This window comes from Clostridium fungisolvens, assembly GCF_014193895.1.
Lineage (GTDB): Bacteria > Bacillota > Clostridia > Clostridiales > Clostridiaceae > Clostridium_AR > Clostridium_AR fungisolvens.
Window position 1 is genome coordinate 1,730,144 of the sequence record NZ_BLZR01000001.1, and the last position, 57,671, is coordinate 1,787,814.

Annotated in this window: 61 protein-coding genes (2 of these 61 running past the window's edge); 51 read left to right on the plus strand and 10 right to left on the minus strand. The window is 32.8% G+C overall.

Translation table 11 applies throughout. From position 1 onward, the window contains the following. Both dnaB and bsdtw1_RS07185 read left to right on the plus strand, forming a co-directional pair. On the plus strand, window positions 1-851 hold the 3' portion of the coding sequence (dnaB, locus tag bsdtw1_RS07180; protein ID WP_183276908.1) for a replicative DNA helicase. The gene continues 511 nt to the left of window position 1, outside the view; only the last 851 of its 1,362 coding nucleotides appear in the window; its start codon lies beyond the left edge, outside the window; it ends in the stop codon at window positions 849-851. Window positions 852-1,157: 306 nt separating this feature from the next. Next, entirely contained in the window at window positions 1,158-1,583 is a 426-nt protein-coding gene (locus bsdtw1_RS07185) for a GNAT family N-acetyltransferase (protein WP_183276909.1), read from the plus strand. A gap of 295 nt (window positions 1,584-1,878) precedes the next feature. Here the strand turns inward: bsdtw1_RS07185 and bsdtw1_RS07190 are convergent, their stop codons facing one another. Then, window positions 1,879-2,739 (minus strand): alpha/beta hydrolase, encoded by an 861-nt coding sequence (locus bsdtw1_RS07190; protein WP_183276910.1) that lies wholly within the window; start codon window positions 2,737-2,739, stop codon window positions 1,879-1,881. Between the two features lie 221 nt (window positions 2,740-2,960). After that, on the minus strand, window positions 2,961-3,740 hold the full coding sequence (locus tag bsdtw1_RS07195) for a class I SAM-dependent methyltransferase (protein ID WP_183276911.1): 780 nt from the start codon (window positions 3,738-3,740) through the stop codon (window positions 2,961-2,963). Between the two features lie 503 nt (window positions 3,741-4,243). Between bsdtw1_RS07195 and bsdtw1_RS07200 the strand changes: the two genes are divergently transcribed. From bsdtw1_RS07200 to bsdtw1_RS07290, 18 genes are all read left to right on the plus strand, one after another. After that, window positions 4,244-4,816 carry a GNAT family N-acetyltransferase gene (locus bsdtw1_RS07200; protein WP_183276912.1) on the plus strand — a complete coding sequence of 191 codons (573 nt, stop codon included), beginning with the start codon at window positions 4,244-4,246 and terminating at the stop codon, window positions 4,814-4,816. A gap of 45 nt (window positions 4,817-4,861) precedes the next feature. Beyond that, on the plus strand, window positions 4,862-5,587 hold the full coding sequence (locus bsdtw1_RS07205) for a hypothetical protein (RefSeq protein ID WP_183276913.1): 726 nt from the start codon (window positions 4,862-4,864) through the stop codon (window positions 5,585-5,587). A 92-nt stretch (window positions 5,588-5,679) separates the two neighbouring features. Further along, complete coding sequence (locus bsdtw1_RS07210; RefSeq protein ID WP_183276914.1) at window positions 5,680-6,372, plus strand: tyrosine-protein phosphatase; 693 nt, start codon at window positions 5,680-5,682, stop codon at window positions 6,370-6,372. Window positions 6,373-6,494: 122 nt separating this feature from the next. Beyond that, window positions 6,495-7,568: a DUF6602 domain-containing protein gene (locus bsdtw1_RS07215; protein ID WP_183276915.1), complete on the plus strand. Its 1,074-nt coding sequence runs from the start codon at window positions 6,495-6,497 to the stop codon at window positions 7,566-7,568. A gap of 90 nt (window positions 7,569-7,658) precedes the next feature. After that, window positions 7,659-7,820, plus strand: coding sequence for a polynucleotide phosphorylase (locus bsdtw1_RS07220; RefSeq protein ID WP_183276916.1), 162 nt, complete (start codon window positions 7,659-7,661; stop codon window positions 7,818-7,820). Between the two features lie 200 nt (window positions 7,821-8,020). Then, complete coding sequence (locus bsdtw1_RS07225; protein ID WP_183276917.1) at window positions 8,021-8,953, plus strand: ABC transporter ATP-binding protein; 933 nt, start codon at window positions 8,021-8,023, stop codon at window positions 8,951-8,953. Between the two features lie 9 nt (window positions 8,954-8,962). Next, complete coding sequence (locus bsdtw1_RS07230) at window positions 8,963-10,123, plus strand: ABC transporter permease (RefSeq protein WP_183276918.1); 1,161 nt, start codon at window positions 8,963-8,965, stop codon at window positions 10,121-10,123. Continuing rightward, entirely contained in the window at window positions 10,120-11,229 is a 1,110-nt protein-coding gene (locus bsdtw1_RS07235) for an ABC transporter permease (protein ID WP_183276919.1), read from the plus strand. The genes bsdtw1_RS07230 and bsdtw1_RS07235 overlap by 4 nt, the downstream gene beginning before the upstream one ends. A 158-nt stretch (window positions 11,230-11,387) precedes the next feature. After that, a complete protein-coding gene (locus bsdtw1_RS07240) occupies window positions 11,388-12,488 on the plus strand; it encodes a sensor histidine kinase (RefSeq protein ID WP_183276920.1) in 1,101 nt (366 codons plus the stop codon). Further along, the gene (locus tag bsdtw1_RS07245) at window positions 12,469-13,092 is read left to right on the plus strand and encodes a response regulator transcription factor (protein ID WP_183276921.1); all 624 of its coding nucleotides are present in this window, start codon (window positions 12,469-12,471) and stop codon (window positions 13,090-13,092) included. Before bsdtw1_RS07240 ends, bsdtw1_RS07245 begins: the two co-directional genes overlap by 20 nt. Window positions 13,093-13,329: 237 nt before the next feature. Then, complete coding sequence (locus bsdtw1_RS07250; protein ID WP_183276922.1) at window positions 13,330-14,094, plus strand: SDR family NAD(P)-dependent oxidoreductase; 765 nt, start codon at window positions 13,330-13,332, stop codon at window positions 14,092-14,094. Window positions 14,095-14,161: 67 nt separating this feature from the next. After that, complete coding sequence (locus tag bsdtw1_RS07255) at window positions 14,162-14,566, plus strand: GNAT family N-acetyltransferase (RefSeq protein WP_183276923.1); 405 nt, start codon at window positions 14,162-14,164, stop codon at window positions 14,564-14,566. Between the two features lie 21 nt (window positions 14,567-14,587). Next, a complete protein-coding gene (locus bsdtw1_RS07260) occupies window positions 14,588-14,881 on the plus strand; it encodes a hypothetical protein (RefSeq protein ID WP_183276924.1) in 294 nt (97 codons plus the stop codon). A gap of 32 nt (window positions 14,882-14,913) precedes the next feature. Then, on the plus strand, window positions 14,914-15,381 hold the full coding sequence (locus bsdtw1_RS07265; protein ID WP_183276925.1) for an NUDIX domain-containing protein: 468 nt from the start codon (window positions 14,914-14,916) through the stop codon (window positions 15,379-15,381). Between the two features lies 1 nt (window position 15,382). Then, on the plus strand, window positions 15,383-16,240 hold the full coding sequence (locus tag bsdtw1_RS07270) for a metallophosphoesterase family protein (protein WP_183276926.1): 858 nt from the start codon (window positions 15,383-15,385) through the stop codon (window positions 16,238-16,240). A gap of 111 nt (window positions 16,241-16,351) precedes the next feature. After that, window positions 16,352-17,533 (plus strand): GNAT family N-acetyltransferase, encoded by a 1,182-nt coding sequence (locus bsdtw1_RS23440; protein WP_244638122.1) that lies wholly within the window; start codon window positions 16,352-16,354, stop codon window positions 17,531-17,533. 208 nt (window positions 17,534-17,741) lie between these two features. Continuing rightward, entirely contained in the window at window positions 17,742-18,368 is a 627-nt protein-coding gene (locus bsdtw1_RS07285; protein WP_183276927.1) for a TetR/AcrR family transcriptional regulator, read from the plus strand. A gap of 114 nt (window positions 18,369-18,482) precedes the next feature. Next, window positions 18,483-19,301 (plus strand): alpha/beta fold hydrolase, encoded by an 819-nt coding sequence (locus bsdtw1_RS07290; RefSeq protein WP_183276928.1) that lies wholly within the window; start codon window positions 18,483-18,485, stop codon window positions 19,299-19,301. 562 nt (window positions 19,302-19,863) lie between these two features. Here bsdtw1_RS07290 and bsdtw1_RS07295 read toward each other — a convergent pair. Continuing rightward, window positions 19,864-20,457 carry a TetR/AcrR family transcriptional regulator gene (locus bsdtw1_RS07295; protein WP_183276929.1) on the minus strand — a complete coding sequence of 198 codons (594 nt, stop codon included), beginning with the start codon at window positions 20,455-20,457 and terminating at the stop codon, window positions 19,864-19,866. A 234-nt stretch (window positions 20,458-20,691) separates the two neighbouring features. Between bsdtw1_RS07295 and bsdtw1_RS07300 the strand changes: the two genes are divergently transcribed. Both bsdtw1_RS07300 and bsdtw1_RS07305 read left to right on the plus strand, forming a co-directional pair. Continuing rightward, complete coding sequence (locus bsdtw1_RS07300) at window positions 20,692-21,735, plus strand: NADH:flavin oxidoreductase (protein WP_183276930.1); 1,044 nt, start codon at window positions 20,692-20,694, stop codon at window positions 21,733-21,735. Between the two features lie 184 nt (window positions 21,736-21,919). After that, window positions 21,920-22,441 carry a nitroreductase family protein gene (locus bsdtw1_RS07305; protein WP_183276931.1) on the plus strand — a complete coding sequence of 174 codons (522 nt, stop codon included), beginning with the start codon at window positions 21,920-21,922 and terminating at the stop codon, window positions 22,439-22,441. A gap of 82 nt (window positions 22,442-22,523) precedes the next feature. On the opposite strand, the gene bsdtw1_RS07310 is transcribed toward bsdtw1_RS07305, so the two are convergent. Further along, window positions 22,524-22,898: a hypothetical protein gene (locus tag bsdtw1_RS07310; protein WP_183276932.1), complete on the minus strand. Its 375-nt coding sequence runs from the start codon at window positions 22,896-22,898 to the stop codon at window positions 22,524-22,526. Between the two features lie 387 nt (window positions 22,899-23,285). Beyond that, a complete protein-coding gene (locus bsdtw1_RS07315) occupies window positions 23,286-23,669 on the minus strand; it encodes a carboxymuconolactone decarboxylase family protein (protein WP_183276933.1) in 384 nt (127 codons plus the stop codon). Between the two features lie 183 nt (window positions 23,670-23,852). Here bsdtw1_RS07315 and bsdtw1_RS07320 point away from each other — a divergent pair, with 183 nt between their 5' ends. The 23 genes from bsdtw1_RS07320 to bsdtw1_RS07430 all read left to right on the plus strand — a co-directional run bounded on the left by bsdtw1_RS07320 (window position 23,853) and on the right by bsdtw1_RS07430 (window position 44,940). After that, window positions 23,853-24,200, plus strand: coding sequence for a MerR family transcriptional regulator (locus bsdtw1_RS07320; RefSeq protein ID WP_183276934.1), 348 nt, complete (start codon window positions 23,853-23,855; stop codon window positions 24,198-24,200). A 26-nt stretch (window positions 24,201-24,226) separates the two neighbouring features. Then, the gene (locus tag bsdtw1_RS07325) at window positions 24,227-24,757 is read left to right on the plus strand and encodes a GNAT family N-acetyltransferase (protein WP_183276935.1); all 531 of its coding nucleotides are present in this window, start codon (window positions 24,227-24,229) and stop codon (window positions 24,755-24,757) included. 272 nt (window positions 24,758-25,029) lie between these two features. Beyond that, window positions 25,030-25,869: an acyl-CoA thioester hydrolase/BAAT C-terminal domain-containing protein gene (locus bsdtw1_RS07330; protein ID WP_183276936.1), complete on the plus strand. Its 840-nt coding sequence runs from the start codon at window positions 25,030-25,032 to the stop codon at window positions 25,867-25,869. Between the two features lie 263 nt (window positions 25,870-26,132). Then, window positions 26,133-26,945 carry an AAC(3) family N-acetyltransferase gene (locus bsdtw1_RS07335; RefSeq protein WP_183276937.1) on the plus strand — a complete coding sequence of 271 codons (813 nt, stop codon included), beginning with the start codon at window positions 26,133-26,135 and terminating at the stop codon, window positions 26,943-26,945. 26 nt (window positions 26,946-26,971) lie between these two features. After that, a complete protein-coding gene (locus bsdtw1_RS07340) occupies window positions 26,972-27,478 on the plus strand; it encodes a GNAT family N-acetyltransferase (RefSeq protein ID WP_183276938.1) in 507 nt (168 codons plus the stop codon). 47 nt (window positions 27,479-27,525) lie between these two features. Then, on the plus strand, window positions 27,526-28,062 hold the full coding sequence (locus bsdtw1_RS07345; protein WP_183276939.1) for a GNAT family N-acetyltransferase: 537 nt from the start codon (window positions 27,526-27,528) through the stop codon (window positions 28,060-28,062). A gap of 42 nt (window positions 28,063-28,104) precedes the next feature. Next, window positions 28,105-28,548, plus strand: coding sequence for an NUDIX hydrolase (locus bsdtw1_RS07350; protein WP_183276940.1), 444 nt, complete (start codon window positions 28,105-28,107; stop codon window positions 28,546-28,548). Window positions 28,549-28,565: 17 nt separating this feature from the next. Next, window positions 28,566-29,093: a GNAT family N-acetyltransferase gene (locus tag bsdtw1_RS07355; protein WP_183276941.1), complete on the plus strand. Its 528-nt coding sequence runs from the start codon at window positions 28,566-28,568 to the stop codon at window positions 29,091-29,093. 104 nt (window positions 29,094-29,197) lie between these two features. Beyond that, a complete protein-coding gene (locus tag bsdtw1_RS07360) occupies window positions 29,198-30,103 on the plus strand; it encodes a hypothetical protein (protein ID WP_183276942.1) in 906 nt (301 codons plus the stop codon). 56 nt (window positions 30,104-30,159) lie between these two features. Beyond that, window positions 30,160-30,675, plus strand: coding sequence for a GNAT family N-acetyltransferase (locus bsdtw1_RS07365; RefSeq protein ID WP_183276943.1), 516 nt, complete (start codon window positions 30,160-30,162; stop codon window positions 30,673-30,675). 101 nt (window positions 30,676-30,776) lie between these two features. Continuing rightward, window positions 30,777-31,547 carry a class I SAM-dependent methyltransferase gene (locus tag bsdtw1_RS07370; RefSeq protein WP_183276944.1) on the plus strand — a complete coding sequence of 257 codons (771 nt, stop codon included), beginning with the start codon at window positions 30,777-30,779 and terminating at the stop codon, window positions 31,545-31,547. A gap of 206 nt (window positions 31,548-31,753) precedes the next feature. Then, entirely contained in the window at window positions 31,754-32,287 is a 534-nt protein-coding gene (locus bsdtw1_RS07375) for an HD domain-containing protein (RefSeq protein ID WP_183276945.1), read from the plus strand. A gap of 101 nt (window positions 32,288-32,388) precedes the next feature. Beyond that, the gene (locus tag bsdtw1_RS07380) at window positions 32,389-32,937 is read left to right on the plus strand and encodes a P-loop NTPase family protein (RefSeq protein ID WP_183276946.1); all 549 of its coding nucleotides are present in this window, start codon (window positions 32,389-32,391) and stop codon (window positions 32,935-32,937) included. 46 nt (window positions 32,938-32,983) lie between these two features. Beyond that, window positions 32,984-33,685 (plus strand): class I SAM-dependent methyltransferase, encoded by a 702-nt coding sequence (locus tag bsdtw1_RS07385; RefSeq protein WP_183276947.1) that lies wholly within the window; start codon window positions 32,984-32,986, stop codon window positions 33,683-33,685. A 717-nt stretch (window positions 33,686-34,402) separates the two neighbouring features. Continuing rightward, window positions 34,403-35,509, plus strand: a complete 1,107-nt coding sequence (locus bsdtw1_RS23445) for a glycoside hydrolase family 113 (protein ID WP_371874749.1) — start codon at window positions 34,403-34,405, stop codon at window positions 35,507-35,509. A 105-nt stretch (window positions 35,510-35,614) separates the two neighbouring features. Continuing rightward, on the plus strand, window positions 35,615-35,866 hold the full coding sequence (locus bsdtw1_RS07395; RefSeq protein ID WP_183276949.1) for a DUF3781 domain-containing protein: 252 nt from the start codon (window positions 35,615-35,617) through the stop codon (window positions 35,864-35,866). Window positions 35,867-35,930: 64 nt separating this feature from the next. After that, window positions 35,931-36,479 (plus strand): DUF2441 domain-containing protein, encoded by a 549-nt coding sequence (locus bsdtw1_RS07400; RefSeq protein WP_183276950.1) that lies wholly within the window; start codon window positions 35,931-35,933, stop codon window positions 36,477-36,479. 222 nt (window positions 36,480-36,701) lie between these two features. Next, on the plus strand, window positions 36,702-37,484 hold the full coding sequence (locus bsdtw1_RS07405) for a MurR/RpiR family transcriptional regulator (protein WP_183276951.1): 783 nt from the start codon (window positions 36,702-36,704) through the stop codon (window positions 37,482-37,484). 153 nt (window positions 37,485-37,637) lie between these two features. After that, window positions 37,638-38,204, plus strand: coding sequence for a DJ-1 family glyoxalase III (locus bsdtw1_RS07410; protein WP_183276952.1), 567 nt, complete (start codon window positions 37,638-37,640; stop codon window positions 38,202-38,204). Beyond that, window positions 38,204-38,863, plus strand: a complete 660-nt coding sequence (locus bsdtw1_RS07415) for a YczE/YyaS/YitT family protein (protein ID WP_183276953.1) — start codon at window positions 38,204-38,206, stop codon at window positions 38,861-38,863. Before bsdtw1_RS07410 ends, bsdtw1_RS07415 begins: the two co-directional genes overlap by 1 nt. A 65-nt stretch (window positions 38,864-38,928) precedes the next feature. Continuing rightward, complete coding sequence (locus tag bsdtw1_RS07420; protein ID WP_183276954.1) at window positions 38,929-39,870, plus strand: AEC family transporter; 942 nt, start codon at window positions 38,929-38,931, stop codon at window positions 39,868-39,870. A gap of 562 nt (window positions 39,871-40,432) precedes the next feature. After that, on the plus strand, window positions 40,433-40,798 hold the full coding sequence (locus bsdtw1_RS07425; RefSeq protein ID WP_183276955.1) for a hypothetical protein: 366 nt from the start codon (window positions 40,433-40,435) through the stop codon (window positions 40,796-40,798). Between the two features lie 425 nt (window positions 40,799-41,223). After that, window positions 41,224-44,940 carry a 5'-nucleotidase C-terminal domain-containing protein gene (locus bsdtw1_RS07430; protein WP_183276956.1) on the plus strand — a complete coding sequence of 1,239 codons (3,717 nt, stop codon included), beginning with the start codon at window positions 41,224-41,226 and terminating at the stop codon, window positions 44,938-44,940. A gap of 306 nt (window positions 44,941-45,246) precedes the next feature. Here the strand turns inward: bsdtw1_RS07430 and bsdtw1_RS07435 are convergent, their stop codons facing one another. After that, on the minus strand, window positions 45,247-45,822 hold the full coding sequence (locus bsdtw1_RS07435; protein WP_183276957.1) for a TetR/AcrR family transcriptional regulator: 576 nt from the start codon (window positions 45,820-45,822) through the stop codon (window positions 45,247-45,249). A 153-nt stretch (window positions 45,823-45,975) separates the two neighbouring features. Here bsdtw1_RS07435 and bsdtw1_RS07440 point away from each other — a divergent pair, with 153 nt between their 5' ends. The 3 genes from bsdtw1_RS07440 to bsdtw1_RS07450 all read left to right on the plus strand — a co-directional run bounded on the left by bsdtw1_RS07440 (window position 45,976) and on the right by bsdtw1_RS07450 (window position 50,681). Continuing rightward, window positions 45,976-46,677, plus strand: a complete 702-nt coding sequence (locus bsdtw1_RS07440; RefSeq protein ID WP_183276958.1) for an ABC transporter ATP-binding protein — start codon at window positions 45,976-45,978, stop codon at window positions 46,675-46,677. Window positions 46,678-46,681: 4 nt separating this feature from the next. Continuing rightward, on the plus strand, window positions 46,682-50,260 hold the full coding sequence (locus bsdtw1_RS07445; protein WP_183276959.1) for an ABC transporter permease: 3,579 nt from the start codon (window positions 46,682-46,684) through the stop codon (window positions 50,258-50,260). A 274-nt stretch (window positions 50,261-50,534) separates the two neighbouring features. Beyond that, on the plus strand, window positions 50,535-50,681 hold the full coding sequence (locus bsdtw1_RS07450; protein ID WP_183279888.1) for a hypothetical protein: 147 nt from the start codon (window positions 50,535-50,537) through the stop codon (window positions 50,679-50,681). Window positions 50,682-50,738: 57 nt separating this feature from the next. Here the strand turns inward: bsdtw1_RS07450 and bsdtw1_RS07455 are convergent, their stop codons facing one another. Then, a complete protein-coding gene (locus tag bsdtw1_RS07455; RefSeq protein WP_183276960.1) occupies window positions 50,739-51,290 on the minus strand; it encodes a TetR/AcrR family transcriptional regulator in 552 nt (183 codons plus the stop codon). A 149-nt stretch (window positions 51,291-51,439) separates the two neighbouring features. Between bsdtw1_RS07455 and bsdtw1_RS07460 the strand changes: the two genes are divergently transcribed. Continuing rightward, entirely contained in the window at window positions 51,440-52,348 is a 909-nt protein-coding gene (locus tag bsdtw1_RS07460; RefSeq protein ID WP_183276961.1) for a ketopantoate reductase family protein, read from the plus strand. Window positions 52,349-52,659: 311 nt separating this feature from the next. Here bsdtw1_RS07460 and bsdtw1_RS07465 read toward each other — a convergent pair whose 3' ends face one another. The 3 genes from bsdtw1_RS07465 to bsdtw1_RS07475 all read right to left on the minus strand — a co-directional run bounded on the left by bsdtw1_RS07465 (window position 52,660) and on the right by bsdtw1_RS07475 (window position 55,639). Continuing rightward, window positions 52,660-53,223 carry a flavin reductase family protein gene (locus tag bsdtw1_RS07465; RefSeq protein ID WP_183276962.1) on the minus strand — a complete coding sequence of 188 codons (564 nt, stop codon included), beginning with the start codon at window positions 53,221-53,223 and terminating at the stop codon, window positions 52,660-52,662. Window positions 53,224-54,027: 804 nt separating this feature from the next. Next, window positions 54,028-54,660, minus strand: a complete 633-nt coding sequence (locus bsdtw1_RS07470; protein ID WP_183276963.1) for a CPBP family intramembrane glutamic endopeptidase — start codon at window positions 54,658-54,660, stop codon at window positions 54,028-54,030. 82 nt (window positions 54,661-54,742) lie between these two features. Continuing rightward, a complete protein-coding gene (locus bsdtw1_RS07475; RefSeq protein ID WP_183276964.1) occupies window positions 54,743-55,639 on the minus strand; it encodes a carbohydrate kinase family protein in 897 nt (298 codons plus the stop codon). Between the two features lie 207 nt (window positions 55,640-55,846). Between bsdtw1_RS07475 and bsdtw1_RS07480 the strand changes: the two genes are divergently transcribed. Both bsdtw1_RS07480 and bsdtw1_RS07485 read left to right on the plus strand, forming a co-directional pair. Beyond that, window positions 55,847-56,434, plus strand: a complete 588-nt coding sequence (locus bsdtw1_RS07480; RefSeq protein WP_244638123.1) for a TetR/AcrR family transcriptional regulator — start codon at window positions 55,847-55,849, stop codon at window positions 56,432-56,434. A 474-nt stretch (window positions 56,435-56,908) separates the two neighbouring features. Continuing rightward, window positions 56,909-57,671 carry the 5' portion of an SDR family oxidoreductase gene (locus bsdtw1_RS07485; protein WP_183276966.1) on the plus strand. The gene runs 68 nt beyond the window's last position, so only the first 763 of its 831 coding nucleotides appear in the window; it begins with the start codon at window positions 56,909-56,911; the stop codon falls past the right edge of the window.

The window sequence follows — 57,671 nt, forward strand, 5'->3', positions numbered from 1 at the left end:
ACTATCTTAAAGGTGGTGGGATTGTTGGAATATCAACAGGTTATAAAAATCTAGACAGATATACCAATGGACTTCAAAAATCTGACTTTATAGTGATAGCAGCAAGACCATCTATGGGGAAAACCGCTTTTGCCATAAACATTGCAAATAACATTGCACATGAAGCAAAGGTAGCTATTTTTAGTTTGGAGATGAGTGAAGAACAGTTAGCTTATAGAATGCAGGCTTCAGAAGCTTTACTTGAATTTTCAAGAGTAAATAAAGGTTCTATGAATGATGATGAGTGGGTAAAACTAACACAGGCTTCTGCTAGACTAGCTGGAAAGAATATAAAAATAAATGATTGTGGAGAATTAGATATAAATGACATAAAAGCTAGATGTAAGAGGCTAAAGCTTAAGCAAGGGCTGGATGTTGTGATAATAGATTATCTACAACAAATCAAATTAAATGAAAAAGTATATCTTAGAGAACAAGAAGTTAGCAAAATCTCTGCAGCCCTTAAGAATATGGCAAAGGAACTGGAAATAACAGTAGTTGCCTTATCACAGCTATCCAGAGCACCAGAGAAAAGAGCAGATCATAGACCGCAATTAGGAGATTTAAGAGATTCAGGATCAATAGAGCAGGATGCAGATATTATCATGCTTTTATATAGAGATGAATACTATCACCCAGATACAGAAGAAAAGAATATTAGTGAAGTGATTATAGGCAAAAATAGAAATGGACTAGTAGGTACAACTAAACTAGCATGGCTTGCACAGTATCAGAAGTTTGTTGAATTGGATGGGGGAGATAAGAGAGGAATAAAAAGGACAACCTCTAATAATGGCAAATGGGTGAATTGATGCTTCAGAACGAAGAATATATATATTTTATATCATAATTTGTTCCAAAATAGATTAGTGTAACTACCGAAATTTTTATTTAGAATTTAAGGATTGAAGTAGTGTAGCTTAAAATAAAATTTTCAGGTCTATAAAAAGCTATATTGATGGGTTAATAATAAAAAAGAACATAGATGATAATGTTTATATGATACCACTTGAAGTTAAACTTATGCCTTTAAAGGTAGTTTTGGTTGTATATTTATCTATGTATAATAGTAGAGTGAGATATATATAATCTATAAATAATAATTGGGGAGAGAAGTTATGGCAAATTATGTTATTGAAGAAAGTACAAGAGAAGAATGTGGATTAGTTGATAATGGTATAGTTGAATATAATAGGTCCAAAGTTACATTTACTCAGGAACCATCATTTATTTCTATTAATAGAGTAATAAAAGGATCAAATGGAGAGGTGTTAGCAGGAATAAATAGCGTATTATATTGCTGGAATTGCCTATATGTAGATGTTTTGTGGGTTAAAGCAGAGTATAGAAAAGAAGGGTATGGTTCTGTACTTTTGAAGGAAGTTGAAAGGGCTGCTAAGGAAAAAGGATGTAAATTAAGCCACTTAGATACCTTTGATTTTCAAGCAAAAGATTTCTATCTAAAACATGGATATGAGGTTTTTGGTGTACTAGATGATTGTCCAGCTGAGCATAAACGTTATTATCTGAAAAAGAATTTATAATATAACATTTCTTAACATTAAACATAGATGAGCCACTTCATACTCAAACTTGTATTTAAAAAAATTCCTCTAAAACTAGAGGCGTTTTTTTAAATAGTATTTTAGAGTGAAGTTGTTCATCTTTGTTAACAGGTAGCACGATTGGAGTACCGGTTTTACTTTAGTAATTAATTTGTGAACTATTTTTAGCATAAATTATAGATCTGAACATTTTATCGCTCAACACCTCACAGCCCCAATGAAGCGTTCATTTTCCCATGCTGATATTACAAGAATGGAATTAATAAACGGAATATTATAATCCTTGAAGCCAATTTTCACAAAGTTTTGGCCAGATTGCTACCGTAGGTTCATCCTCACCTAATCCTAAACCATGGGGACCTTTGGAGAATATATGTAAATCAAATGGTAGATTTAGCTTATTTAGAGCTTGAGCAAAAAGTAAGTTTTGGCGCTGAAAATTCCAGTGATCGGTTGCTGTAATCCATAGAAAAGTCGGTGGTGTTTTTGCTGTAACATGTTTATGATTTGAAGTAAAGTCTATAAATTCATCCACTGTAATATCTTTTGTTAATAGAGAATCTGGCGGTAATTTTTCCTTAGAAAAGGGGGATGTCTCAGCATAACATAAAATGATCGCATTAAGTTTAGAACTCGTTTGATCAATCGGATCGTTAAAATCTGGTTCTCCCAAAAGCATCGACATAATTTGCGCATTTCGACTATCCGGTTCTATAATTCCGTTATCAAAATGAGTTCCTACAAAAGAGGTGAGATAACCGCCAGCTGAAAATCCTATCATGCCGATTCGTTCCGGATCAATATTAAATTCTTGGGCATGATACCTAATATACCTAACTGCTCGTACTGCATCTTTTGTTGAAGTAAATGGAGTAAAAGGAGCAAACCTATAATTTAAAACAAAAGCATTTATTCCTATTTGATTTAGCCATTTTGCAATTGGTTCTCCTTCATTAGAAGCTCTAAATTGAAATGATCCTCCCGGGCAAACAATAATTGCAGGGCGTGGTTTCTCACCTTTTAATAAATAAGGGGTCAGGGTAGGTAACCCTTCGTTATTCAAGTCCCCAATAGTAGAAATTAAGTCGGCATCAGGAACATTTTTTTCCCAAAGTTTTATATCTTTTAATCCCATAGATATTATCCTCCCATTTTAATCTGCGGCTCGGATGACCGCGGCTTTTCGCGATATATCATATAACGGTTTGCATATCTCCACAACTGTATCTCTAATTGATGCAATTAATTTATTTACTATTCCAACCTTTTAAGTAACCTATTTCACCACAGGTATCACTTCCCATATTTTTCATAACAAAATTATACCACCTTGTAGATGCAATAGAATTATCATTTTTAAGTTTCTTTTTTTCTTCCTATAAATAAGCCATGTTCGCTTATGCCTAACGTAGTTCTGTTTTCACATATATTTAAATGCATTCTGACATATCTGTCAAAAGTATCTTCTGTCATTTTATTAAGAGTATCTCGCATGCAAAACAATGGCCCATCAGAAGCAACATTGTATAGTTGTTTAAGATTAAAATTTTTCATTTCATTTTCGACCATTTCTGGTGATGAAGCATAAAAAAGATTAGAATTTTCTAAATGTCCATTGTGCATATAATATTCAAACATATCAAAGTTTAACAACATTTCTTCGGAATGCCCATAAAAATTAGCATATCTATTGATATATGCTAATGCATAAATTCCACCCTTCTTCAACACTCTCAAACTTTCTGATATACTTTTCTCTCGTTCTAAATCATCACATATATGATAATAAGCCCCAAAATTCAGTACAACATCGAAACTTTCATCTTCAAAACGTGATAAATCTAAAATGCTGCCTTCATAAATATCCTTAAGCAATGGTGTGTTTTTCTGATGCTCACGAATCATATTAATATTAACATCAACTAAATCTCCTGCCACAATACTGTGTCCTTCTTTAGCAAGTGCAAATGCATATTTGCCAGACCCAGCACATGCATCCAAAACGCTGCTATTTTTGGGGATAACTTTATTCAAATAAGTCATTGTAGTAATGTATTCCACTTTACCAGGATTTGATTCTAAACGTTCACTTTCATCATTAAACTCATGATAAAACCTTAGGATTTCATTTTCCATTTTTATTCCCCCAATTATTTAATCTCAGTTTTAATAATCATCATAAGACCATTGTATCTTTTACTTAATATGATATAAGGGATATTACCTTGATAATCTACTATGAAAAGTAAAAATCAAAAACAACGATATCAGCATCTATGTTGTTGACCAGTATTTTACAATTAAACCTTACCTAATTATATATAATAATTATAAATATTTAAACATTTAATATGATTTAAACATAAATTCATTCTTTATTGTAAAATCCTTTAATTTAGTGTGAGTATGAGATTGTACAATAAATTTTTGATCTTCGTTGCACTAGTAGTTTAGGGCTCTAGCAAAATGATCACATACCTTCCTATTTACTCAACTCTGTTTTTAACCACAATATTTTGTAATATTATGGTACAATTACTATATGTTTAACAAATAGCTTAAAAAAACAACTTAGTTAATTTCAAAATGGTGCCTTAACAGCACCTAATTCTAATGTTATTAGAGGAGATAGAACATAGATGATCACATATAGAGAAATTGATGAATCCTATTTTGAACAATATGATAAAATTCCTATGCTTGTTCAAGTAAAAAGCATATTGAGATTAGAAAAGGTGGATAACGGACTAGGTGGAATTTTGCTAAAAGAAGTTCCTGTTAAAGAGCATATTAAGGATTTAGGAAAATATGAAAAGGCTACAGAATATGCTAAGGAGTTTGATATCACAAACTGGGCATTTTTCATGGCTTTTGATGATGAAGTGCCTATAGGTGCAGCTACCATTTCTTCCAAAACAGAGAATGTGAATATGCTTGATGGTAGAGATGATATGAGTGTGCTATGGGATATAAGAGTTGATGATGGATATAAAAATCAGGGGATAGGCACAGAGCTATTTACAAAAGCTGTTAAGTGGTCTAAATCAAAGGGCTTCAAACAAATGAAGATAGAATGTCAAAATAATAATGTACCAGCTTGTAGATTTTATTATAAACAGGGAGCGGTATTAGGAAAGATAGATGAATATGCCTATTATAAAGATATAGATGTTAGAGATGAAGTTCAGCTTATATGGTATTTGGATTTGTAGGATGAAAAAAAGATAAATGTTAGCTAACTGTGAGGAGTTGATTTAATGCAGAAAAGATATCCATTTATATTACCCTTATTCAGAAGCATCTTGTTTATAATAGTGGGACTGTTATTTACAATAGTAACCGATAAATCATTGGAACAAGCAAGTAAGTGGTGGTCAGTGATATGTACAGTTTGCAATATTATTACTATAGTTGTATTAGCTGCAGTTTGCAAAAGTGAAGGATATTCATATAGAAAACTAATTGGGTACCAAAAGGGTCAAAACAATCTAAAATATACATTGTTGATTGTAATTATAATGCTTATATTAGGAATGGGTGGAATGTATGGATTCGGATTTATGATTTATGGTTATGTTCCTGTAACAATGGTACAACCTATTCCTGTTTGGATTGCGTTAATAAATGTTATACTTTTGCCACTAACAGTAGTGTTTGCTGAACTACCTTTATATTTTGGATATGCACTAAATGGGATTGAAAAAGTTACAGGTAATAAAATATTATCAATTGTATATCCAATGTTTTTCTATGAACTTCAGCATAGTTTTATACCGCTATTATTTGATTGGAAACATATCCTGTTTAGGTTTTTGTCATTTTTGCCTTTGATGAGTGTTTTAGGAATTATTTATTACAACAGGAGAAAACTCCAACCATTGATGATAGGACACGGTGTTTTAGATTTAGCAACAGGTATTCAGATTCTAATGACGTCTATGTCTCCTGCTTTATTTGAAATGATGAAGGCAATGAGTAAATAGATTGTATTAGAATTTTCGGGTAGAATGGACATTTAAATATACACCTGATGAAAAAGTACTAGTCAAAAATATTAAAAAAGGGAAGTGAATCTATGCGCAGATTTTTATTAAGCTGCACTCTTAATACCCGTGACTTAGGTGGGTATCCAATAGATCATGGAAGAGCAACAGCATATAAGGCGTTTGTTCGTAGTGATGTGCCACATAAGTTATCAGATGAAGATATACAGCTGTTATTATCAAATAATATAACAACAATTGTTGACTTAAGAAGTGATGATGAGGCTCAAAGTAAACCATGTGCATTGAAAGATCATAATGATTTTCAGTACTATCATTCAAAAATTCATGGAGATGGATATTTACCTGCAAGTGTAGAAGAAGTTCCTATTTCGTACTTTGAAATGGTGGATGAGCAAAACACTATATTAAATACCATGAGACTATTTTCAAAAGCTAAAGGTGGAGTTCTATATCATTGCACCGCTGGCAAAGATAGAACAGGAGTAATTTCAGCTTTATTACTGCTCTTAGCAGGTGTTTCTAAAACGGATATTTTGGCTGATTACCATATCTCACAAGTATACTTAAACTCTATGTTACAGCAGTATTGTAAAAGCAATAATAATGTAGATATAAATATTATTACTCCTAAAATGGAGCACATGGAGAAGTTTTTGGATATGTTCCTTGAAAAATATAATTCAGTGGAAGAGTATTTTTCGAAGATTGGTTTAGAGGATAATGAAGTAATGCAGTTAAAAGAGAAGTTGATTGGTTTTTAAAGTGGGCAGAGTGTAATGAGATTTTTATATAAAATTACAACGAAGCTTTATGATGACAAATTAGAAATTTGAAAATTACAATAACACAAGATCTTTAATGTATTTTTGAGGGGGATGAAGTTGTGGATGCAATAGTTGGAAAAAATTATCATGAGATAATTTCAAAACAAATACATAGCTCAGAAAAATTTTTTGAAAGTTTAATAAAGCATAATAATAGTAATGGGATTTATAAGGAGCAAATTCTAAAAAATATAATAAGGGCGAGAATTCCAAGAACCATTGAGGTAGCCAGCGGATTTATAAAATTTGAGAGTGATGTAAATTCAAGTCAAATAGATATACTTCTGTATGATTCCAGATATCCAACATTGTTTAAAGAAGGTGATTTAGTAGTTGTTACACCAGAGGCTGTACGTGGGATAATTGAAGTGAAATCAACAGCTACGCAAGATGAGTTACATGAAGCTCTAGTAAGGTTAGGTAATAATATTGAAAAACTGGAAACTGCATTAAAACAAAAAGCTAACTATCAAAGGCCCTTTGTAGGTTTCTTTTCATTTTCTAATGAAATCAAAGAAATAAAAAAAATTAAGCAAAGTATAGTTTATGGAGTACTTGGCTTACCACTAAAAAGTATTAACCCAAATAAAAAAGATGGATCGGAAATTGCAGTAATAAAGACTAAGTTGGACTCATTAACAAAAGAAGAATTATTTGACCATTTGGAAAGTTTATATAAATCGGGAACATTAAAAGGTGTAAACAGAGAAAGCGCTATGTTTGAGAAAGCTATTGAAAAATTAAAAGAGCAATATAATGATGGTAAAGACAATGAAGCTAAATTAAAAAAAAGAATTGTTGATTACATATGTATTAGTGATGCATCAGAGGAGAAATTAACTGAAGACAATAGGTTTAATGAATTGTATGTGGAATATAAGGGTGAAAAATGGACAATGTACGAAATGGATTCAAATATTGAAGAAGCATTATTTGTTAGTAAGCTAATAATGAATCTATCTCCAAAAGACTTTTCAGATAATAACTATTTTTTTAATGAGTTAAATTCTAAAGCTAAAAAAGGGGATGTGGATTTATCTGGAATTTTAGAGGTTTTGAAAGATATTAATTCTAAAGGTAAGGAGATGCCGAATAAGTTTAAGGCATTACTTAATATAGAGGACAAGAAATAAAAGCTTTTTAATGGAATTTAAAACTAGTAATATTAATTAGTTTATAGGGGAAAGTTATACAAAATGGATTATTTCAAGGGAGGTTTTTATATGGAGCAACAATATTTAGAAAAGCTTAAGCCTATGGAATATGCAAATATGCAAGGCGAACAAGTTAGTCGTTTGAGAGAAGTAGAACTAAAATTTAACGAAGAATTTGGAACTGATTTCTATTTCATGGTTATGGAAAAGGAAGAGAAGTTTAAAAGCTAAAAGACACTTAGGTGTCTTTTTTTATTGTACAGGAAAATATAAGTTTTTAACCTTACATAAACCTAATGATTTTAAGTGTTTAGAATAAGTTTTTATCCAAAATGACATTTGTCATATTCAAAAGTAATTTAACTCACTATTTTCATTACCTCTATTAACGTATTATAAGATTAGAAAAGACGGTTGGAGGTATTAAAAAGATGATTGTTGAGATTAAGAATCTTGTTAAAAGATACAAGGATTTTATTGCAGTAGATAATTTAAGTTTATCAATAAAAGAAGGAGAGATATTTGGGCTTCTTGGACCTAATGGCGCAGGTAAAACTACAACTATAAATACTATCTTGGGACTAAGCAAAATAGACAGCGGAGAGGTCAAGATCTTTGGTAAAAGTTTAGATAAGGATGAGATGGAGATTAAGAGGAATATTGGGATAGTTCCTCAGAATATTGCTCTTTTTAATGACCTTAAAGCTTATGAGAATTTAGAGTTTTTTGGCAGGCTTTATGGACTTAGAGGTAGTGTATTAAAATCAAGGGTTGAGGAAGCTCTAGAATTCACAGGACTTTCAGATAGGAAAAAAGATTATCCAAGCAAATACTCTGGTGGAATGCAGAGAAGACTGAATATAGCCTGTGCTATTGTTCATAGGCCAAAGCTTATAATAATGGATGAACCTACTGTGGGAATAGATCCTCAATCAAGAAATCACATACTAGATTCAGTGAGAAAGCTCAATGAAAGTGGATCTACAGTGATTTATACTTCACACTATATGGAGGAGATAGAGGAGCTATGCTCTGATATAACTATCATGGATCATGGAAAGGTCATAGCAAAGGGAACCAAGGATGAGTTGAAGTCACTTATAGATGTTGAAGAAAAGGTAACTGTTACACTTTCAAATGTGAATTATACAATGATTGAGCAGATTAAGAGAATATCAGGTGTTATAGATTGCGTACTTGAGGATAGGAGGCTTACTGTTATATCACAAAAGGGCAGCAAGAACTTGAGTAGGATAATAGATTCAATTAACAATTCAAGTAGTGAAATAGTAGGTATAGATGTTGATAAGCCAAGCCTTGAAGGGGTATTCTTAACCCTTACTGGAAGAAAGTTAAGAGATTAGGAGGGGAAAATGAATATATTATATATAGCCTTAAATACTATTAAACGAAATTTAAGGGACAAGAAAGCATTACTTAGTTCTATTCTGATGCCTATTCTTATGATTATAATACTTGGAACTGCACTTAATAGCCGTTTTCAGAGTACAGAGTTAGATAAGCTTGATATATGTTATCTTAATCTTGATAGTGGCACTTTGGGAAAAGAGTTTGACAGATTCCTTGAAGATGAAGAGATTAAGGAGATACTTAATGTTAAAGTGGTAACTTCAATAGAAGAAGGAGAAAAATTAGTTAATGATAAAAAAGCAGTTTCTCTCTTACTTGTGCCACAGGATTATTCGGAAAAAACGGAAGATGGAAAAGAAGCTACTATTGAAATTTACAATACAAAATATGCTGATTTTAAAAATACAATAGTTGAAAATATAGTAGACGCCTATAATTCTGCTGGTAATACAATAATGGCAATAGCTAAGCTTAATTCAAGTAACAGCCTTAGCTACACCAGGTACAAGGCAGTGGATGAAAGTGTACTTTCTACTGAAGGAAATTCTCCAAGAGGCATAGATTATTACGCCGTAGCCATGCTTGTTTTAGCAATAATGAGTTCTGCAGGCTTTGCTGGTGATGTGATTTCAGAGGATTATTTTTATGATGTGTCTGTGAGAATCAAGTCAACTCCTATAAAGTCTTATGAAAGATTAATAGGAAAAATCATTGGCTGTGTTTTTGATATATTTATCAAGGCAGTAATTATCATAGTCTTCAGTAAATTTGTTTATAAAGTAAACTGGGGAAACAACTTTGGAATGATAGCAATTATTGTAATAAGCGCCGCAGTGTTTTCTACTGTATTTGGAATGTTTGTTGCTATGGTTGTGGGGAATGGAAGCAAAGCTTCTGGAATATTAAATATCTTAAATAATGTTTTTACTTTTGGTGCAGGTGGATATGCGGTACTTTTGACTAGAGAGTTAGGTGAATCTGTGATGATGCATCTTTCACCAAACTTTTATCCTCAAGCAGCTTTATTCAACGTAATATATTCAAATAACTACAGTGTAAATATCCATTTCTTTAATACTTTTGGATATATTTCAATGCTTTGGGCCGCTGCAGTACTGTTATTTATAGGTTTTATAACAGTTGAAAGGAGGAGAGTAAGATGACAATCTTCATTGCAAATTTAAAAAGGATATTTAAGAGAAGATTAAATAGAGTGATAATATTTGGTGCACCAATAGTTTTTGTAATTATTGCTTTTTATTTAGGTACTAATGGAATCAGTGTAAATGTAGGAATTGTAGATAAGGACAATACAGAGTTTACTCAGAGTTTTATAAAAGGGCTTCAGGGAAAAAGTGATGTAGAGATTATGAATGAAGATATTATGAAAACATCTATTATGAATAAATCCCTAGCCTATGGCATTGTGATAGATAAAGGTTTTACAGAAGATATGTTAAATGGTAAGGATGTGAAGCTTAAAACCTACAGAGCTGACGAGGTAAACATAGCTTCTTCCGTTAAGTTATATATAGAAGACTATATTAGTGCAGCTAAGAATATTTCTAATAATACAAAAGGAAATAAAGAATTATTTTACTCTGCGATGAAGGACTATGAGAAGGGTAAGTTTAACACTGAGAAAATTATTATTGGAGATAATGGTGGAGATGGTCAAAAAGAAAAGATTGCTTTAGGGCTATTAGGTTATACTATGCTTTTGCTTGCAACTTTCTCAACTAATCTTATTCTTGAAGACAAGAAAAATAATACCTACATCAGAATGTTTGCTTCACCTCTGAAAAACCTAAGCTATATGCTGCAAAATATTTTAAGCTTTTTATTTGTATTACTTGTACAAATAAGTGTGACTTTTCAGTTCATGACAAGGATATATAAGGTTCAGCTTGGAGCATCTGAAATAAATATGTATCTTATATTTGCACTTTATGCTGCTACCTGCGTTGCGTTGTCCCTTGCCATAGGAAGTATTTCAAGAAATGTTAAACAAGCTGCAACTTTAGGAATGGTTGCTACAACTTTAATAGGCATGCTTGGTGGTCTTTTCTGGCCCAAGGAATATATGCCTGATGTACTACTAACAATAGGAAAGTTTACACCAGCATATTGGCTTACAGATGGTATAGATAAACTACTTACTAATTCTTCAATAACGTCTGTAGCTATGGAACTTGGAGTGCTTTTATTATTCACAATAGTATTTTTCATGATCTCCTCCTGGGGGAAGGTATACTCAGAAAATGTTTAATGAAAAAAATTTCCAATACCTGTATAATATTATTATGCAGGTTGTTTTTTTGTTTTTATCAAACGCTAACCGCTTCTGGTGAGAAAGTTTAAAATGTAAGTTTTAAAATAAATCAATGAATCTATTTTAATAAGAAGAGAACTTAAAAGGTGAGGAATATGGAGTATTTAATTAGGATACTAATTTTTGCAGCAGTGATAGGTAAGTTTATAATTCAAGGAAGTGCATCGGCTCTTGAGGTTTCACTGCTTCTTTTAATAGCTGCTGTTAATATATTTAAGCATAAATACAAGGTCACTTGGCAGATTCTTATAGTAGAAGCTATAGTTATAACCTTAGGATGTTCATACAGTTCTAATTTTACCTTTCTATATGCCCTCATTGCATATGATGCAGGAAGTAAAGACTTTAGGTATTTTGCTTTACCCATAGCATTACTCGCTATTTATTTTTCAGGACCTAATAATAGTATTGAAGTATTAGTTCTAATCTTTATGGCTTTCATAGTTGGAAACCTTACTTTAAAGTTTAGAGATAATATAAGTTCTTTTAAAGAAACTTATGATAATGAAAGAAGATATAGGTATGAGCTTGAAGCTGCAAAGCAGAAGCTCTTAAACTCAGCTAAAGAGGCGGCTTATATCGCAGAAATTAGAGAGAGAAACAGGATTGCAAGGGAGATTCATGATACCGTGGGACACAGTCTTGCAGGTATTTTACTTCAGCTTCAGGTAGTGCAAAAACTTAAGACTAGGGATATAGAAAAGTCCGATAGTCTTCTTGAGGACTCAATCGTACGATTGTCTGATTCCTTAGATGTTATGAGAAATACAGTTCATAACATCAGGCCAAGCAGTCCACTGGGGCTTGAGTATATAGAAAGCATTATTAATAATTTTAATTACTGCACGGTGAACTTTAAACCTTCAGGAGATTTTAAAAGTCTTCCCGCAAATGTTCTTGAAACTATAAGTTCAGATATTAAAGAAGCACTGACAAATGCCTATAAGTATTCTAAGGCAACTTCGATAGATATTAAAATTGATGTTATGGATAAGGCTGTAAGAGTATACATAAAAGATAATGGAGAAGGGTGTGCAAGCCTTAAGGAGGGCTTTGGTCTAATGGGTATAAGAGAAAGGATCAAAAATCTTGGAGGTAATGTATCCTTTAGCGGAGAAAATGGTTTTATAATACTTTATATAATTCCACTTGAAAGAGATAAGGGGGAAGAATTGAATGAAGGTAATAATAGTTGATGATGACGGCTTAATAAGAGACAGCTTAAAGCTGCTTATAGATCTTGAAGCAGACATGGAGGTAATAGGTACAGCAAAAAATGGTATGGAAGCTTTTGAACTTTGTAAGGTAGAGCATCCAGATATAGTACTTATGGATATTCGCATGCCTATAATGGATGGAGTCCTTGGTACTAAACTTATAAAAGAAAGCTTTCAACATATAAAAGTAGTAATGCTCACTACCTTTAAAGATGATGAATATATAAGAGAAGCAATAATTAATGGAGCTGAAGGATACATTCTAAAAAATCAATCTTCGGATAGCATTATTGACAGTCTTAGGACTGTATTCAAAGGAAATGCAGTGTTCGAAAAAGATATAATTAACTCAATCACAGGGATGCTAAAAGAAGAGAAGAAGAATAAACCTTCAAGCTTTGGACTGTCCGAAAGAGAGTTTGAGACTTTAGCTTTAATTGCTGAAGGAATGTCCAACAAGGAAATAGCGGAAAAGCTTTTCTTGGGCGAAGGAACAGTGAGAAACTATATAACTAATATTCTAGAAAAACTAAGCCTTAGGGATAGGACACAACTGGCTATATTTTATTTGAAGAATTTTTAGGGATTATGGGATCAATTTAAATATAAGAGAGTAGTATAAATACTATTTAAGTTAGTGTTTATACTGCTCTTTTTGCTTTTATATTACAGTAATCACCTATAATGTTGTTTGGTTTTTCTATATATTTGAATATTTACAGATGTATGGTATATAATTAGGTAAATGTATAATTAAAGAGTAAATTTGGATTTTTTACAGTGACATATCTATTCAAGCTATTTATGAGGGGAGAAGTGTATGGAGAAGAGAATTGCAATTGTTACTGGAGCTAGTGGTGGTATCGGAAGAGAATTTACAAAGTTATTAATTGAAGAAAAAGTAGACGAAGTTTGGGCTATAGCTAGAAATAAAGAAAAGCTAGCAGCTTTAAAAGATGAATTAGGGGATAAAGTAATTACTATCTCAAAGGATTTATCTAAAACAGAAGAGTTGATTTCCATAGGTAAAATTATAGAAGAACAAAAACCGGTTATAGCATTCTTAATCAATAATGCTGGAATTGCAAAGATGGGAACTTATGATGAGTTTGCCATAAAAGAAATTGAAGATACTATTAAGATAAATTGCAGTGCACTTGCTATTCTATGTAACTTGTGTATTCCATATATGAAAAGTGGAAGTAGAATACTTAACATATCCTCTGCATCATCCTTTCAGCCCTTACCATATCTTAATTTATATGCGTCAACAAAGGTCTTTGAAAGAGCTTATTCTAGAGCATTGAATATAGAATTGAAAAACAAAGGTATTACAGTAACTGCGGTATGTCCGAGCTGGGTTGATACAGAGTTATTGCAGAAAGAAATAAACGGCAAAAAGGTAAAGTTTGATGGTATTGTTTCAGCAGAAATGGTTGCAATAAAAGCTATGAAAGATGCAAAGAGAGGAAAGGATATGTCAGTTTGCACATTGTATGTAAAGTACCTGCATTTCCTATCTAAAGTGCTTCCACAAAAATTGCTTATGAATGCTTGGGTTAAAAGAGTCCAAGAGTATATTTAGAAATAGTGAAAGTACAAAGGTTTTGTCAGTGAATCAAATAACGATTTGAAAGGTGAGGACTGAATTAATGATTAACTATAAGGAAATTGACTCATCCATGCTTGAGTCAATAAAGGATATTTACAAAAAGGAATCTTGGAATGCTTATTTGAAAGATGATGAAAAACTAAGAAGAGCATTTGATAATTCATTATATATCCTTGGAGCCTTTGATGATTGTAAGCTTATTGGCTTTGTTAGATGTGTTGGAGATGGAGAACATATTTTGATGGTACAAGATTTAATTGTTGAACCAGAGTATCAAAAGCAGGGGATTGGTACATATCTGTTCAAAACAATAATGGAGAAATACTCAAAGGTAAGAATGTTTATGGTTGTAACTGATATAGAAGATATTGTAGATAATAAATTCTATCAATCCTTCAAACTTAAAAAGTTAGAGGATATGAACATGGTAGGATATATTAGATAGTTAATTTAGGAAGGTGTATAGATGAGAAGAAAAGTGAGCGACAGTTTTAAGGATAAGTTAAGAAAGATACATTTGATGTCCATGGCATTTGCATTAATTGCAATTACAGTTATTTTGTATATGGTTGCAGTTGGCTCAGCTGAGCAGTTAAAATATGTTTTTGTGTTTTGTATGGTTATAGCAGTATTTTTCTTTATATGTGATGTAATATACAACTATGTAATAAAGTTTCTTGAAGAAGGGATTTCTAAAGGATTAATAATTAATATAATAAGAGAGATATTGGTTTTATTGATTATTTTTCATTTTATATAGTCAAATTTATGCTTTAGAGAGAAGGGTGAACATTGATAAAGTTAAGAAATACTGCCAAAGCCATAATAGTTGAAGATAATAAAATATTATTTGTAAAATATCTTTCAAAGAGAACTGGAATTGTATATTATGTTTTGCCTGGAGGTGGACAAGTAGCCGGGGAAACATATGCAGAGGCGTTAAAAAGAGAATGTCTGGAGGAACTTGGAGCAGAAGTAGAAGTAAAGGACGTTGCACTTGTTAGCGAGTATATTGGGAAAAATCATAAGTTTGCTGATTTACATTCTGAAATACATAGAATTGAATGCATGTTCTTTTGTGAATTAAAAACACCACTTGATTTATCAAAAGCTACTAATATTGACCCTGACCAAATAGGATTTCAGTGGTTAAAGCACGAAGAGCTTAAGGAGAAGACAGTGTATCCTGAGGCATTAAAAAGAGTTTTTGATGAACAGGGGAATGTTATATCTCCATTATATTTAGGGGATGTGTTTTAAAATGGATATAGCAGTTTTATCTGATATTCATGGCAATTACATTGCACTAGAGCGCTGCCTTGAATATGCATTTTCAAGAAACATCGATACGTTTATATTTCTGGGTGATTATATTGGAGAATTAGCGTACCCAGAAAGAACAATGAAGATATTATATGAGATTAATGAACGATATAAATGTTATTTTATAAAGGGAAATAAGGAAGATTATTGGCTTAAATATAATGCTGAAGGTGAAAAGGGCTGGAAAGACAAAAATTCAGCCAGTGGTTCATTACTATATGCATACAACTCTCTTACAAATAGAGATTTGGAATTTTTTGCTAAACTCAAGTCGGTAGGAGAAATAAAATTTGGTGAGGTGCCAGAAATCACAATTTGCCATGGTTCACCAGAAAAGATAAATGAAAAAATGTTACCAAATGATGTGAGAACCATGAAAGTGATTAATAGGGTAAAAACACCGATCATTTTATGTGGACATTCCCATGTACAAAGGAAGATAGTGCATAATGATAAATGTGTTCTAAATCCTGGGGCTGTAGGGGTATCTCTTTTTGGTGAAGGAAAGACACAGTTTTTGATATTGCACGGAAGTGATGGAATATGGTCTGAGGAATTTATAAGTCTTCAGTATGACACTTCGAAAGTAATAAAAGAAATGCATGAAGCTAAGCTGTACGAACATGCGCCTTTTTGGAGTAGGGTAACTGAAAGTATACTTCAAGGAGGAAATATATCTCATAGCAGAGTTTTATCAAGAACAATGGAGATATGTAGAGAAGAAACTGGTAGTTGTGTTTGGCCTGATATCCCTGAAGAATATTGGGAGAAGGCCGTAAGAGAATTAATACTTTGAGTTTTGATAGTGATTGTAATAATGATCTACATGAAGTAGTTTAGATATACGAACTAAGCACATCTATATCATGCTAAGACAATAACTAATATAAAAAAGAGGGTAAAGAGAATGGATTATGAAATTATACATTTACCAAAAGATAAATGGAAGGGAACTATAATACCTATAAAGTATACAACAGATAAATATTACGATGTTACAGTAAATAAAACAGACAAAGGATTTGCTATTGACATAGAAAAGAAAGATTTTAATGAGCCAGTAACTCATTCACCTGAAGAATGTGATTTCCCAGATAAGTTATATCAAGATCACTGGGAAAATGCTTATGCTTGGGGAGTAATGGTAGACGATGAATTAATTGCTACAATTGAAACTGATGAAGAGTTATGGTCTAATCGTCTAAGAATCACAGAACTTTGGGTATCAGAGAAATATCAAAGGCAAGGAATAGGTCATGCTTTAATTGAAATGGCAAAAGAGCAGGCAAGAAGAGAACGTCGCCGAGCTATTATACTAGAAACTCAGTCTTGCAATGTTAATGCAGTTGATTTTTATCAGCATGAAGGCTTTACATTGATTGGTATGGATACATGCTGCTACAGAAATAATGATCTAAAAAGAAAAGAAGTAAGGTTAGAGTTTGGATGGTTTCCAGAAGAAAAGAAAAGATTAAACCGTGAAGAAGTTGAAATTAGAATGGAGACAAGAGATGATTGGTACAATGTAGAACTCATGACACAGCATGCATTTTGGAACAAACATCATCTTGGATGTGACGAACATTACCTCGTGCATAAATTACGACAAGATAAAGACTACCTTCCTGAGCTTAGCAGAATAGCAGTAAAGAATAGGGAAGTAATAGGATGCATAATGTATTCAAAGGCAAAAGTTATAGATGGTGAAAGTACACATGAAATCATAACCTTTGGACCTCTTTGTGTAGAACCTAAATGGCAGGGCTGTGGAGTTGGTGAATTGCTACTTCGGGAAACAATGAAATTAGCCGCAGATAAAGGCTACAAAGGAATCGTAATTTTCGGTGAACCAGAATATTATCCTAGAATAGGATTTAAAACCTGTGACAATTTTAATATTACAACTGCTGATGGAAAAAACTTTGATGCATTTATGGGATTTGAACTAGCAAAAGATAGCATGAAAGATATTAAAGGGAAATTCTACGAATCAGAAGTTTTTGTAGATCTTCCAAAGGAAGAAGTAGAAGAATACAATAAAAAATTCCCTAAGCTAGAAAAACTAAGATTTCCAGGACAGTGGGATTGATAGGTTTATAAATTTAAGGTCTTCTAAAAAACGGTCAGTAGATTTAAAATAAAATTAATCTACTGACCGTTTTGGTCTAAAGAGTTCCTATGTCGAAACTTAATTTATACTTGTTTGAAAATCCCGGCTTCTGGGGATTTTCAGGCATGTATAAATTAATAGTTGAGCTAAGAACTCTATAAAGGATTCCTATATTAAGGAGAATATTATGAATCAAGCATATTTTCAGTTACCATCAGATAAACAAAAAAGGTTACTCAATTCTGGATACAAGCTATTTTCATCATATCCCTATAAGAAAGCTTCGATGATTGCAATTGCTAATGAAGCTGATATCTCAAAATCGTTACTGTTTTATTATTTTAAAAATAAAAAAGAATACTATCTATTTTTATTTGATACTGCTGTTGATTTTGTTGATGAACTTAAGGGAAAAAGTATTAATAAGGAAATTAAGGACTTTTTTCAGCAAATAAATAAAACTATAGAACGTAGAATGGAAATCATTCATGACTATCCGTATTTGTATAAGTTTATCACAAGAGCATATTATGAAACCTTTGAAGATATAAAGCTTGAGATAGATAAAAAGAAAAAAATAATGCTGCAAACTAAGGAAGAGGAGATATTGAATATTATCGATTATGATAAATTTAAAAATCCAAAGGATGTAGAAATACTGTTTGATATAGTTCTCTCTGTTGCAGAAGGATGTATGCGAGGACTGGAAGATTTAGATATTTCGAAGATGCAGGAGAAAATAAATGAGTTTAAGGTTATGATGAATTGTTTGAAAAAATATTATTACAAGGAAGAATATTTGACTAAGCTATAGATGAACCACTTCGTAATAAAATTTATTATTTTTAAATTCTCTCACCAGAATCCGTGAGAGTTTTAAAAATATATTTCGGATCGAATTGGTTCATCTTTATAAGGGGAGTTATGTATGGAAAATCAAGCTAGACATTTGGTATTCAAAAATATTAATTGTGATATTCATTATTGGTATAGAAAGGGAATGACCAATAAGTGGGTGTTGTTTTTTCACGGAGCAGGTGTTGATCATGAAATGTTCAATGAGCAATTTAAGGCATTTGATGATACCTACAACTTAATTGCATGGGACTGTCGAGGTCACGGTTTGTCTAGATTCGAGCAAGGACAAAAGTTTCAGTTTAAAGATATGATTAGCGACTGTAAAAAACTATATGAAATTTACAACATTGATAAAGCAGTTCTTATAGGACAATCAATGGGTGGCAATCTAGCCCAGGAGATAGCTTACTATTATCCAGAGCTAGTAGAAAAATTGGTACTTATTGATTGTACCGAAAACACAGGAAAACTCACATTTATAGAAAAATGTTCTCTAAAATCTAGTAAGTTTATATTTAACTGTTATCCCTGGAAGCTGCTTATAAAGCAGAGTGCTAATGCTTGTGCAAACAAAGAAAGTGTACAAAAATATATTAAGAATTGTTTTGAAAGGATTGATAAAGAAACCTTTATTGATATTATGACAGATTTAACAAAATGTCTTCATTATGATCCAGAATTCAAGTTTAAAAATCCTGTGTTATTACTTTGTGGTTCAGATGAAAAAACAGGCAATATTAAAAAGATTGCTGAGCCGTGGGCAAAAAGTGATAGCAATTGTACACTTCATTTTATCGACCATGCAGCACATAACTCCAATCAGGATAATCCAGAGATGGTAAATAAATTGATCATTGACTTTATAAACGTAAGTTTCATTACGAAGTGATACATCCATAACAGATGAAATTAGGAAAGGTATTAATTTTCAGTTTTAAGTTAGATTATAAGCATATATATGGGACGATTTAAGTGTAAACAGTATTAATTCATGGAACTTTTACTATAATCCAGCATAATAATGTTAATATAAAGTAGTAAATTATTGTAAAAATTGAGATTGATGAGGATGGAAATAGTAAATGAAAAACAAATGTGTGTTCATAATAAGTTTAATTATAATGATAATTTCCATATTATTCATGTGTGTCAATCGGTTTGTGGCTCCACTTCAAGATCTAACTTTAAGAATTTTAGGTTCCGTAATGCTCGTTAATATATTTGTTTTAAGCTATAGTGCAGTAAAATTAAAGAGTAAAAATTAATATGGTGTACTTATTAAAAGCTTAATGTAGAAAAATGCACCATAATTGATTTTTTAGTGAAAGTATAGACACTCCTCTATAATATAAACCCACGACGATATAGTTTTGTATTGTCGTGGGTTTTATTGCATATATTAAATTAGCTTTTAAAAATAGATTTCCGATCGAAGTTTTATTATAAAAATACTATCTTCTAGACGTGAACATCTCAATACTAGGCATTACATAAGGTAATATATTATGTGAAAGTTCTTTGGCTGAAACATGTCTCCCTTTACTATACCAGTAGCTAGTAGCTCCATATATTGAATTACTTATCATTATGGATAGTAAATCTAAATTTTCTTGCTCGATTACACCGAAGCTAGTAGTGTTAGTTAACATAAGAGCAATAAGTTCCTTAAGTTTAAGCTGTGTTTTATTATCCATATAAGAAGAAATTGATTTATAAACCATATTACAGTGATTGCTGATATTCTCATGATAGCTGCACATAGCCACTATTAAAGTTTTTAGTGTATCTTCATTTAACTGTACATCAGATTGAAATTTACTAGATATCCCAGAGGAGAAGGCTTCTGAAAGTAACTGATCTAGAAGAATATACTTATCCTCAAAATGTGCATAAAAGGTGGATCTATTTATATTAGCTCTCTCTACTATATCTTTTACGGTTATTGCTTCAAAAACCTTTTCCCTTGTTAAGGAAAGAAAGGCATCTTGTATTAAAATACGAGTTCTAGCAGCTCTTGGATCTATTTTCTTAGTTTCAGGTGTCATTTGTCATACCTCTTAATAAAATGTTTCTCCATCATTTTTAATACTTTGATGAGTTAACCGACAGAACTTAGGTTTTGTTGGTTGAACTAGCTTCTTATCGATATTATTATAATAACATGCAGAGACTACTTTGACAACACGTGTTGGAGATGTGGCATTGATATTAAAAGCTATAAGTTTAAATGGATATCCGGTTCAATTATCTTAAAATTATGTAAAAGGAGCTAGAATAACATGAAATTATTATTTGATAAAACAAATATAGGAAAGTTAGAATTAAAGAACAGATTTATTAGATCTGCTACTGGTGATGGCTTTATTAAGGGTGGTCACCCAACAGAGGAAATGTTTGCAGCATATGAAGAGTTAGCTAGAGGTGGTGTCGGAACCATAATAACAGGCAACGCTAAGATAACTGATTATAGGATTCCGTTCTTTGATATGCTTAGTATAGAGGATGATTCTTTTATACCTGAACTAAAAAAATTCACAGATAAAGTCCATGCTTTAGAAACCAATATCATACTACAAATTGCATATTTTGGTTCGCTAATTGGGTCAGAAGAAGGGGATATTTTAGGTCCAAGTGCCGTACCGAATCTTATATCAAAAATCGTACCTAAGGAAATGTCAAAGGAAGATATTAAATATATACAAAAGGCATTTGCTACCGCAGCACTAAGAAGTAAAGAAGCAGGTTTTGATGGTGTACAGCTTCACGCAGCACATGGTTTTCTTTTGAGTCAGTTTTTAACTCCATATTATAATCGTAGAACAGATGAGTATGGTGGAAATATCGAAAATAGAGCTAGAATGATTATAGAGACTTGTAAGGAAGTAAGAGAAATGGTAGGAGAAGACTATCCAATTCTAATAAAGATAAATGGTAGTGATGCTATAGAGCAAGGGATGACTTTTGAAGAATGTAAATATGTTTGCAAAAAGCTACAAGAGGTTGGGGTAAATGCAGTGGAGATAAGCGGCAGTTCTCATACTTTTAAACCACAACAAGAAGCATACTTTAAGGATTATGCTGCGGAAATTGCGAAAGAAGTTGATATTCCAGTTATCTTAGTTGGAGGAAACAGAGATTATACAGCTATGGAAGCCATATTAAATGAAACTTCTATTGAATATTTCTCATTCTCAAGACCATTTATTGCTGAAAGTGATTTTATTAAACGCTGGGAAAATGGAGATACAAGCAGAGTAAAATGTGTTTCATGTAATGGTTGTAACAGACCAGAAAGTATGGGAAGATGTGTATTAAAAAAGTAGAATAAATTTATAAATAATTGTTTTCAAGATTAATATAGAAAATAAAACAAAAAGATGTGCCATAAGTTAGGAGCTTAATGGCACATTTTTTAGTGTATGCAATTATCCTTAAAATTAAATAGATTGATACTTTTTAAATAATATAATAGAATGTTTGAAAAGTATTAAATTAGGAGGAATAATTATGTTGTTAGAACAATTAAAAACTAGAAGAAGTATTAGAAAATATGAGCATAAAGAAGTAGAAAAGGAGAAAATAGATATAATTCTTAAAAGTGCTCTACTTGCACCATCATCCATGTCAAGAAAGCCACTACAATTCATAGCTGTTACTGATGCAGAATTGCTTCAAAAACTTTCTTTGTGCAGAGAACCAGGTCCTCGTTATTTAGCAGATGCACCTTTAGCGATTATAGTTATAGCAGATAATACTGCAAGTGACGTATGGGTTGAAGATGCATCCATAGCAGCAACTTTTATGCAATTGACAGCACATGACTTAGGACTTGGATCATGTTGGATACAAGTAAGAAAAAGATTCCGTACAGAACAAGAGACAGCAGAGCAATATATTAAAGAATTAATGGAGATACCTGAACAATATAGTGTTCAATGCATTTTATCTATTGGCTATCCTGGAGAGGAAAAAAAGCCTTATGAAGAAGGGGCTTTGAAGTATGAAAAACTTCATTTTAATAAATTTTAAGTTTAGGCTATGTTAAAGAATAATGTTGATAATATGCAAATTATTAGGGGAACTTTTTAATAAGTTCCCCTAATAATTATTTTTAATCTAAATATCCAACACCTATTAATTTATGAGCATCTTTACTTACATAAAAAATCATATTATTGGGCATTGATCTACTGTTTGTAGGGAAATCAACTAAATATACTTCTTTCCCAATATAGGATTTGTCGTTAATAATCCCCATGTTTTCATTCAAGGTTATTGTAGAAAGTTTACTATCTTGCCAAGTTCCATTTATTCTCTCTTTACTTTCTGAAGTTAATTGCTCAAATGCAAGCTTTCTTATATCATCTGATGTTTTACTTGAATTGGTTTGGGTTCCCGGTGAACTTGACACGTTTTGTGACGAACACGCAGTAAATATACTTGCAAATAACAGTAATGAAATCATAATTGAAATTATCTTTTTCATATCTAATACACCTCTTATAACGTTCTATTTATTTATACGGTATATTTTTAAATTAGTTCAGTTTATCTTACAGTTATCCCTTTCTTCTTTTAGTTTTAGGTTATCTGTTTTTTATGTTTACAGAATTATTTATTAAAATATAAATTTCTTTGTATATCATCATTTCCAGCTTCAATAGTTTCTTTACAATAAGAACATTTAGCATTAATTAATTCTAAAGATCTTTGGAGTTCTACCATTTCTTCTTCAACAGCTTTTTTTCTTTCAAGTAGCATTTTATATAGATACGGAAAGGCAGATGAGTTAAAAAACTATTACAGATAAAACTTTACTGACAGAATATATTATAATAAGAACAATTAGGTAAATAGGTTGATTAAGTTATGATTAGAGTATGATGTTACGCTCTTGAAAGACTTTTTTAGCTGTAAAGATAGCGTTAAGTACTTTTGGAAATCCAGTATAAGGTATGCATTGTAGAAAAGTTTCTACGATTTTGACTGGCTCTATTCCTGTATTTAAGGCTCCATTTATATGGACTTCAAGCTGTGGTTCACAACCACCAGCTGTAAGTAAACTAACGATAGTAATCATTTCTCGCTCCTGTAGTGATAAAACAGGTCTAGAATAAATATCACCAAAAGCAAACTCAATTATATATTTTCCGAGATCTGGTGATATATCTTGTAGAGATTGAATCACTGCATCGCCACCTTTTCCATCCACAGCTTTTAAATTTTCCATTCCTTTTATAAATCTTGTATTATCCATAATAAAACCTCCCTATGTAGTTGATATTTGAAGAATATCACTTCAAGTATGGTTGAAGTCAATGAACAAATTATGAATTATAGATATAGAAATTCTAATGAAATATAAATTGATGATATAATTACAGATAATGGTTAAATCCATTTCATATGTATGAAAGAAGCTAGCTATGTGAGGTGTGAAATGACAATTGGTGAATTTTCTGAGTTAACCGGTATAAGCTGTTCGGCATTAAGATATTATGAAGATAAAGGTTTGATCAATGTTGAAAGAGATGCTGGAAATAGAAGAATTTATTGTGATAAAGATGTTGAATGGGTGAAGTTTTTACAACGCCTTAAGGATACGGGTATGCCCCTAAAAGAAATGAAGCATTACTCAGATTTGAGATACCAAGGGGATTCCACAATTTCAGAAAGACTTGAGATATTAGAAAAACATGAGATTTATGTGGAGAAGCAAAGAAGACTCTGGGAAGAGTACTCTGAAAATCTAAAGTCTAAAATTCTATGGTATAAAAAGCAGCTTTGATTTTATTGATTGCAAAGGAGATTGAGATGGAAAACATATTGACAGTTAGGTTAATTATTAGAAAGTTTGAACACAATGATTGGAAGGATTTATATGAATACTTGTCAGATAAAGAAGTAGTTAAATTTGAACCGTATGATATTCATTCAGAAAATCAGGCTAAAGAAGAAGCGATTAGAAGATCAACAGATGAGGCTTTCTATGCAGTTTGCTTAAAGGAAAATGGAAAGTTAATAGGAAACTTGTATTTAGCTAAAGGAGATTTTGATACCTGGGAATTAGGCTATGTGTTCAATAGTAAGTATCAAGGTAAAGGTTATGCCACAGAAGGTGCAAAGGCGCTACTTGACTATGCCTTTAAAGAGTTAGGAGCAAGACGTATTATAGCCATGTGTAATCCAAAGAATGATCATTCATGGAAATTGCTTGAACGCTTAACTATGAGACGTGAGGGTTTGCTTTTACAAAATATCTATTTTAAAACTGATAGGAACGGGGAGCCTATATGGCTTGATACTTACGAATATGCCATATTGAAAGAAGAATGGTGTAAGTAGTATCTAAGTAAAAGTGAGCTGTATAAATACTATTTAATGTAGTGTTTGTACAGCTTTTTTCATTTCTACACAATTACCGTGTAAATCTATAGATATACAGTTTTACTATATATTTGAATATTTGTGGGGAAGTAGTATATAATTAAATGAATGTATGATTGGAAATTACGACTAAATATACTTACTTAAATAATTTGCAGATAAATAGTGATTTGTGGGTTTGATTAGATTTTAGGGTGTTAATACTAGGGGAACAGGAAGAAGGTGAATGGATGCAGGATATTTTTAGAAAAGATTTTCAAGGAGTTTTCTATCCTTCAAAAACAAAAGAAAAGGCTATGATCGTTGTAAGCGGAAGCGATGGCGGGATTAAATGGGCAAATGAAATTGCCTCGGTGTATTCTGCTCATGGTATTTCATCACTTGCTGTTGCATATTGGAAAACAAAATACACGTCTAAAACTCTTGCAATAATTCCCATAGAAATTATTCAATCCGCTGTGCTTTGGCTCAAGAACAATGGTTATTCAAAGGTTGGTATGTATGGCATTTCAAAAGGTGCAGAGCTTGCTTTAACTTCGGCGAGCTTAATCCCCGAAATTGAATTTGTTATTGCAGTTTCACCTTCTTGTTGTATTTTTGAAGGAATTGCAATGCCAGCTTATGCTAATGCTTCCAGTTGGACTTGGGGCAGTAAACCATTGCCATATGTTTCTTTTCATAATATTTCAGTAAGCATAATAAAGAATATTTTAAGAAATCATGAATTTGGCTTTGTAGAACAATACCTTGATGTTCTTGAAACAAATAAAAATGAAGAAAACACAATCAAAGTTGAAAATATAAACGGTCCTATACTCTTGTTATCGGCAAAAGAAGATGCCCAATGGCCTTCTGCTGAAATGGGAAAAATGATTTGTGATAGGCTCAACAACAAGAAATTTGCATTTTCATTTCACCATGAAATCTTTTATCCTGCCAGCCATATATTATGTCCCGTAAAAACTAAAATGGTGCTTGCGTATCGTATTGAAAGACAGTACAAAAAGGAATGTGAAGTGGCAAGAAAGCAAGCGTTGAAAATGTCGTTAGATTGGTTAGATAGATTATAAGTATAAAAGAGAGCTTGTTAAATTCCAATTTAAGTTGGAGTAATATATACAACGTAGCTTACGTAATAGGTAAAAGAATTATGTAAAAGCTCTGATATCAAAATCCCCTCAAACCATGATTCTATGAGTAAATTGTTATAAAGTTTTCTTTTTAACTTTTAAAAAATTTTTAAAGTTCTATTGATAAATATTAAAAAAGTTATATTTATATAAATTTAAAAAGTTATATTGTATAGAAAAACTAAGAAACGAGGAACAACCAAATGAATGAAAGAAACATAATTATGGAAACAAAGAAGCCCAATACTGTAAAAACTTTATACGAAGATTTTCTAAACCTTGGGGTAAATAGCTCTGATATAGTATTAGTCCATTCTTCTATGTCCAGCATGGGTTGGATTTGTGGTGGAGCTCAGTCTGTGATAACTGCCTTGAAGGAAGCGGTAGGCAGTGATGGAACCATAGTAATGCCAGCTCAAAGTGGGGATTGGAGCGATCCTTCAGGCTGGGAAAATCCACCTGTACCAAAGGAGTGGATACAAATGATTTATGATAATATGCCAGCCTTTGATCCAGCGGTTACGCCGACACGAGGAATGGGACGCATTGCAGAATTGTTTAGAACAGTACCAAACACAATACGCTCAAACCATCCTCAACGATCATTTAGTGCAAATGGCAAGGATGCAGCATATATTACTGAAGATCATCCGCTTACTCCTCAGTTTGGAATAAAATCGCCTCTAGGTAAAATGTATAACCTTAAAACAAAGGTTCTTTTATTAGGAGTGGGCTATGATTCTTGTACAAGCTTTCATCTTTCAGAAACTTTTATAAAAGAAATGCCAAAGGAAAGACTTGGTACTGCAATATTGGAAAATGGGCAGAGATGCTGGAAGTGGTTCGAGGATTATGCTTATGACATAGATGGCTTTGAACTAATAGGTAAGGAATTTGAGGGGAAATATAATGTACAAATAGGAAAGGTTGGCAATGCCGATTGCAGATTATTTGATATGAAGGAAGCAGTTGATTTTGCTAAGGAGCGGCTAAGTAAGTATAGATTTAATAAGTAGTATATCAAAATTGGGGGAGGACTGTTTTGAGTAGATCAATCCGTTATGCAAGCATGAAAGATTCAGATATTCTAGGCAAAGTTCATTCGGAATCATCACAAGCAGCATTCAAAGGTATTATTCCAGATGATGTTTTAAATGAAGTTTTTTCTATTGAAAGAAGAACAAAACGCTTTGTAAGTGAATTAGAAGAGGGTTCGCCAAGGACAGCTATCATATTTGAAGACAATGAACCAGCTGGAATACTTTCATTTGCAAAATGTAGATATGGTAGTAATGATAATTCGTGGATAGAGATTTGGAGGGTTTATTTAACTCCAAGATATTGGGGAAGTGGCGTGGCGAAAGAGTTGATAGAATGGGGCATCAACGAAATTCAAAAAGAGAATTTTGTGAATATAGAACTTTGGGTGTTAGAAGAAAATATACGAGCAAGACATTTCTATGAAAAAATGGGTTTTAAACATGATAATACCTTTCAAATAATTAATATGGGGAAAGAACTGAGAGAACTACGTTATATAAAAATATAATTTTGTTAAAATCAATTTTTGAGGATAATTAGGAGATTAAGAGTTATATGAGAATAGAAGCGAATGGAATAGTAATTAGAGCCTTTGAAAGAAAAGATGCTGAAAATCTTTATAGGATAGTTAGACAAAATGATATATTAAGGTTTATGCCTGATTGGTCTGAGGGCAAAGATTCACCACAATCATATTTTAATTATATAGATTGGCATCAAGCTAAAAAAGACTCAATAGATATTTATGAAAATAAAAGATATGTGATAGCCTTAAATGATACAGATGAGATGATTGGCATGGTAGGAATGGGACTTGAAGATACATTAAATGAAGTTGAAATAGCATACTTTATGTCAGAAGAATATCAAAGAAAAGGTTATACAGTAGAAGCCGTAAATAAATTAGTGGAGTGGTGCTTTAAGGTATCAAAGATAAAATATCTTATTTTAACTATTGATTGTGCAAATGTAGCATCCTGTAAGCTTGCTGAAAAGTGTGGTTTTGAATTGTTTGAAAGAAGAACACCTATAGGTCATAAGCAACCTAACATGGAAAGTGATAGTTATTTTTACTATCGTAAGTATAGATAAATTCCAACAATTAATGATTATTATAGGAAAGTAGGAGAGTTTATGAGAGCACCATTTCAAGTTTTAGTATTTCCTTATCATATTAATGATAGAGATATAGAATATGCCATATTTCATCGTAGTGACTATGATTGTTGGCAGGCTATTTCTGGTGGAGGAGAAGATGGAGAAACCATAATCGAAGCTGCTAAAAGAGAAGCATGGGAAGAAGCAGGAATTCCTATGGATTCGCTTTATATTAAGTTAGATACAGTTAATTCAATACCTGCTGACGAGTTTGCAGCCAGTAAGTATTGGGGAGAAAATGTATATGTTATACCAGAAAATTGTTATGGAGTTGAAATTACAGATAAACAATTTAAAATTTCACATGAACATACAGAATATAAGTGGATGAGTTATTCTGATGCTATTTCATGTTTAAAATATGATGGAAATAAAATAGCACTGGGGGAACTTAACAAAAGGCTAAATAAGAAATTTTGAGAGGGTGTGAGTTGAATATGGACAAGGTTTATTTAGTATCTCCTTCAATAGAACATAAAGAAGCATATATTGAGATGATGGTAGAATGGGAAGAAGCAAAAGGGCATATATATCCAGGTGTAATTAGAAGAAAAGGGACGGATTATAGCAGCTGGTTAGAGACTTTAGAATTATATAGAAAAAGAGAAACGTGTCCACCTCACCTTTCACCTTCTGATACTTTCTTTTTGGTAAATGAGAATAATAACTTACTTGGTGCAATTAGTATAAGACATTACTTAAGTGAGCAACTTCTCAAATTGGGTGGACATATAGGTTATGGTATAAGACCTACCCAAAGAAGAAAAGGTTACGCAACCGCAATGCTAAAATTGGCTCTTGAAGAGTGTAGAGATATGGGAATAGAGCAAGTTTTAATAACCTGTGATAAAGATAACATAGGTTCATCAAAAACTATAATTGCAAATAAGGGTGTCCTTGAAAATGAGATAGTTGAGGACAATGGAAATATAGTTCAAAGGTATTGGATATCGATAAAAAAATAGTTAATTAAATAAATATATTATGGTTAATAATGGAAATATAAAGATTATTTATATAATCTGAAGACAAATAAGAATTTATTAAAAAACTAAATGGAGGTTTGATTATGTACTATGAACAAGCTAGGAACTTTATTTATAGGAATGCTAGGCCACTTGATATAGCAAGGTGGAAATATCTGTTTGAAAACGGCAGTAAGGAAGATGTTCTAATATCATTAACTGCGTACCAAAATGAGGATGGTGGTTTTGGAAATGCACTTGAGCCAGATTGTTGGAATCCTAATTCATCTCCAGTTCAAACCTGGGTTGCCACGAAGATAATTAAAGAGATAAATTTGGAGGATAAAAATCACCCTATTATACAAGGAATATTGAAGTACTTGTCCTCGGGAAAGGACTTTGATGGACATACATGGTCAAATACATTGGCTACTAACAATGATTATCCACATGCACCTTGGTGGAACTTTGAAACTTCTCAGGAAATATCATATAATCCTACAGCATGCTTTATTGGTTTTATATTAAAATTTGCAGATAAAAATAGTAAACTCTTTGAACTTGCTTGTAGTCTTGTTAAAGAAGCCTACAATTATTTTAAAATACATTTTCCTATGGATTCTATGCACACTGTTTCTTGCTTTATTGAATTGTATGAATATATAAAGAAAAGCTCAATGAATGATCTTTTGGATATAGAGGAATTTAATACATTACTACACCAACAGATTAAGCATGTTATAACATACGACACATCAAAGTGGGCAGTTGATTACGTATGTAAACCATCCTTATTCATAGGCACTAAAACAAGTGATTTCTATATGAATAATAAAGAAATAAGTGATTATGAATGTGAGTTTATCTTAAATACTCAAGAACCAGATGGTACATGGGCTATCACATGGTCATGGATAGATTATCCTGAACAATGGAACATTAGCAAAAACTGGTGGAAATCAGATTTGATTATAAGAAATGTTAGATATATTAAAGAAATTCGTGGCTAAATTCTAGTTTTTAAATCAGAATAGGTAAAACGTGAGAATTTATGGAGGGGAATAGCATGGTATTAGAAACTCAAAGATTAATTTTAAGAGAAATGACACAAGCTGATTTTTCGATGCTTTGTAAAATCATGCAGGATAATGATGTAATGTATGCTTATGAAGGTGCATTTAGTAATGATGAGGTTCAAGTATGGCTTGACCGACAAATTGAACGTTATAAAGAATATGGTTTTGGTCTATGGGCGGTTGTTCTGAAAGAAACTGGCATAATGATAGGACAATGTGGGTTAACAATGCAAGATTACAACAGCAACAAAGTAATGGAAGTGGGTTATCTTTTTCAAAAAGATTATTGGCATCACGGATATGCAAGTGAAGCCGCTATTGCCTGTAAAGAATATGCCTTTGATAAGCTAAGTGCTAAAGAAGTATATTCTATTATTAGAGATACAAATATACCGTCACAAAACGTAGCAATACGAAATGGAATGACTTGTATAGATAAGTTTGTCAAGCATTACCGAGGTGTTGATATGCCTCATTTTCTATTCTCTGTTAAGAAAATATTATGATATAAGCTCGGCAAATTCTAATTTTAAGTTTATCAATAAATAGAAATTTATTGGACAGTTTAGATCTAAAAATAATTAATAGCATAGGAGGTGTACCTTTTATGGACAGGGATGAAATACTAAAAACCAATAAAACATATTGGGACTCAAATGCAGATTTATGGTTTGGCACTACAGCGCTTCCAGAATACGGAGTTAAATTTGTGACAGAAGATGATTTGCATTTGTTTGGAGATGTTTCGGGTAAAAAGCTATTGGAAATATGTTGTGGCAGTGGCCACTCTTTAAAATATCACGCTGACAAAAATGCCTCTGAATTGTGGGGAGTAGATATTTCTCACAAGCAAATAGAAAATGCTGATGGTTATTTAAAAGAACATGGATATACAGCAAAATTTATTTGTTCTTCTATGGAAGCAGATATGGACATACCAACCAATTATTTTGACTTCGTTTATTCAATATACGGAATCGGTTGGACAACAGATCTGCAAGGCGTATTCAATAAGATAGCATCTTATCTGAAAAAAGATGGCATATTTATATTCAGTTGGCATCATACCTTGAATTACTGCGTGGCTTGGTCATGCAGCCAACGCAAAGATGTTATAGAAAATGACACCTTGGTTTTTAACAAAAGCTATTTTGATGAATCATATTTCAGCATGCCAGTTGATGGAAGAAAAATAATATTATGCAACCGAAAAATATCAACATATATCAATGCTTTAGCAAAAGCAGGGTTTGTTGTTGAACAGATGGTTGAGCAATCTGATAAAGAAACGATGGAAGCGGTTGGAGAAGTTAGCGACAAAACAAAAAAAGCAAAGATGCTGCCGATTTCTTTTTGCATTAAGGCGCGAAAATTGTAATGTGAGTTCCGTACAGTACGATCAAAAGGGAAAGATTTCAAACTCCAATTTAAGGAATTTGAGTGTTTGCCTACACTTTGGGATGAATGGAATCCCTGTCAGATCTATGTGATGTCTCTTTAATAAATAGTAATTTTGTCAGTGGTTTTATTGGTTCAGTTTACAAATGTGAACTGAAGATTATTATGTAATTGGTGGTGGAAGACATGGATAAGCATATTGAAAAAATTCAAAAGTATTTACATAATGGGAGGGCTGAAGATATGGATAATCGCATTGAAAGACTTAGAAAGTATATTGATGAAATTCTACTAAATATGAAAGACACAGAAGAAAGAAGGTGTGCTTACCTCCATCTTTATGGAGTTTCTCAGGCATGTGCAATGATTGCTCTCAAAAGAAATCAAAATGTTGAACTCGCGACCATGGCTGGTATGTTACATGATTTACATTCTTATAAGACTATGAATACTGAAAATCATGCTGAGAAGGGAGCCGTTTTGGCACGTCAAATTCTTGAAGAGTTGTCTTTGACAACTGAGGATGAAACAGATTTAATATGTTCAGCTATTTTAAACCATAGTTCAAAGGCGATTACTCATTCTTCATTTGATGAAGTATTAAAAGATGCAGATGTTTTGCAACATTGTTTATATAATACGCTTTTTCCTGTGATGGAACATGAAAAATGTAGGTATCAGAAATTACTAACTGAATTTGGTATTTTGCAAAACTTATAGGCATAATACGAAGTTAAGCAAATTTCAATTTGATAGCTTATAATCCGAAGATAATTAGTAATTTGAATTGCCGATTATTTATGTTTTAGGAAGTGATATTATTGGATGTGTTTATATATAATCGCATAATGATTGTTGGTAATAATGGCAGCGGAAAAAGCTTTTTATCTAAAAAATTGTCTCTTGTTACGGGTTTGCCACTGGTTCATCTTGATGTTGAGTACTGGCGTCCTAATTGGGAAAATCCAACGAGAGAAGAATGGATAAAGAAAGTAATGGAGCTTACATCAAAGGAAAGATGGATAATAGATGGCAATCATACGAGCACAATGGAGCTAAGATTTAAAGCGGCTGACTTAGTTATATTTCTTGATATAAATCGTTTTGTATGTTTGGCACGCGTATTATTAAGAAACGGTAAAAAACGTTCTGACACACCCGAATATCTCGAAGAAAAATTTGATAAGGCATTTTTACATTTTTGTAAAGGTTTATGGAGTTTTTCAAAAACTCGTAGACCTGTTATAACTGATTTACATAAAGATTATCCCGATAAACCGTTTTTTATTATTCATAGCAGAAGAGAAATGAAAATGTTATTAAATCAATGGAGTAATGAAAAAGCTAAATATATAAATCAGGCATTATAAGAATAACACAAAGCTGACAAATAGCAATTTGGGGGAGATAATAAAAATGGCAATTCATAATATCGATAAGCTACAACCTTGGGAAGCACTTCTTAAAAAAATTGCCTTTGCTCAATTGGGCAATATAAAAAGAAAAAGGATATTAGATTTTGGTAGTGGTACTGGATTTACTGCAAATTATCTTGCACAGGATAATGAGGTAGTTGCTATTGAACCGTCAGAAGAGGCAGTAAAAGATAGATACTGCGATTATGAGTACCAACAGATTGTTGGGAGTATTAATATATTAAGAAAAATGGAAAATGAAAGTTTTGACATTATTCTTTGTCATAATGTTTTGGAATATGCTGATGGAAGAGAAGAAATTGTTAATGAATTTTATCGACTATTGAAACCAGAAGGTATACTCTCAATTATTAAGCATAACAAGCAAGGACGAGTTATGCAGATGGTGGTTCTGTTAAATGATTTTGAAAAAGCTCATATGCTGCTGGATGGTAAGGACGGCACAACTTCTAATTATGGTACAATTCATTATTATGACGATTCTGATTTGATATATTGGTGTAAGGAATTTAAAATATGTGAAACATATGGGATTAGAACATTTTGGGATTTGCAACAAAACCAAGATATTCATAAAGATGTGGAGTGGCAAGAGAAAATGGTAGAGATTGAATTGAGAGTTGCTCATATTAAGGAATTTCAAGATATAGCATTTTTTCATCATTTGATTTTAAAGAAATAGAATCCTTGAATAATAAAGACAAATTCCAATTTGTCTTATTAATAAAAAGAAATACACTTAAAATAATTAAATTTAAAAAACAAAATTAATCATAAAATAAAATATTGAGAAAAAGAGGTATACCATTTGGAAAACTTAGTCTTATCAGTGATTATCTTTGTTCTAATACTTGTATTGATACTAGCATCAATTAAGCATTTAAAAAACAAGTACAATACTAAGCCATCTACCAGAAATATTCTTATAGTATCAATATTATCGATCTTGGTTGGTTTATTAATATTAGGCTTGTGGAGTTCAGGGTTAAGATTTACACCCTTGCAAGCTTCGAAAGCTAACGATTTTATAAAGGCTGATAGTAAATTCTTAAAAGAAATAAAAGTAGATGATAGATTTCTTCATGTTTACTATAATCGAACTGAAAACATATACAGGACTACTATTACAAATCATGTTGGATTTCTTTACAAAAGTAATTTTTCAACCTATTACTATCCACATGAAGAAGATATGGTGGTAACCTTAGGTGGTAGTAACATTCAAACAAAAGACGGTTATGAATCGGTTCTATATATTGAAAATAAAGATCCACAAGTAACGGAATTTGTAGTACTGGATTGGGATGGAAATTATGTAAGCAGGCAACCGGCTGAATCAGGAGAACCTGTTATTCTTCAATATAAATATTCAAGTAGTGGAAGTGCAGCCAGCTATAAAATTTTAGCTTTGAATAAGGATTTAGATGTTGTTTACTACTATGGCTACCCAATAAACACTAATCATATAAGCATTGATGATTATAGATGGTATGTAATGAAAAACGAGAAATTAGACAGTAAATTTGCAGCAAAAATTAAATCAGGTAACTTAGTTACGAACTATAAAATTGATACAGTTCTTAAAGATATAGATGCCTTTGGGCTTAATACCTTAAATATTCCTGTTGTTATAGCTATAAGCAACCTTTCATCTAGCGATATGTCAATTGATAAAAATAGCGAAGAACAGGCGATAAAACTAATAAAGAAATTAAGAGGTAAAAACATAAATATAATACTTGAACCATATCCGTGGATAGCTAATGGCAGTAAGCCTGAGACAGAGTGGAACCCTAAGGATATCAATGCTTTCTTCAACAATTGGAAAACCAAAGTACTAAAGCCTCTAATTGACGATATTGCAGTGCCTTATCATATTGAGTGCTTTAATATAGGTTCGAGCTTCACCAAAATTGAAAATTATGAAGATCAATTCTGTGAAATGATAGACTTTGCGAAGAGTAATTATCAAGGTTTAGTTACTTATAGAACAAGTTGGTGGATAACAACTAATTGGAATGATCCTTCAACTAAAAAGATTGAAGATAACTTAAAGTCAGCATACAACAAGAAACTCAATAACAAACTATTTTCAAAGCTAGATTTCATTTCTATTGCTTCTTACTTTGAACTTACTGAAAATGATAAAAACACCGTGGACAACCTGGTTAGCGCTCTCCAAAGTACTCAAAGATACAATAGAAAGCAAAATGTAAAGCAAGAGATTAAAAACTTTAATACAAAATGGAACAAACCAATCTTCTTTGGTGAATTAGGCTTCCCACCAAAAGATAAGGCATCAATTGAGCCATGGAATCCATATCAAACCTACAAATGGAATGATAAAGAACAAGCTAATTGTTTTGAAGCCTACAAAACTGTATTTGAAAACGAGCCATGGAATTTAGGATTTTCAATTTTTGCAATTGGAAGTAAGGAATCTGACAACAACTACTATCCAAGTGATGATACTATGGAAATCATAAAAGGCTGGTATTCGAAATAGGAAATTATAGAGGTGTAACTTATGAGCATATGTAGAACAAGAAATTTCATTTTAAGGTTAAGTAGTATAAATAATGATTTGAAAGGTTGATATAGGGTGACAGAAATGGATGATAGCAGTGAGCTTATTTTAAACTTAGATAAGCTACATACAACTGATTTAGGAGTTGTTAGAATTAAGAGAAATCTTTCTTTAGATGTAGAGGATATTGTTAGATGGTGTAGAAATAAAATTCAAAACCCAGATGCTTCGATAATCAGAACGGGCAAAAACTGGTATGTAGATATAGATGATTGTGAAATAACGGTAAATGCATATAGTTATACAATTATCACGGCACATAAAATAAAAAGATAAACTAGATTTCAATTCAAATTTAATGTTTATCAATAAGTATATATGCGAAGAAAGGTAAATATGTATGGAAGCTATCTATTTTTATCATGTAGTAACAGAAAAGCCAATGAAGCTAGGGCAAAAAATATTGTTTGATGAAAATAATCACAATGGTGTATATAATAGAGTCATGACTTTTAAGAGAATAGTAGAGGGTGAGGATGTTCATGGAGAGATTGCTGATCTTATAAAGTCAGATTTAGATAAATGGGGGAAGGTTGCATATAGAGAATTGGCTCTAGAAGAAGTGCGTCGTGAAGAATACTGTAATTATCCATCACGATTAGCATGTTTATACACCTCTAGAACACTAGAAGAAGCAAAGAAATGGGCTCAATTTTTTAAAAATGCTGGCCGTGAAGTATATTCAATTGTTAAACTAAAAGTACAGGGCAATGTATTTGATGGTGATGCATGTAACTGTTTTGACGGAACAAAAAATAAAGAAGATAATAGTGAAAAAGCACGGCATTATTGGGGACTGGATATTGAAAATCACAATCCTGTTATTGAAACTTTAGTTGACGGAGAAATAACAGTTGATGAAATCATTGAGGATTTTCAAGTGACATAGATTTGATGCTATACTTATAGTAGAAAGTTTGAGTAATATAGTGTAGTTATTAAAGTAGTATTTTTAGTAATCTAGATTACATTTCTATATATAAAAATAACTATGAGTAAAGAATATATAGTTTAATGTATTGTAGTGCTTATATTAAACTATATATGTAGAAATAAGATGAAAAAGTGTAGTTAATTTAATTTTTTTATAGTTAGGAGTGGAAGTGATTCGATGTACTGGGATAAATTAAAAATTGTATTCTTATCAGAATTGGTCAGTAGCAATGATGGATCAACAAATTGTCAAATAGCGAATTATATTTTAAGCCATATAGAAGAAGTTAAGCAATGTACCATCAGTGAACTATCAAATAAGTGCCATGTGGCCAATAGTTCCATTAGCAGATTTTGCAAAGAAATGGGATTGAATGATTTTACGGAGCTTAAAGATTTAATTAACACAACATCCTTTCATTTTGATTTGTACTCGAATCATCAAAGTATCAATACACGTTCGTTGGACTTTGTTACAAGAGTTAAAGAGAGTTTGGATTTGGTTTCCGAATCCCTTAATTATGAGGTCCTTAATCAACTAGCAAAAGATATAGATTATTACGAAAAAATAGGAATCTTTGGTCTATTAAAAGCTGAAACAGCAGCGATGAATTTACAAAGTGACTTATTAGTACTTGGAAAGGCAGCCCTGACCAAGGTATCTTTTAAGCAGCAGCTTGAGTATATAAAAAATGCAAATGATAAAGATTTGATTATTATTTTCAGCTATACCGGTATTTATTTTGAGCATACTTTCCCGCGCAGAATACCAAAGCAGCAAACTAAGCCAAAGGTTTATTTTATTACCAGTGATTATAATTCAATGTCAAATAAATATTTTGATGAAGTGATTCGTTTTAAATCCTTGCAAGATTATGCATCACATCCATTTCAACTCCAGTTAGTGAGTAGTTTAATTGCTCAAAATTATGCATATTATTTAACAAAAAAAAAGGTTTAAAAGGCAACCAGCAGATTATCGATATCAGCTGGTTGTTTTTTATTTGAATCAATAAAAATTGAATTTCCTAAATTAGGAAATTTATAGGGAAAAAAAACCGAAGTAAGTATAATCAAAGTATAAACAAAACAAATAAAAGAAAGGAAGATCAAGATGAAAAAAATTGCAGTATTTTTAGCTGAAGGATTTGAAGAAGGAGAATCTCTATTTGTAGTTGATATTTTAAGAAGAGCAGGTTTTCAATGTGATTCTGTAAGTATTGTTGGAGAAATGGTAAAAGGGTCTCATGATATAGTTGTAAAAGCTGATAAAATCATCAGTGATGAAATTAAAGATTATGACATGATAGTTTTACCTGGCGGAATGCCTGGTGCAGCAAATTTAAGAGATGATGAAAGGGTAATCGAACTGGTTAGATATTTTGACAAAGCTCCGGAAAAATTTGTTGCAGCTATATGTGCGGCACCAATGGTTCTTGAAAGAGCAGGAATTATTAAGGGGCGTACTATTACCTCATATGTAGGAGAAAAATATACTACTCTTTTAAAAGAAGCAAATTATGTAGAAGATATTGTTGCAATAGATGATCACTTAATCACCAGCAGAGGACCTGCCACCACATTACCTTTTGCTTATGCATTAGTAGATGCATTAGGGGGAGACAGTAACGTTTTAAAACAAGGTATGCTTTACAACATGGTAAGAGAGAGCGGTTTTTAATGGATAAGATGATGGGGGAAAATGGCTTAATTAAGAGAGTTTTGATGCTGGTTTTTGGAATACTAATTTCCTCCTTTGGTATGGCGCTGCTCATAAAAGCTAGCTTAGGACAAAGTACAGTATCTGGAATCAGTTATAATATCTCATTAATTACAAAAATGAAAACCGGTACAGTTGTGGGGATTATTAACTACATATGCTTTGTTGGACAGATTATTTTATTAAAGAAGGAATTTAAACCTATACAAGCAGTACAGTTAGTTGCTACAACATTTTTCAGCAGTGTCTTAAATATTTATTTATACAACATTCCTTTTATTGCGAATACCACTATTGGCAATTATGGATTAAAAGTTGTTGTATTGATGTCTGGTATAGTATGCATGGCTTATGGAGTAAGCTTAATGATGGTAGCAAATTTGACATTTTTACCTTTCGAAGGCTTTTGTAAGGCTATTTCAACAAAATTAAATAGACCATTTGGGACAGTAAGGGTATATGTAGATGTAGCTTTTGTAATTATTTCACTTTGTATAATATCTATATATAAAATACCTAATATCTCTGTTCGTGAAGGTACAATTGTTTATACGTTTTTATTTGGAAACTTAACAAATATTTTTATGAAATCAATGAAGAAGAAAGTAGTGGAAGGATAACAATGAAAAAAGCTGCATAATTTGGCTGTAGGAAAATAAAGGTGCTAATGAGAGGATGATTGAAAATGAGTCTAATTAATTCCATGCAAAGTGTATTATGCATTCTGTTAATGATATCAGTAGGTTACTTTTTTAGCCGCATAGGATGGTTTAATGATGGAACAGCAAAACTCTTTTCTAAAGTTGTAGTCAATATAGCAGTACCTGGCTATATGATTTCAAATTTAATATCCACCTATGATAGGTCAAAACTTATTTGTTTAGCCGGGGGAGTATTAATACCTTATACATCCATGATTATATGCTATGTATTAGGTACATTAATAGCCAAAGCTATTAAACTGCCTTCAAACAGAAGAGGAATATTTGCAGCTACCATATCAATTTCCAATACTCTTTTTGTTGGGTTGCCTGTTAATGTGGCACTTTTTGGAGACAGTAGTATTCCCTTTGTATTCATTTACTTTATAGCTAATGTAAGCTTGTTCTGGACTATAGGGGCTTATGGAATAAGCAGAGATGGTGGAAGAGAAGGCCATATTTTTTCAAAAGAAAACCTTAAAAAGATGGTTTCTCCGCCTTTATGTGCATTTATTATTGCTGTTATATTGATTTTTGTTGAAGCCAGCTTACCCAAGTTTCTTAAGGATACCTTTAAGTATATGGGGAATATGTTGACACCTTTATCAATGTTGTATATTGGTATTACTATATACAATATTGATTTTAAGGAAATGAAATGGGACAAGTCGATGTCACTTATAGTGATTGGACGATTTGTAATTTCTCCGCTGCTGGTATTTTTTTTATGCTCTTCTGTAGTAATGCCAGTGTTAATGAAAAAAGTATTTATCATTCAATCTGCAATGCCGGCCATGTCTGTAACCTCAGTACTTGCTGAAGCTGGCGGTGGAGACCATAAATATGCTGCTATAGTTACAACAATGACCACCATTGCCACCCTACTTTTTTTACCTATATATATAATATTGTTGAGTAAAGTTTAATTGAAAATTAAAATGAAATCCTCCTAATTGGCTATTTTTGAAATCGGGAGGTTTTATTATTTAAGGTTTATGTTTTTATTATCTAATTTTTTATTTATAATTATAGATGTACCACTTCGTAATAGAATTTATATTTTTAAATTCTCTCACCAGAACCCGTGAGAGTTTTAAAAATATATTTCGGATCGAAGTGGCTCATCTTTAGATGTACCACTTTGTAAGAAAACTTATTATTTTTAAATTCTCTCACCAGAATCCGTGAGAGTTTTAAAAATAGGTTTCGGTTCGAACTGGTACATATTTATAAGTAAAAGGAAGAGTTACAAGTTTTCTAAAAATGTGAGAGTAGTATCAATAAGTAAATTTGACAATTGATTACATAAAAAAGAATCTATATATATTTAAGACACAATTTTATTTTATGATGAATTGTCAACAAAGTAATTAACGGGTTATGCACAGTAGCAATAAATCATAGATCACATAGATTATATGTAGTCTATGTATAAAATAAATCAGTGTATAGGAATGTACACTAGATACTTTGAGGAGGTATAACTTTATGGAAAAGTATACAAGAGAAGAATTAGAAGAGGCACTAAAGGTTATAGTTTCAACTATTAGTAACTGTGAAAAAATGCAGCCTAAGTTTGCTGAGGGCACTTCACAACACACACTACTTAAGAATAGGATAAAAGCACTTTATATCTCAAAAACACTAATAACAGCTGAAGATATAACTGACAAATATACAAAAGAAGAACTGATAAAAGCACAACCACCTGTAGCTTCAATCATCAGCAAATGTGAAAAAGCACAGCTAAAACTTTCGGAGGGCACCGCTCAGCACACTCGCCTTAAGAAAATAATAAAAGCGATGTATATTTCGAAGGCATTCATAACTGATGAAATTAGTAGAAGAGGTTAAAATTTAGTCTTTATTTTCCACGAAGGAGTAAAGCTTTATGGATAATGACAAAATTTATGAAGAGTGGTTTGTATATGCAAAAAGAGATTTGGAATCAGCTAAAAAAAAGGTAAGATAGAGAAATAATCTATTTTACCTTTTTTATTATTTCAATACGATTTAAAATGAGGTCTACATTTAAATGTTTAAAAATATAGTATTAATATTTTTTCTTGTAACAAAATAATAATAATGATAAAAATGTAATCGCTTTCTTAATGTTTTAATAGAAATACATTAAGGATAATTAACAATATTTAACATAATATGGAAAGAAAATCACTGTAAATTTCTGTAATATGTATTTTAGGAGCATGTCCAAAATATACTAGAATAGGATGTCCACTAATTGGATATTCAGAAACTAGGAAAAGTAGGGGGAGAAAATGTTAAATTCTATCAGAAAAGTTAAGGGATTTATTACTCTGGCATTGTCTACAGTGATGACATTTAGTATGATCGGTCCGATAAATGTCATGGCAGACACCACTAACAAAAGTGAACAAGCTATCAGTACAAATGCAAATAGTCAGCTTTTAGCAGCAGGTAACGATAAGCTAACACTACAGATCCTTGCCACATCAGATAGTCATGGGAGATTTTTACCTTATGATTACGCGATAAATGCAGCGGATACTACAGGTAGTTTAGCTCAAGTTTACACTGCAGTGAAGCAGCTTAGAAGTCAAAACCCTGACAATACTATTCTTATAGACAATGGAGACACAATACAAGACAATTCAGAAAGTCTATTTATCAATGGGGCATCAAATCCTATGATAGATGCCATGAACATCATGGGATATGATACTTTAACCTATGGAAATCACGAATTTAATTACGGAGTTCCAGCATTAAAAAATGTTATGAGTAAGTTTAAAGGAAAAACTCTTTGTGGTAATGTTTACAATAAAGATGGTTCAAGACTTGCAGCACCTTATACAATAGTTGAAAGAAGTGGAGTTAAGGTCGGAATAATAGGTATGGTAACTCCAAATATAACTAGATGGGATTCAGTTAATCTAGAAGGTTACAAGGTAACTAATCCAATCGATGAGACAAAAAATGCAATAGCAGAACTTAAAGCCCAAAATGTAGATGTTATAATTGCTTCAGAGCATATGGGAGAGACTGGAGAGTACAATGAACCAGGATCAGGAGCAATAGATGTGCTTTCTCAGTGTCCTGAAATAGATGCTTTTATAGCAGGTCACTATCACTCAAGAATAGCTGGGGATTATTATTATAATAATGCGATTTATACTTTAAATAATAATGCAGTTACAGCAACCTTACCAGATGGAAGCACAAAAGCTTCAACTGTAGATGCTTACAATGAAGCTAAACAAAAAGGAACTGTAATAGTAGAACCTAATAAATGGGATAAGAGTCTTTCACAGATAAATATAAGTGTTACAAAGAATGCCAACGGAAAGTATGTTATTGAAAATAAAGGAACTGATATAACTACTGCAATATACGATATGGCTACAAAAACTGCGGTAAATTATCAGCCTGATGCAGACTTAACTGCAGCACTTCAATCTTTTCATAAAACAGCAATCGATGATGCTAACACACCAATAGGAACTTTAAAGGGTGGGGATTTAGCTCCAAAGGATGAAATAAAGGGAATTAGTGATGCTAAGCTTAAGCCAACAGCTATGATTGATTTAATAAATAAAGTTCAAATGTATTACGGTGAGAAGATTGCAGGACACAAGATAGATGTATCTGCTGCAGCTATGTTTAAAGATACTCAAAATATAGCAGAAGGACAAATAAAGAAATGTGATACAGCAAATATATATCAGTTTGATAATACTCTATATGTATTAAAGATAACTGGTGCACAGCTTAAAAAGTATATGGAATGGTCAGCAAACTACTATAATACCTTTAAGCCAGGGGATTTAACTGTTTCTTTTAATGCTGCAATACCAGGTTATAACTATGATATGTTCTATGGAGTTAAGTATAAAGTAGATATATCAAAACAGCCAGGAAGCAGAATAGTTAATTTAACTAAAGCTGATGGTACTGCAATAGGTGATTCAGAAGTATTATACATGACTGTAAATAACTATAGAGCAAGCACTCAGCTTACAAAAACAGGTACTGTTTATTCAGCAAGTGATAGCTTACCTGTAATCATCGGTCAATCAGAAAAGACAAATGGTCTAGGTGATGGAAGAATAAGAGATCTTATAGGAAGTTATATTCAAAATGTTAAAGGCGGAACTATAACTCCAGAATGTGATAATAACTGGAGCTTAACAGGTTACAACTTTAACACTTATGAAAGAGGCTTAGCAGTTAAGTATATAAATAGCGGTGCTATAGCTCTTGCACAATACAACGGTAAGGCAATTACTATGGATGATGTAAATAAAGCTATGAATCCAAATGGTGATAAGATAATAGATGTAGTTTCCTTCAATGACTTCCATGGAAACTTAGCAGAAGACACAAGTGCTAGCGGAAAGAACCTTGGAATGTCAAAGTTTGTTGCTGCTATAAATGAATACAAGTCTGCAAATCCAAACACAGTAGTTGTTTCAGCAGGAGATAACTATCAAGGAAGCGCTATGTCAAACTTAACTTATGGGGCACCAGTTTCTGAAATGTTAAAACAACTTGGAGTTGTAGCTTCAGCAGTAGGTAATCATGAATTTGACTGGGGTATAGATAAGATAGCTCCTTGGGCTAAAGATGGAAACTTTGATTTCTTAGCTTCAAATATCTATGACAAAAAGACTGGTGAGCCAGTAGCATGGGCAAAACCTTATAAGATGGTTACAGTTGATGGAGTAAAGATAGGTTTTGTAGGAATAACAACACAAGAAACTGCATTTAAGACTAAACCTGACATCGTTGCAGGATTAGAATTTAGAGATCCAGCTACTTCAGCTAAAGTATGGGCTGATAAGTTAAAGAGCGGAAGCCTTCCAGAAGGAAAAGCAGATGTGGTTATAGCACTTACACACATAGGCGCAGCACAAGATGCAAAGGGAATTATTACTGGAGAAGTTGTAGACACTGGTTTATGCAATGTTGACAGTATAGATGCTGTAATAACATCACATACTCACAATCCAGTAAGCGGCTATGTAAATAACAAACCTGTGGTTCAAGCTTATTATGCAGGAAGATCCTTAGCTGATCTTTCAATAGTTATAGATAAAAATACAGGAAAGCTAAAGAGTATAACACCAAATCTAGATAGTTTATATAAGAGAAAAGCACAGATAACTCCAGATGCAACTGCACAAGCTACTTACAATAAGTACTATGCAGAGCTTCAACCAAAGCTTGAAAAGGTAGAAGGATATACAGATACAGAATTAACTCATGATAGATACGCAGAAGGCACATCTTTACTTGGTCAATGGGTAACTGATGTTATGAGAAAAGCAGTAGGAGTTCAAATAGGTATAACAAACGGCGGAGGCCTAAGAACTTCTATAGCAGCAGGAAAGATAACAATGGGTAATCTATACGAAGTAATGCCTTTTGATAACACCTTAGTTAAGATGAACCTTAAAGGCTCAGACCTAAAGAGAGTAATTGAAAATGGTATAATGAACACTAGCGTAGGCTGGGTTCAAGTATCAGGAATAAAAGTATACTATGATAAAGATGCAAAAGCAGGAAATAGAATCACTGCAATGTTCTTAGAAGATGGAACTCCAGTAGACATGAATAAAACCTACTCCGTAGTTACAAATGACTTCATGGCAACAGGTGGAGATCAATATGACTTCACAGGAGCACAAAACGTTTATGACACAGGAATTCCAATAAGAGACAGCCTAGCAAGTGCACTAGAAGCACTAGGCACAAAACATTTAGTTGTAAATGATTCAAAACCACTAGTTGCTGGAACAGCACCTGCAAACAACGGTGGCTCAAATAATGGTAATACAAACACTGGCAACGGAGCAACAGCACCAACAAGCTCAACAGCAATATCAAATCTTCCTAAGACAGGATCAACAATAGATTCAAATGTACTTTTAGGAGTTGGTGGAGTTGTAGTAGTACTAGGAGCTGCAATGTTTGTGGTTAGTAAGAGAAAGAAAAATGAAGATGAAGCAGCTTAAGGCTTAGTTAGAAGAAGAGAGACTGCAGCACATTGATGTGAGATTGATGTGCTGTGGTTTTTTGTGTATTTCCACATAAAGCGCATGTGGAGCCTGTTGATAGGATAGAAAAAAAGATAGTCTTATATCAAAGGCTTTGAAGGTTTTTAAGTAAATATTGAAGTATAATTAATGTTCCCTCACCCCAAATAAGTTGAGGGAATTTTGCTTTATGAGATCTAACTAATACGCTGAAATAAGGATATTTGCATAAAACTTTGGAATTCTACAGTTGATAAACAAAGATTGAATTCTTTATTGCCGTAATTATTTATAAAAGTTTTCAAAAATAGTGGCATCAGGGAGTGTTTGGTAGCTCAGCTGAATGATTCGCTCAATGGAAACACCATTATTATCACAAAACCATTTCTGGTACATTGAAATTAAGCCAGAAATGTAATATTCCATGAGAAAATCAACCTCAGCGGCAGTATACTGATTGGTTCTAAAAAAATATTTTATCCAAATAGGTTTAAGGTTTTCTACAATCTTGCGTATGAATTCTGTGTCACCGTGTGGGCCTAATAGCACGATGATGTATTTATTTAGACGGGCAAAAGTCCCCAAAATTGCTTGAAGGGCCTGTGACGCATCAAAGTTATTGGCTTGCTTCACAAGGTGTACCACGAATTCGTCTACTTCATCCAAAATTTGATTTTCAAGCTCGTGCAGTATATCATAGACATCCGCATAATATCGGTAAAAAGTACTGCGATCATATCCTGCCAAACTGCAGATATCTTTTACTGTAATTTTATCAATACTCTTTTTTTCATATAATAACCAAAAGGCATCTTGAAAATTTCTCTGAGTCATTTCCGTTTGCCCTGTTTTTTTCTTCATGGTGAAGCTCCTATTCTTACTTTTTTACCCATTTTAACACAAGAAGTATAGCAAGACAACATTGTGTTAGATGAATCCAACACATAGCTATCCAGTGTTGCTTGATTGGATGTAGATTATTTTTTATAATAAACCTATCAGGGGGGATATTTGATGGCATTTATTTCATTTGAAAATGTGTATAAAGAATACGGCACAACTGACAGTCTTGTACGGGCTCTAAATGATGCGAATTTTTCTGTGGAGCAGGGAGAATTGGCAGTAATACTTGGTTCATCTGGTGCAGGTAAAACTACAGCACTAAATATTCTGGGGGGCATGGATACTGTAACACGGGGCAAGGTTATATTTGATGGCAAGGATATAGCCAACTGGAATGAAGAACAGCTATGTAATTATCGCCGCACTGATGTTGGGTTTGTGTTCCAGTTTTATAATCTAGTACCTAATCTGACGGCACTTGAAAATGTAGAGTTAGCAGCGCAGATTTGCGAAGACAGTCTAGACGCCGCTGAAACTCTTGAAAAAGTTGGTCTTGAAGATCGAAAAGGAAATTTTCCCGCTCAGCTTTCAGGTGGAGAACAGCAGAGAGTTTCAATAGCTCGTGCACTGGCAAAAAGGCCAAAACTGTTGCTTTGTGATGAGCCAACAGGTGCGCTGGACTATGTGACTGGTAAGCAGATTTTACAGCTTTTGCAGGATACCTGCCGCAGAGATGGGATAACTGTTATTATAATCACTCACAACAGCGCAATTGCTCCAATGGCAGATAAGGTAATTAGGTTCAAGAGTGGTAAAATTGTTGATATGAAAGTCAATGCTGAACCTATGAATATTGCAGAGATTGAGTGGTGAGGCAGTGAAGAAAAGTGCATTTTATAAGGATATTAGAAGAACCTTAAAAAAGAATTTGTCCAGATTCATTGCAATCACTGTGATGGCGGCACTTGGCATTGGCGTGTTTTCCGGATTTGCAGTGGGGTGTCTGGATGCCCTAAAATCTGCTGACAATTTCTTTCATAAACAAAACACTTATGACATTAAAATTGTATCTACCCTTGGACTAACTAGGGATGATGTTTTAGCCATATCCAAAATGGAGGGTGTGAGTTCAGTATTTGGCAGTCCAGGTATGGATGTTAAGGTTCAGCAAAGCAGTGGAAGCTTACTGCTGGCAAATCTAAGTACCTTGGATCCAAAAGGCATGAACAAACCTTATGAAATTGAAGGTGCGCTGCCAACTAAATCAGGGCAAATTGCTGTGAACTCTAAATTTATGGAGGATACCGGCTTGAAGCTTGGAGACAGTATTACTCTGACAGAAGATGATAAAGATAAGACGGCTGTTAAGGATTCAGGGTCAGGTGGCAGTGGGAAGGATGACAAAGCTGATTTGGGAATTAATATAGAAAGTGATTCTTCAGCTCCGTCACTAAAAGTGAAAAATTACAAAATTACTGCAATTATTTTAAGCCCTTTGGATATTTCCAACACTAAAAAAGGCATTTCATCTGTGTCCTTCTCCTCAAGCAGCAGTACTTACATGATGTATGCTACGGCAGACTCCATTAAAAGTGATATTTATAGTTCTATTTATGTTACTTTAGATGGTGCTTCAAAGTTAGATGGATATTCTAAGGAATACGAAACACTGGTAGACAGTATAACCTCAAAAATCAAATCTACTATTCAAGAAAAACGACAGAAGGCTAGATACGATGAAGTTGTGGGTAATGCTAATGCCAAAATTGTCAAAGCTGAAGGGCTGCTTAGGGACAAAATGACAGATGCAGAGCAAAAGCTATCTGATGCTCAGAAAAAGATTGATGATGGCTTGACGGAGGTTAATAATGGACAGGCGGAGCTTAAAGCCAATGAGTTAAAACTTTTACAGGGAGAACAGACACTCTCGGCTGCAGATAAATCTGCAAATGAAAAGTTCAACTCTTCCCAAAAAGAGATTGATAAGGGATGGACAGAATTGAAGGCCGGTGAAGGAAAGTTAAGCAGTGAGGAAAAAGCTGCATTGGAACAGTTTTCAATCAGTGAACAGAAGCTTGAGGAAAGTAGTAACACGCTTAATATACAAAAGGCTGATGCAGATGCACAGTTAAAGGGAGTAGTTTCTGTGCTACCAAAAGAGGCGCAGGAGATCTGGAACAGTGTAGAAGTTAAAAAAGTATGGGCAGATATGGTTGCAGATGGTGTTAAGGCAGCTCCATATTTACTAGCAATTAAACAGGTGGAGGCACCAACAAAGGATGAAACCGATGCCTATAATGCTGCAATGGCAGGTCTTAAAGCTGATACTCAAGCTTTTGCTGCAGATTTTATTATGGGAGGAGCTTCTCTTACAGAGGAGCAAATCTCTGGTTTTTCAAGTGTTGCTGTTGCTCAGGGCACTTTGAATTACAGCCAAACCTTGCTTAATGAAAATTCATCGGTACTGGCAACTCAAAAGGCTGCTGCATTGAAGCAGATTTCTGATGCCCGTCAGAAAATTGAGGATAGTAAAGCACAGCTTACAAGCGGACAGCAGAAACTAAATGACTGCAAGGCTGAGGCTAATATACAATTTGCTGAAAAGTATGCAGAAATAAATGAGGGCAAGCAAAAGCTTGTGGATGCTAAAAGAAAACTTAATGAGGCTAAGTCTAAACTTATTGATGGTCAGGCCGAGCTTAATAAAAATAAGTCTGACTACCAAAATTCTATTGCAGATGCCAGACAGAAGCTTTCGGATGCCAAGAACAAGGTTTCAGACATCAGCATGGCGAAATGGTATGTCTGGGATCGGAGCTATAACGAAAGTATTGCAGGACTTAAAAGTGATATAAGCTTCATTCAAGCTGTTACCAAAGCCTTTCCGGTTATTTTCTTCCTGGTGTCTGTACTAATTAGCCTGACCACCATGACTCGCATGGTGGAGGAGGACCGTGGATTAATTGGTACGTATAAATCTCTAGGTTATTCAAACTTACAGATTAGCATAAAATATATTCTCTATGCAGTACTGGCCTGCATAATTGGAGGTATCTTGGGAAGCATCATTGGATTCATTGCCCTTCCTAAGGTAATTGAAGTTGTCACCAGTACTCTGTATGCATTACCAAAGTTTCAGCTGTTCTTCAATCCTTATTATGGTATTGGGGGCTTTGGGATGTTCCTATTGGGTATTGTAGGTGCAACAGCTATCTCCTGTGCTGAAATGCTACGCTATCGTCCGGCAGAGCTGATGCGTCCAAAAGCACCTAAAACAGGAAGTCGTATTTTACTGGAACGCATTCCATTCATTTGGAAACGACTGAATTTCCTAAATAAAGTAACCTGCCGTAACTTGTTCAGATATAAGAAGCGTGCTATCATGACCATTGTAGGCATCTTAGGCTGTACTATGCTTATCGTGCTGGGCTTTGGTGTGAGGGATAGCGTAGTTAGTCTGACAACTGACCAGTTCAATAGGGTAACTGTATATGATGCTATTGTAATGACAGATAATTTGAATACAGTTAAAATGAACACTCTTGCCAATGAGTGGAAGGCATCTGGAAAGGTGAAGGATACACTGCAACTTCAGATTAAATCCTTGACACTGCGAAACAAGAGGGATAGTTTGGATATTACCGTTATGGTGATTCCAGAGGGTTCGGATTTGGGACACTTTGTTAATTTATATGATTCTAAAACCCATAAAGCAATGACCTTGCCGAAAAATGGTATTGTGGTTACTCAAAATGCTGCGAAAAAGCTTGCTTTAACAAGTGGAGACACCGTTTCTATGCAAAATGAGAATAATTTGGAGCGTGATTTTCAGGTATCTTACGTAGCTACAAATTATACAGGTAATTACGTGTATGTCAGTGAAAGTTCTTACCAGGCAGCATTTGGCGACTATAACGGAACCTCTTTCCTGTTGAACCTAACAAATAAGAAAGAGGGGCAGAAGTGGCTGGATGCTTTAAGTGATGATGAGAGAATCCTCAAAGTCAACAGCAGTCAATCAATGATTGATGCATTTAGTGAAGTAAATAATGTTATTAACATGGTTGTTTATCTCTTAATTGGCATGTCAGCAGTATTGGCTTTGACAGTTCTGTTTACCCTGTCTAATATCAATATAAGTGAGCGTGAAAGGGAGCTCGCCACCATCAAGGTGCTTGGCTTCCAGCGTGAAGAGGTATATTCCTACGTAAACAGGGAGACCTTTATTCTTACACTATTAGGTATAATTTGTGGTCTGCCAGCAGGGTTTGGGATCACCTATGGCATTCTGAGCAATGTCAGCATTGCGAATATCGCTTTTAATGTTCGTGTTTCCATGATATCTTATCTGATTGCTGCGGTTATTACGCTGATTTTTGCCTTATTGGTAAACAAAGTCACAAATAAGGGATTGCGAAAAATTAACATGGTGGAAGCATTAAAGAGCGTTGAGTAAAAAATAGATTCCATTATAATCTTTAGATGTTTAAAGGGGTTTAAGTAAATATTGAAGTGTGTTTTACGTTCCCTCAGACTGATAGTTTGAGGGAATAGTTATTTCTTTTAGATGTACCACTTCGTAATGAAACTTATTATTTTTAAATTCTCTCACCAGAACCCGTGAGAGTTTTAAAAATAGACTTCGGATCGAAGTGGTTCATCTTTATTACCAATTTAATAAATCAATGGACTTAAAGGCCGTTGCTTCACTATTAAAGGAGTTAATGAGTTTGGATACAGCAATAAAAAAATCTGAACAAAAAATCGGATACTTAAGTAGTGATGAAGAAGCTATGAGAATCTATTATGAGAGAGAAAGATCTCTTCATGAAAGAGCTAATATGATTAGTTCAGCAGAAGAGAAATTCAATAGTTAACGGAAACATATCAATAGTAAAACTTGTTCACTTCGGTAGCTCCAAGGAATATATCCATCACTTATTAGAATATGGTGTTATCCCATTTGTATATAGACTATCTACTAAGTTAAACAATTCTTCTGCCGATAAATCCTTTCCTTGTCGGATCCAAAGACGAAATAAGGAAAGTGATGTTGATATGTAAAACTCAATCAAATATGGCGTTAAAGAATTATAATCAAGAAAGTTTAAGTCTAATTTATCAAAGGGAATTTCTCTTTTCAACCGTTCTAAAAAATGAACACTTCCATAGTCACCCAATAAGGCCTTGAGTGTTGAGATATGCTCGCTATTTTCCAAACAATGAAGTGCATTTTGGATAGGATCCGTAGCTGCTTCTTTATTCGTCAATGACTCTTTCATAGAATTCAATAAATCAGTTTCAACAAAGTCTAACAATTCGTAAATATCAGCAAAGTATTGATAAAATGTGCTGCGGTTATATCCAGCCTTGCTTGTGATATCTTTAATCGAGATTTTTTCAATGGGCTTTTGACTATATAATTCACAAAAAATATCTATAAACGCTTGCTTTGTTTTCTCTGTGATCTCGGGTTGCTTTTTCATTTTATTCTCCTTTTATGAACAAAAATATCACCCAACAAATAATGAAAAACTGATGGTTGATAAAGCTATAATAAAGATTTACAATCCTATTATACAACGCGTTGTCTTATAATCAAGAGAAAATATTATCAATAAATAGGAGTGTTTTTATGTCAGTAAGACAAAATAGAATTTTAATTTTTGGTGCAGGTGTTATAGGAAGCATATACGCAATCAAATTCGTTGAAGCAGGTATGGATGTTACTATTTTCGCACGTTCTAATAGATTTAAAGCATTGAAAGAAAATGGCCTACAATATAATGAAAAAGGTGTAGTTAAATCTATAAAAATAAATGTCATTGATAAGCTTGAAAATGATGATGTATATGATTTTATTTTCGTTACAGTTCGTTATGATAAATCTGAATCAGCGTTGTTAGCACTAAAAGACAATAAAAGCAAAAATATAGTTACGATGACAAACAATTCAATTGGATTTTCGACCTGGCAAGATATTGTTGGAGATAGACTTTTACCAGCCTTCCCTGGCTTCGGCGGGCAGATTAAAGATGGAATATTGTATGCTCGGATTCCACCAAAGTTTCTAATAGCTACTATGTTTGGAGAAATTAGTGGTTTAGTAACAGAACGTATAGAAAACCTCACAAAATTATTTGAGACAGCAAAACTTCCCTACACAATTAATAAGGATATGAAAGCGTATCTAATAACACATTCAGTATCTGACATCGCATTGTTAGGTGGTTTATATTTTGGGAATAAGACAATTGACGAAGAAACATCTAGAACCAGAAAAACGGCACACAAAATAACAATCACTTTAAAAGCGTATTTAAGGGCAATACAAAAAGCTGGAATATCTATTAATCCATCTATATTTAGAATAATTCTTAAATGTCCAAACTTTATTATGGATTTTTTCTTTATGCTATGGTTAAGGACTAAAATGGTAAAGGATATGATGTTGCCGGATTATGCCAGTAGTGCAAATAGTGAAGTTGTGCAACTCAATAACGATTTATTGAAGTTTTTAAGTCAAAATGGTATTACACCATAAAAAAGAAAATAGATATAATAATATAGTTTATAATTCCTTTATTTCAATTATCAACCAGAAAGGTATTTCTTTTAGCTATTTACTATGAATTTAAAAATGTTATTTTACAATTATACAATAATTCATACTATCCTTGTATTGTGAAGTAAAAACACTGCAAAATTCAATTGTGAATAATGCAGTGTTTTAATTAATCATTGTTTCTTTATTTATGTGATGCTAAACAAGAATAATACGGTATCTTTCTAATATTCGATTTTAAGTTAGGACGTAAGATAATAAATTCTATGTGGTCATTATATTAATAATAATTACTTAGGATCATCAGTATTCATGGCTCTATATGTTTTAAATAATGTACCAACTTTATCCTTTAGATCATAGTATCCTGGATACATCATAATTGTTGGTTTAACCTTAAGGGCATTTGGTGTTCCATTTTCCAGACAGTCTTCATCCGCATATACTGCAATAATTTCTCCAATAAACATCGTAAAATCAAATATAGGAATTGTCTGTATTACTTTACAAAGATAATTTACAGGACATTCTGTTATCATTGGTGCATTTCCTGCATCATCATAAAATGAATCAAATACATTCGATTTATCTTCTTTATTGCCAGAGATGCATCCACAAAGATCAGTCTTATAAATAGATTCAGAGGATGGTATATTTACACTGAAGAATCCATTTTCAACTACACCTGAAGTTGTATAGTGGGAATTTTTCAATGAAATATATAATACAGGCTTTTCACTTACAACGCCATATGCACCTATTGTAGCATAATTTGGTTTTCCATTAACCATGGACCCTGCTAAAACCGTAATAAATGGCCCGAAAGGGATATTTGATATTTTCTTCTTTATCATATTTTTTCTCCAATTCAATTATTTATTTTTTGTAACAATAATAATTATATTGATAAATTTAAAAAAATATAGACTTTTTCTTTTCTACCAGTTATCATATAGATAGGTCACGCCCATAAATAATCTTACAATCACAATAACAAATAAGTGTACTTTAGTACATTACACTCACCTTGTAATCTTTATGCTATCATAATAGCATTCACACATATAATGAAAGACAGCGTGTTTTTTATTATGGTCTTATTCAATTCTCAAGGTATATTAATCTTTTTTTAGTTTCATCAGTTATGTTGTCTTATTTTCACATTCTAACTTAATTATTTACAATTATATAATTATCTTTATAAAAAATTAGGGTATACAGAAATCAAGATTTATATCTATTACTTTAATACTTAAACTCCATTTAATAAAATCTCTATAGTTATCTTAAATATAACTACTCAAACTCTCATATCTCACACACTGTAGCCTGTATGTTTATATATTTTTAACGTATTAACTTATGTATTAAATAAATGTTGGTATTTTATAGCTTGTCTCACTTGATAGCAGTAACAACATTTATTTAATACATAATATAAGGCTTTTTATAGTAATAGCTAGTTCACATCTTAAGCATAAAGTAAGTGAGTTTTTTTGTGGTGTAAGGAGTGAAGGACTTACTGTTGTGGGTAAGTATTTAGTGAATACTGTAAGAATAGTTTAAATCAATGTGTAATAATATTTTTCTACTAAATTTATTAGAATATTGAGTTGAAGTTTAATCAATATTCAGTACAAACACTATTTTAATACTAACTATTTAATTACAGGAGGAATATAGATATTTAAAAATACCCAAACAGATAAATTTAATATATCAACTAGAAAATGTGCAAGAATACACCATCTCAAACTTTTTGTTTTATGATAAACATATCCCCAAATTAATCCCATAGTTAGCAATGGTAATACCATTATATAACTTCTAATAGTTATTGAGAAAACTCCCCACATTAAAGGATGACTTAAACTGAATAAAATAGTAGTATATATAACTTTCACTGATGGTTTCCATGTAAGGTTGTCTATTAAATAACCTCTCCAAAAAATTTCTTCTGTAAAAGAATTTATAACAGCAAATATAATCCACATAACAATTAACGATGGAGTTTCAATATATTTTATCCCCCATATAAATGAAAAACCGCAAAGAAAAACAGGTATAAGTGATACTATACTTATCTTAAAATTATAAACAGGTTTCTTAAGATAGGATTTAAGCATGTTTTTTGTAGGCTTTACAACTACAATTATTGATACCCAATAAACAATGGCAAGTGGAATGAATGCCCATGCATTTATATACTTTGAAGCAATCATTGCAGTTAAAGAGCCTACTAAAATAATTATTAAAGGGATTAGGGCTATTTTTATATTAGTCTTAATCATAAATTACCTCAACTTAAACAATATTAATGGCTTTTTTCGATAATAGTTTTAAATTTAATAGTTAGATTAAATTTTTCAAGTCTTATGGTATTATCTGCCTAAAAACATAAGAAGTTAGAAGGCTGCCTCTTGTCTCGACGACTTTAGCAGATACTTGGTTGGCTATCTCCAGACTTTTTATATAGGAATAGCCAAATTTTCTAGAAGCCATGAAGGCACCAATGTGAGAATCGCCAGCACCGATTGTATCAACAACATTAGCTTTGATACCCATGGCATGCTGTAGGTGTTCACCATCATATAGATAGGATCCGTTTTCACCATCAGTTATGATAATCAAATTATTTGTTAAAGAATAAAGCATCTTAACAGCTTGTTCTAAAGTTGCTGTTTTTGTAAAGGTTAGAATTTCATCCATATTTAAATGAACAATTGGCGAAAGTTTGAAAATTTCATCAAGCTTTCTTTCATCTATTAACGAGAATCTTGGCCCAGGGGCAAAGAAAACTTGTAGATGTCTGTTTTTATTAAGAAAGGATATGATTTTATTGCCGGTGGATTCCTCAATTTCTAGTCCACAGATGTAAACCTGGTCAAAATCATCCATATTAATTCCATCAAGCCACATAGGATCAAAAGTGTATTCGGCACCGTGATATGATAGAAAAGTTCGTTCTCCATGAGGTTCAACATAACAATAACAACACCCGTTATCTTGATCTGCAACTCGGACAAATGGTGATAATCCTATTTTTTTCAGCTGTGAAGCCACATAATCTCCATAGATTCCAGTACCGATAGGTGAACAAAACACATAAGGGACATCAAAAAGATTTATTATGTTCTGAACATTAAAAGCACAACCACCTATAGACATAGTTTGACCATTTATGTGACAGTCTTCAGTGGTAGTTGGGAGTTTTTCTATATTGATGATTATGTCGAGTACAGTAGAGCCAATAATCAGTGTTTTTTTCATTGTTACCTCCGTGCTTATGTGAAATAGTTTGTTGGATAATTATAGTATAGCATTTTTTGATGCAGTTTGTATTAAAACTAAAGTACCTGACGTAATTCAATTGACCTTCACCATATCCTTGTGGTTACAATTACCGTAACTTGAAACCTACAACTAACAGTGATATAATTGAAAAATCAAATAAAAAAGAACATTTTATGAGAGGTAATGACTTTGGATAAGATTTCGTTAGATAAAGAAATAATACTCAATGCAGCAGAAGAAGTTATTCGCCGTTTCGGGCCAGAAAAAGCGAATATTACTGACGTAGCAAAATCATTAAAAGTTAGCCATGCTGCACTTTATAGATATTATAATGGAAAAACTGACCTTTGGAATGCTGTTACAGAACGTTGGCTTTCAAACTTGCATGTTTATTCAAAGGACATTTTAAATGAAGATACTCCTGCTGATATTAAACTTTTTCGTTTACTTGAGGACTTTGCGGAAGCGAAGCGTCGCAGCTCCATCAATGATCCAGAAATGTTTGCTAATTATCTTAAACTGGCTCAAAGCTCAATGGATGTAATAGAAAAAAGTATACAAGATGGGATAAATAGTATTAAGGATGTTATAGAGCAAGGAATTGAAGAGGGAATCTTTTTTGTGGAATTTCCTAAGCAAGCAGCGGTAGCTGTATATCATGCAACCAGTGCTTTTATTCATCCAAACTCATTTGAAGCTGTTGATCGAAAACAAAACATAGAATCTGTTGTAAATCTCCTTATAAGAGGGCTTAAAAACCCTAATAAATAATTGAGTAGGAGATGGAAGTAAGACTAGTCAATATTATGTCAAAACATTTTGTATAATAGATAGCACTAGAAGTTTGATTATAGTTTACAAAACCTAAATATGATAAGCTAAATTTTTAGCCCTTGCTTTCCTAGTAGGATTGTTGAGGGCTTTATTTATTGTCTAAAAACAATCTATAGATAAACTAGTGCAAATAGAATATATATTTGATACTCCTATTACCGTTAATAGTTAACAGAAGTGTCACTTAGTTTTCTTAAATAGAACTAGATTATCAATATGAAGGCAAGCCTAAACAAAGCATAATGAAAAAGAGTTATTACTTTAAGTAATAAGTCATAAAAAAATATTACAGGTTACAAAGATTATATATTGTAACTTGTAATACGATGTGATATTATTAAAACAATGAGTTACAAATAATAATAAATGTAACTAGTAATGTTAATTCGGAAATTTTAAGGAGGATTTTTTATGCGTGTTTTTGTAACAGGAGCAACAGGGTATATCGGTTCTGAGGTTGTTAGGGAACTCATCGACGCTGGACATGAAGTCATTGGGTTAACACGCTCAGATAAGGGAGCATTAAAATTAAAGGAAGCTGGAGCTGAAGTGCACCTAGGTTCACTTGATGACCTAGATAGCCTTCGTAGTGGAGCTGCTATTGCAGATGGTGTTATTCATCTGGCATTTAAGCACGATTTCTCGGATTTTGCCGGTTCACTTGCCACAGATTTACAAGCAATTCAGGCTATAGGGGAAGTACTTGAGGGCACTGGAAAGCCATTTTTAACTACAGCCCACGCAAATGGTACTGCATCAGATAACGCTACTTTGGAGCTTGCAAAGCGTGGAGTTAGGGCTTCTGTAGTGTCGCTTTCAACATCTGTACATGGTGATGGAGATAAGGGATTTATTCCAAGATTAATTAATATAGCACGTGAAAAAGGTTTCTCTGCTTACATCGGCGACGGGTTAAACCGCTGGCCAGCTGTACATCGTCTAGATGCGGCAAGACTTTTCCGCTTGGCATTGGAATCTGCTCCTGCAGGATCAAGACTGGATGGGGTTGGAGACGAGGGCATACCGTTCCGTGATATCGCAACTGCAATTGGTCGTCATCTGAACTTACCAGTAGTTAGTATTACACCTGAAGAGGCAACGGCTCACTTAGGTTTTTTAGGTGCTATCGCAGCCCTTGATCTAGCAAGGTCCAGTGTACAGACTCAAGAGCTCT

What these genes read in the sequence shown, in the direction of transcription:
- bsdtw1_RS07300 (WP_183276930.1), top strand. Translation starts at nt 20,692, where the DNA reads ATGAAATTATTATTTGATAAAACAAATATAGGAAAGTTAGAATTAAAG.
- bsdtw1_RS07200 (WP_183276912.1), top strand. Translation starts at nt 4,244, where the DNA reads ATGATCACATATAGAGAAATTGATGAATCCTATTTTGAACAATATGAT.
- bsdtw1_RS07455 (WP_183276960.1), bottom strand. Translation starts at nt 51,290, where the DNA reads ATGAAAAAGCAACCCGAGATCACAGAGAAAACAAAGCAAGCGTTTATA.
- bsdtw1_RS07185 (WP_183276909.1), top strand. Translation starts at nt 1,158, where the DNA reads ATGGCAAATTATGTTATTGAAGAAAGTACAAGAGAAGAATGTGGATTA.
- bsdtw1_RS07420 (WP_183276954.1), top strand. Translation starts at nt 38,929, where the DNA reads ATGAGTCTAATTAATTCCATGCAAAGTGTATTATGCATTCTGTTAATG.
- bsdtw1_RS07360 (WP_183276942.1), top strand. Translation starts at nt 29,198, where the DNA reads ATGTACTATGAACAAGCTAGGAACTTTATTTATAGGAATGCTAGGCCA.
- bsdtw1_RS07460 (WP_183276961.1), top strand. Translation starts at nt 51,440, where the DNA reads ATGTCAGTAAGACAAAATAGAATTTTAATTTTTGGTGCAGGTGTTATA.
- bsdtw1_RS07395 (WP_183276949.1), top strand. Translation starts at nt 35,615, where the DNA reads ATGGATGATAGCAGTGAGCTTATTTTAAACTTAGATAAGCTACATACA.
- bsdtw1_RS07250 (WP_183276922.1), top strand. Translation starts at nt 13,330, where the DNA reads ATGGAGAAGAGAATTGCAATTGTTACTGGAGCTAGTGGTGGTATCGGA.
- bsdtw1_RS07235 (WP_183276919.1), top strand. Translation starts at nt 10,120, where the DNA reads ATGACAATCTTCATTGCAAATTTAAAAAGGATATTTAAGAGAAGATTA.
- bsdtw1_RS07295 (WP_183276929.1), bottom strand. Translation starts at nt 20,457, where the DNA reads ATGACACCTGAAACTAAGAAAATAGATCCAAGAGCTGCTAGAACTCGT.
- bsdtw1_RS07465 (WP_183276962.1), bottom strand. Translation starts at nt 53,223, where the DNA reads ATGATAAAGAAGAAAATATCAAATATCCCTTTCGGGCCATTTATTACG.
- bsdtw1_RS07440 (WP_183276958.1), top strand. Translation starts at nt 45,976, where the DNA reads ATGGCATTTATTTCATTTGAAAATGTGTATAAAGAATACGGCACAACT.
- bsdtw1_RS07335 (WP_183276937.1), top strand. Translation starts at nt 26,133, where the DNA reads ATGAATGAAAGAAACATAATTATGGAAACAAAGAAGCCCAATACTGTA.
- bsdtw1_RS07285 (WP_183276927.1), top strand. Translation starts at nt 17,742, where the DNA reads ATGAATCAAGCATATTTTCAGTTACCATCAGATAAACAAAAAAGGTTA.
- bsdtw1_RS07470 (WP_183276963.1), bottom strand. Translation starts at nt 54,660, where the DNA reads ATGATTAAGACTAATATAAAAATAGCCCTAATCCCTTTAATAATTATT.
- bsdtw1_RS07370 (WP_183276944.1), top strand. Translation starts at nt 30,777, where the DNA reads ATGGACAGGGATGAAATACTAAAAACCAATAAAACATATTGGGACTCA.
- bsdtw1_RS07385 (WP_183276947.1), top strand. Translation starts at nt 32,984, where the DNA reads ATGGCAATTCATAATATCGATAAGCTACAACCTTGGGAAGCACTTCTT.
- bsdtw1_RS07425 (WP_183276955.1), top strand. Translation starts at nt 40,433, where the DNA reads ATGGAAAAGTATACAAGAGAAGAATTAGAAGAGGCACTAAAGGTTATA.
- bsdtw1_RS07375 (WP_183276945.1), top strand. Translation starts at nt 31,754, where the DNA reads ATGGATAAGCATATTGAAAAAATTCAAAAGTATTTACATAATGGGAGG.
- bsdtw1_RS07345 (WP_183276939.1), top strand. Translation starts at nt 27,526, where the DNA reads ATGAGAATAGAAGCGAATGGAATAGTAATTAGAGCCTTTGAAAGAAAA.
- bsdtw1_RS07355 (WP_183276941.1), top strand. Translation starts at nt 28,566, where the DNA reads ATGGACAAGGTTTATTTAGTATCTCCTTCAATAGAACATAAAGAAGCA.
- bsdtw1_RS07480 (WP_244638123.1), top strand. Translation starts at nt 55,847, where the DNA reads ATGACTTTGGATAAGATTTCGTTAGATAAAGAAATAATACTCAATGCA.
- bsdtw1_RS07475 (WP_183276964.1), bottom strand. Translation starts at nt 55,639, where the DNA reads ATGAAAAAAACACTGATTATTGGCTCTACTGTACTCGACATAATCATC.
- bsdtw1_RS07330 (WP_183276936.1), top strand. Translation starts at nt 25,030, where the DNA reads ATGCAGGATATTTTTAGAAAAGATTTTCAAGGAGTTTTCTATCCTTCA.
- bsdtw1_RS07305 (WP_183276931.1), top strand. Translation starts at nt 21,920, where the DNA reads ATGTTGTTAGAACAATTAAAAACTAGAAGAAGTATTAGAAAATATGAG.
- bsdtw1_RS07430 (WP_183276956.1), top strand. Translation starts at nt 41,224, where the DNA reads ATGTTAAATTCTATCAGAAAAGTTAAGGGATTTATTACTCTGGCATTG.
- bsdtw1_RS07315 (WP_183276933.1), bottom strand. Translation starts at nt 23,669, where the DNA reads ATGGATAATACAAGATTTATAAAAGGAATGGAAAATTTAAAAGCTGTG.
- bsdtw1_RS07410 (WP_183276952.1), top strand. Translation starts at nt 37,638, where the DNA reads ATGAAAAAAATTGCAGTATTTTTAGCTGAAGGATTTGAAGAAGGAGAA.
- bsdtw1_RS07325 (WP_183276935.1), top strand. Translation starts at nt 24,227, where the DNA reads ATGGAAAACATATTGACAGTTAGGTTAATTATTAGAAAGTTTGAACAC.
- bsdtw1_RS07205 (WP_183276913.1), top strand. Translation starts at nt 4,862, where the DNA reads ATGCAGAAAAGATATCCATTTATATTACCCTTATTCAGAAGCATCTTG.
- bsdtw1_RS07225 (WP_183276917.1), top strand. Translation starts at nt 8,021, where the DNA reads ATGATTGTTGAGATTAAGAATCTTGTTAAAAGATACAAGGATTTTATT.
- bsdtw1_RS07435 (WP_183276957.1), bottom strand. Translation starts at nt 45,822, where the DNA reads ATGAAGAAAAAAACAGGGCAAACGGAAATGACTCAGAGAAATTTTCAA.
- bsdtw1_RS07230 (WP_183276918.1), top strand. Translation starts at nt 8,963, where the DNA reads ATGAATATATTATATATAGCCTTAAATACTATTAAACGAAATTTAAGG.
- bsdtw1_RS07350 (WP_183276940.1), top strand. Translation starts at nt 28,105, where the DNA reads ATGAGAGCACCATTTCAAGTTTTAGTATTTCCTTATCATATTAATGAT.
- bsdtw1_RS07320 (WP_183276934.1), top strand. Translation starts at nt 23,853, where the DNA reads ATGACAATTGGTGAATTTTCTGAGTTAACCGGTATAAGCTGTTCGGCA.
- bsdtw1_RS07245 (WP_183276921.1), top strand. Translation starts at nt 12,469, where the DNA reads ATGAAGGTAATAATAGTTGATGATGACGGCTTAATAAGAGACAGCTTA.
- bsdtw1_RS07405 (WP_183276951.1), top strand. Translation starts at nt 36,702, where the DNA reads ATGTACTGGGATAAATTAAAAATTGTATTCTTATCAGAATTGGTCAGT.
- bsdtw1_RS07400 (WP_183276950.1), top strand. Translation starts at nt 35,931, where the DNA reads ATGGAAGCTATCTATTTTTATCATGTAGTAACAGAAAAGCCAATGAAG.
- bsdtw1_RS07260 (WP_183276924.1), top strand. Translation starts at nt 14,588, where the DNA reads ATGAGAAGAAAAGTGAGCGACAGTTTTAAGGATAAGTTAAGAAAGATA.
- bsdtw1_RS07210 (WP_183276914.1), top strand. Translation starts at nt 5,680, where the DNA reads ATGCGCAGATTTTTATTAAGCTGCACTCTTAATACCCGTGACTTAGGT.
- bsdtw1_RS07415 (WP_183276953.1), top strand. Translation starts at nt 38,204, where the DNA reads ATGGATAAGATGATGGGGGAAAATGGCTTAATTAAGAGAGTTTTGATG.
- bsdtw1_RS07240 (WP_183276920.1), top strand. Translation starts at nt 11,388, where the DNA reads ATGGAGTATTTAATTAGGATACTAATTTTTGCAGCAGTGATAGGTAAG.
- bsdtw1_RS07365 (WP_183276943.1), top strand. Translation starts at nt 30,160, where the DNA reads ATGGTATTAGAAACTCAAAGATTAATTTTAAGAGAAATGACACAAGCT.
- bsdtw1_RS07290 (WP_183276928.1), top strand. Translation starts at nt 18,483, where the DNA reads ATGGAAAATCAAGCTAGACATTTGGTATTCAAAAATATTAATTGTGAT.
- bsdtw1_RS07190 (WP_183276910.1), bottom strand. Translation starts at nt 2,739, where the DNA reads ATGGGATTAAAAGATATAAAACTTTGGGAAAAAAATGTTCCTGATGCC.
- bsdtw1_RS07195 (WP_183276911.1), bottom strand. Translation starts at nt 3,740, where the DNA reads ATGGAAAATGAAATCCTAAGGTTTTATCATGAGTTTAATGATGAAAGT.
- bsdtw1_RS07310 (WP_183276932.1), bottom strand. Translation starts at nt 22,898, where the DNA reads ATGAAAAAGATAATTTCAATTATGATTTCATTACTGTTATTTGCAAGT.
- bsdtw1_RS07220 (WP_183276916.1), top strand. Translation starts at nt 7,659, where the DNA reads ATGGAGCAACAATATTTAGAAAAGCTTAAGCCTATGGAATATGCAAAT.
- bsdtw1_RS07270 (WP_183276926.1), top strand. Translation starts at nt 15,383, where the DNA reads ATGGATATAGCAGTTTTATCTGATATTCATGGCAATTACATTGCACTA.
- bsdtw1_RS07255 (WP_183276923.1), top strand. Translation starts at nt 14,162, where the DNA reads ATGATTAACTATAAGGAAATTGACTCATCCATGCTTGAGTCAATAAAG.
- bsdtw1_RS23440 (WP_244638122.1), top strand. Translation starts at nt 16,352, where the DNA reads ATGGATTATGAAATTATACATTTACCAAAAGATAAATGGAAGGGAACT.